The sequence below is a fragment of the Pelomonas sp. Root1217 genome (assembly GCF_001425705.1).
In the GTDB taxonomy this organism is placed as follows: domain Bacteria; phylum Pseudomonadota; class Gammaproteobacteria; order Burkholderiales; family Burkholderiaceae_C; genus Pelomonas.
This window is the reverse complement of the sequence record NZ_LMDC01000032.1, coordinates 1-56132: the sequence shown is the minus strand read 5'-3', so window position 1 is coordinate 56132 and position 56132 is coordinate 1. Positions and strand designations below refer to the sequence as shown.

Below are 56132 nucleotides of genomic sequence, written 5' to 3'. Positions count from 1 at the left end.
CTGCGCCGTCGACGTGTCCACCCTGGTGGCGCCGGGTGTGGTCAAGTCCTTCGAGTCCAGCGCCCGCTATACGCCGGTGCAGTCCGACCAGGGCGTGGTCGACATCGGCGGCAGCATGAACGTGCTGGTGCCCTCACGTACCGCAATTCAGGGCACGCACAGCATGGCGCCCAACGCCTGCATGGTGCAGGTCGAGAAATGGACCGGGCGACTGGGGCAGCCGGTGTCATCCGCCCACCCCGTGGCCGAAACGATCGCCTGAAGCCAGACATGGACAAGTGGAACCTCATCATCGACGTGGCCGAGTGCCACAACTGCCACAACTGCGTGCTCTCGGCCAAGGACGAGTTCGTCGGCAATGACTTCCCCGGCTACAGCGCGCCACATGCGGCCCACGGGCCGGCGGTCATCCGCATCGAGCGCCGGGTGCGCGGCAGCGGCCACCTCAGCGATGCCGCCTACCTGCCGCGCCTGTGCAACCACTGCGACGACGGCCCCTGCCTGAAGGCCGGCGCGGACGGTTCGGTACGCAAGCGCCACGACGGCGTCGTGATCTTCGACCCCATCAAGGCCAAAGGCCGGCGCGACCTGGTCGACGCCTGTCCCTACGGCGCCGTGGTGTGGAACGAGGAGCAGCAGTTGCCGCAGACGTGGTTCTTCGACGCCCATCTGCTGGATCAGGACTGGACCACGCCGCGCGCCGCCACCGTGTGCCCGACGCGCGCGCTGCAGGCCGTGCGCGCCAGTGACGCCGCCATGGCCGAGCGGGCGCAGCGCGAAGGCCTGCGCGTGCTGCAGCCCGAACTCGGCACGCGGCCGCGCGTGCACTATCGCAATCTGCACCGCATCGACTGCCTGTTCATCGGCGGCAGCGTCGTCGCCACGGTCGATGGTCGCGTCGAATGCGTGGAGGGTGCCGAGGTCAACCTCGCGCAGGGCGGGCGCGCCGTGGCCACGACACGCACCGATGCGTTCGGCGACTTCCGCTTCGACGGCCTCGCGACCGGCAGCGGCGCGTTCACCTTCGACGTGCACCACGCACAACGGGGCCAGGCACAGGTGGCGGTGGTGCTGGGCGACCACAGCATCACGCTGCCGGCGGTGCGCCTGAATTGACGACCACCCGACCCGGGCCCAACGACTCGCCATCCCTTCCATTTCTGCAAGGAGCAACCATGTTTGACGTCCAACTGCTGATCGCCGGGCAATCGCGCCCGGCGTCCTCCGGCGCCACCTTCGAGCGCCGCAATCCATTGTCCGAAGCCGTCGTCACGCGGGCCGCCGCGGCGACCCCGGAGGACGCGGTTGCCGCCATCGAGGCAGCGGCCGCAGCCTTCCCGGAATGGTCGCGCCAGGGCCCGGGCGCACGCCGCAGCCTGCTGCTCAAGGCGGCGGCCATTCTGCAAGCCAAGACGCCCCAGTTCATCGAGGCGGTGGCCGCCGAAACCGGCGCCAGTGCAATGTGGGGCGGCTTCAACGCCCAGCTGGCCGCCGGCATGCTGCAGGAAGCCGCCGCCCTGACGACGCAGATCAGCGGCGAGGTCATTCCCTCCGACGTTCCCGGCAGCCTCGCCATGGCGGTGCGCCAGCCCGTCGGCGTCGTGCTGGGCATGGCGCCCTGGAACGCGCCGGTGATTCTGGGCGTGCGTGCCATCGCCACGCCGCTGGCCTGCGGCAACACGGTGGTGCTCAAGGGCTCCGAGTTGTGCCCGCGCACCCACCAGCTGATCGTCGAATCGCTGCAGGAAGCCGGCATGCCGGCCGGCGTGGTGAACTTCGTGACCAACGCACCGGCCGATGCGGCTGCCGTGGTCGAGGCGATGATCGCCCATCCCGCGGTGCGCCGCGTGAACTTCACCGGCTCCACCCGCGTGGGCCGCGTCATTGCGCAGGCCTGCGCCAGGCACCTTAAGCCGGTGATCTTGGAACTCGGCGGCAAGGCGCCGCTGCTGGTGCTGGACGACGCCGATCTCGACGCCGCGGTCGACGCCGCGGCCTTCGGTGCCTTCATGAACTCGGGGCAGATCTGCATGTCCACCGAGCGCATCGTCGTCGATGCCAAGGTGGCCGATGACTTCGTCGACAAGCTCGTCGCCAAGGTCAAGGCGCTGCCGCTGGGCGACCCGCGCGGACCGGCGCCCGTGGTCCTCGGCTCGGTGGTCGACATGGCCACCGTGGCACGCTGCAATGCACTGATCGACGACGCGCTGGCCAAGGGCGCCAAGCTGCTGTGCGGCGGCAAGACGCAGGACACCCTGTTCCCCGCCACGCTGCTGGACCGCGTGACGCCGGCCATGAAGATCTATGGCGAGGAATCCTTCGGCCCGGTCAAGGGCATCGTGCGGGTGGAAGGCATGGAAGCCGCCATTGCCTGCGCCAACGACAACGAATATGGGCTCTCGGCAGCCGTCTTCGGTCGCGACGTCGCACGTGCGCTGGAGGTGGCCAGGCGCGTCGATTCGGGCATCTGCCATGTCAACGGCCCCACCGTGCACGACGAGGCGCAGATGCCCTTCGGCGGCGTGAAGGCCAGCGGCATCGGGCGCTTCGGCGGCCGCGCCGGGGTGCACGAGTTCACCGAGCTGCGCTGGCTGACGGTGCAGACCACGCCACGCCACTACCCCTTCTGACGTCTACGAGGAAACCCATGAGCTTCGAATTCAAACCCAATGTGCGCTACCGCATGCCCGTCATGTTCGGCCCGGCCCCCGGCCCGCGGCAGAAGGCGACCGGTGTGCCCTGGGAGGCGCAGGAAAGCGGCACGGCCAACGTGCAATGGGCCACCATCGCCTATCGCTCCGACCCCGCGATGCTGGAGGCGCTGCTGCCGCCGGGCTTCACGCTCGCCGAGCCGGTGGTCCATGTGACGTTGGGCTTCTTCCGCAACCTGTACTGGCTGGCTGGCCGCGGCTACGGCATCGTCAACGTCGAGATCCCGGTCGTGTGCAGCGGGCGCGATCAGCGCATCGAAGGCGGCTTGTGCCTGGTGCTGTGGGAGGGGCGCCCGGACGCCATCACCACTGGCCGCGAGGAACTGGGATTCCCGAAGTTGTATGCCGATATCCCGGACGTCCGGCTCGATGCCGACAGCGGCCGCATCGGCGGCCGCGCGTCCTGGTTCGAGCACACCTTCTTCGAGATGGAGATGCAGGGCCTCAAGGAGGTCGAGGTCGCCCCGCAGGACCGCCGCTTGCTCGGTCCGAAGGGCGGCTCGATCTTCTACAAGTACATGCCACGCACCGGGCCCTTCGGCAGCGGCGGCTGCGACGTGTCCTATGTGACCTGCGCGCACCCCTTGCCCGGCGAGGAGCGCAGCGCACAGACGATCAAGTTCGGCGAAGCCCATTACCGGAAGTGGCGCGCAGAAGGTGGCGCCCTGCGGTGGCACCGTGCCAGCTTCGAGCAGTTGCCCACAACCTTCCATGTGGTCAACGGCATCGCCGACTTGCCGATCATCGAATACCTGAGCGCCGAAATGATCGAGTTCAGCGCCCCGGGCAACGCAGTGGCCACCAACGGGCTGCGCGTGCTGGAGATGAGCTGAAAGCCTGAGATTCGTCCTTCTCTAGGACGAGCCCAGCCGAGTCGCGAATGCCGCCTTGTCGGTGACGCCGAGCTTCACGTAGGCCGAACGCAGGTGATGCCTCACGGTGGCCGGCGACAGGTCCAGCGCCAGCGCCACCTCGCGGTAGGACTGGCCGGCGGCAAAGGCGTTTGCGACCTCGCGCTCGCGGCGGGTCAGCATGTCGCGCGGCTCTCGTCGACGCATGGACACGAAGACGTGGTCACCGACCCAATGAATGGCGGCATGCAACTGGCGGCCGAGGAACTCCGTCTTTCTGCCCACGATGCGCTCGACCAGCGGTGCGGGCAGCCTCGGCCCCGTCCATCCCGGCCATTCGAGCCTCAGCATGTCCGCAGCGCTCGCCTCGCCGACCCTCAGCAGCCCCAACGTGTCAGTCGCCAGAAGGGCCGTGCGCTCGGGATTGCGCCGCATGGTCAATTCGTCGGCCAATGCCATGTCCAGCCCTGCGGCCAGATGCGGACTCAGCAACTCGAGGACGTCCAGCTCGCGTGCGGAAAAGCGCGGTGTCGGGCTGCTGCGCGCAAGGGAAACGAAACCGGAAACGCCCAGTTCTGCATCGACATCGGCGATGCAGACCGACTGGGCGATTCCCATGTACTCGGTCAGCAGGGCCGTGCTCGGTTGCGACATCAAGTCGTTCTGCCCGAAGTAGTGCGCACGGCCGGGATCGGTAACGACCCGCCGCGCGACTACGTTATCCGGGTCCGACAGGTTCAGCCGCTCGGCGATGTCGACCGGCAGGCGGTACGGGAACGAACAGTGGACATGGTGAACGCCCTGCGCGAAAGAGCCCCGCCCCCACCACGCGGCGTCGAAGGCAATGTGCCTGGCAACGACGTCGAGCGCGCGACGCTGATAGTCCTCGACATCACCGCAGCGCGAAGCGGCGTAGATCTGGCGGATCGTCTCGCTCAGCTCAGCGAGGGTCAGGTCACTCATGTCGGCGTGAAAACCAATGGTGCAGATGAAGGATTCAGGTGTGACCCGCTATCACTACGCTTGCTCGGCGGACTCGGGGCAATCGGGCGTTGCACTGGCTCAGTCTTACTGTCACGAGAATGCCGCCGGGATGACACGGTAAGCCCTCAGCCGCAGCGCTGCAAGCCCAGCCGCTTGGCCAGGCGCAGCAGATTGCTTCTGTCCATGCCCGCATCGCGGGCTGCTCCGGCCAGACTGCCGCCGTGCCGGAGCAGCGCCGCCTCTATCCACTGCCGCTGGAAGGCCTCGGTGGCTTCCCTCAGCCCCTGGCCGGGCGCTGCCTGCATCGGCGCCGCCGGAGCCGACGACGCGGCGAGGACTTCCGCCGCCCCCTCCAAACCCAGGTGGCGCAGTTCGATGGCAGTCCAACGGCCGCCGGGCGCCTGTTCGGCCCAGGCCCGCAACGCCGCGCGGCTGACGAGGTGCTCCAGCTCGCGCACGTTGCCCGGCCAACGCTGTCTCAGCAACGCGGCAGAGGCCTCGGGCGTCAGCCGTAGGTTACGGGCGCCCAGACGGTGCTGGTTCTCCTCGAGGAATCCGCCGGCCAGGCTCAGCAAATCGCGGCCGCGGTCGCGCAGCGGCGGCACCAGCAGGGGATAGACCGACAGCCGGTGGTACAGGTCGGCACGGAAGCGGCCTCGGGCGACTTCGTGGCCGAGATCGCGATTGGTGGCTGCCAAAACGCGCACATCCACGCGGAGCAGCCGGTCGCTGCCTGGCCGCTGTACCTCACCGCTCTGCAGCACGCGCAGCAGCTTGGCCTGCACGGCCAGCGGCAGCTCGCCCACCTCATCGAGGAACAGCGTGCCGCCGTCGGCGAGCTCGAACTTGCCGACGCGATCCGCTACCGCACCGGTGAAGGCACCGCGCTTGTGGCCGAACAACTCACTGTCCGCCAGCGTCTCTGGCAGCGCGGCGCAGTTGATCTGCACCAGTGGCCTGGCGGAGCGTGCGGAATGGGCGTGCAGGCGCTGCGCCACCAGCTCCTTGCCGACGCCGGTCTCGCCGAGGATGAGCACGGTCAGGTCCGACCCCGCCACCGTGTCGATCTCTCGCTTCAGCTGGTTCATCGCTGCGCTCTTGCCGAGCAGCTCTCGTGGACGCCCGCCCTGCCAGTGCTCCTGCGCGACGGCCTGAGCCTGCTCGGCACGGGCCGCCAGCGCCTGCATGCTCTGCTGCGCGGCGATGCCGGATTCGAGCAGGTTGGTGACGACCTGCAGGCGGCCCGGATCGATGCGGTTGAAGGCCTTGGGGTTGAGCGCATCCAGCGTCACCAGGCCCCACAAGCGTCCCTCGTGGTGCAACGGCATGCCCATGCAGTCGTGCACGGCTTGCAAAGCCTGCTGATGGGCTAGCAGGCCGTCGTAGGGATCGGGCAGCCCGGCGTCGGCGGCAAAGCGCAGCCCTTGGGGACCGCTGGCCAGCAGCCGCGCCAGGCGCGGGTGCGCCGCGGCCGGAAAGCGCCGCCCCAGCGCCTCCTCCGCCAGCCCGTCCACGGCCACTGGCTGCAACACCGCCTCGCCGGCCTGTTCAGGCAGCAGGCGCAGTAGCGCAACTGCGTCGCAGGCGATCAAGCCCCTCACCGCAACGAGCAGCGCGCGGTAGTGGCTATCGGTTGTCATATTGACCATGTGCTGTCACTTCGACCTGGATTGCATCTCGGTCTATTTGACCTGCATCAGTAAAACTCGTTGTGCAGCAGGGTCTTGCGGTCGAGTCCCATCAGGCATGGTTCTTGGCTATCGAGAGGTATCTATCACCCAGCCACTCAGGAGCCTCTTGATGTTTTCGACCAGGACCATTGCACTGATTCAGGCAACCGTGCCGCTGCTGAAAGCGCGCGGCGAAGAAATTACCCGCCACTTCTACCGGACCATGCTGGACGAGCACCCCGAGCTGAAAGCCTTCTTCAACGAGGCGCATCAGGCACAGGGCACGCAGGCCCGCGCACTGGCCGGCGCAGTGCTGGCCTATGCCAGCCACATCGACCGCTTGGAGGCCCTGGCACCGGCGCTGCCGCGCATCATCCAGAAACATGTAGCGCTGGGCGTGCAGCCCGAGCACTACCCCATCGTCGGAGGCGTTCTGTTGCGCGCCATCCGCCATGTGCTGGGCGAGGTGGCGACGGACGAGATCATGGCCGCCTGGGCCGAGGCCTACGACGCCCTTGCACGACTGCTGATCGACGCTGAGGAAGCGGTCTATGCGCAGACAGCGGCGCAGCCCGGTGGCTGGCGCGGCGAACGCACGATGCGCGTCATGCGCAAGGTGAGGGAGAGCGACATCATCACTTCGTTCTACCTCGTGCCGACCGACGCCCGGCCGCTGCCGGCCTTCCGTGCTGGCCAGTACCTCACGCTGGCGCTGGACATTGATGGCAGGCGGCTGAGACGCAACTACTCGCTGTCCGACGGGCCGCATCAGCCCTGGTACCGCATCAGCGTCAAACGTGAGGACGGTGGCATCGCGTCCAACTGGCTGCACGACCAGGTCGAGGCCGGCGCCCTCCTGCAGGTGCAGCCGCCGGCGGGCGAGTTCACGCTGGACGACCAGGCCCAACGCCCGCTGCTGCTGGTGACGGGCGGCGTGGGCATCACGCCAGCGATGGCCATGCTGGAGGTGGCAGCGGCCGGCGGCAGGCCAATTCGATTCATCCATGCCGCGCGGCACGGCGGGGCGCATGCCTTCCGCGAACGTGTCGACGAGCTGGCGCGGGCTCATCACAACGTTGAGGTGGTCTATGTCTACGACGAGCCGCGTGCCGCGGACCGTCCGCACGCGGTGGGCCGCGTCGACCGCGAGTTGCTAGCACGCCATATGCCCGCCGACCGCGATGTCGATGTGTACCTGCTGGGTCCAAAGTCTTTCATGCGGGCGGTCTACGCGCACGGCTTGGCGCTGGGCGTACAGGCGGCACAGCTTCGCTACGAGTTCTTCGGCCCCGCCGAGGATCTGCTGGCCGCCTGACCCCCGGAAGGCGCAGGCGAGGGGCCGCCTTCAGGCGGGGCTAGGCGTTGTCCTGTAGGCGGCAATGCGCTGCCCAAGCGCTAGCTTGACTGGCGGCCGAAATGACGTCGGAGCATGACCCATGTGCAGTGATCCGGCGCATTGCCTCTCGCAGTCCAGCCCTCACGCGCTCGTGGCAGGAGGGGGATCTCTTCGCCCACATGCGTTTTGAACCCTTGAGGCGCTTACGCGCCCCCGGTCTCCATCGCCTGAATCAGTGTGCTCGTGAAGCGCGATGCGGCTGGCTGCGCGCGAGGACCCACGGAGAAGGGGCCGGGCGCTAGCGCGCCCGGCTGGCGGTGGACAACGCTACGCCCACCGCTTCGTTGGTCTTTCTGACTTTGGTCTCAGGAAACGCCGTCCTAGCGGTAGAAACAGCGAAAAAGGACTTAGCAGGCCAACACGTTGGCATCCATGACAAGACAGGTGAGGTCATGGGCGTCACCAACACCGACCACATGCAGAAGCGCATCCGCGATGCCGCTCAGGGCGACTGTTACCCACCCATCGAATACAAATCCGAAGTTCTGGCCGTAGGCGACAAGGCGGTCGTGGCGGTCGTCATCCCGCCGAGTGATTTGAAGCCGCATTTCAGCGGCCCGGCCTACGTTCGAGTTGGATCAGAGAGCCCGAAGGCCTCGGCGGCGCAGTTTGAAGAGCTGATCCTCAGCCGAGTCGACAAGGCCCGAGAAATTCTCAGGCACAGGCATGACGTCTTCACCGTGCGCGGGATTGGCTACAAGGTGGGAAGCCAGAAGCCGCTGGGTGACGCGGGCTACTTGGAGACTCGTGAGTGCCGGATCAGCGCCTGCACAGCGCACATGGTGAGGCTCGAAGACATCGCCCGGGGCGAGCGAATTACAGAGCCACTGGAAAACATCACCGTCACCTACGACGAGGAGAAATACCGGCCCATGCTCCTGGTTCGGTTTCCTAAGGGATAGGTTCGAGCATGACCTTCTGCTTCATCGCCTCCATTCCAGGCGTGGTCGTCGCTGCAGCCGACACGCGCGTTGTCTTGCACCATGATCTTGGCGAGCCTGCCGTCCATGATGGCCCGAAAGATCTGCCCGTGGGCCTGGCGTTGCTGGGGCGAGAGGCAGTGATTCCCTACCGGCAGCGAAAAATCCGCTTCCTGGGCGCCGGTTGGGCAGTCATCACGGGCGAGTTTGTGAGCGGCTCGCTGGTGCTTGACGCACTGCGCGAAGCCAAGGCTGCCCGGTTCAATCTAGCCCAATCGACCCTTGACCGAGCAAGAGAGGCGTTGGAAGCCCGCGCGTTGAGCGAGATGGGCGTGCCGACTGCTCAGCTGCGAGAGACGCTGGTAATTGGCGCCGAGCTCAGCCCCGATGGTGGCGTGTGGACACTTGGTGTTGGGCCCGACGACCCTCGCACCGCAGCGAACCGAGGTGTGTTCGTGGCCAATACGCCGTTGGACGTACCAACCAACGTGGCGGCGTCAGCAAAGCAGGTGTTCTTTAACGAACTGGATTTGTCGCGCAGGACAGGCGACGGCATCAGAATTATGAAGGCCGCCGCCGCGTTCATCGGCGTTGTGAGCCGGCACAGCAAGGAAGCTTCAGCACGTGCACAAATCGGCGTGACCATCAAGGATCCGGATACGCACAGCGTGTCCCGCTATTTCGATGGCGCTGTGGACGACCTGCTGAGCCTCGGCACGAACGACTTCTTGGGCTCCGGCGAAGCCGCGGTGTGAGCTTGGGCGATGTAGGGCGCCTCCCGCGCCTTGGCGTCATCGGTCTGTTTTGCGAGGCCGGCGCCTTTTCTCGGCCGCCGTTGGCGGCGCAGCGTCGACTGCCTGTGTCTTGTTCAATGCATCAAGGATCGCCTTGTGCAGCCCTCGGCCAAGCGCCAACTCGGTGAGCTTTCGGCGCACGCCGCTCCATGCGAATTCATGCGGCATGTCTTCCGTTGCGCGAGGATCGACCTCGAGATAGTCTTCGATGTGTGCGAACTCGTCGTTGTCCCGGTCTGAGGGGCGGTAAAGCCCGCGTTCAGCGAGGACCTTCTTCACCAGCAGCGGGAACAAGATGGAGGCAAACGCCAGGTGAGGGAAGTGGTCCCAGACCGTCGGCGCGCGACCCCGTCCCTTGCCGTGGGCGGCCGAACCACGAAGGACGCAGAAGTCGGCGACCCACGCCGACAGCAGTCTTTGATCTGAAGGCTTGTGCCGCTTGAGCCATGCGTCCCTCAGCGGCCCGCCTTCCGCGCCGTGGGCGGGTGCGGGAAAGAGCTTTGTCAGCGCCGCCGAAAGGGAACTGCGCTTCTCGTCAATGCCGAGCAGCCACTCGAAGGCCGACTTGACCATGACGATCTCTACATGGGGCGCGACGTCGCCTGAATCAGTGTTGGCGGCGTTGAATTCTCGGATCGCCTCCAGTATTGGATCGTCGACGGGCAGCGCCAGCAGCGCTTCGGCAAGCTTGACATCGACGGTCACGCGCCAGCGATCCGACACGTGCAGAGGCCGCTGGAACGCGAACTGTTCGCTCGACCAGAAGTTGGTCGCGACGCCGTCACGACGCCGCGTCGAGAACGCGAAACCGTGGGCCGAGCCGGCCGTGAAGTTTTGGACGACTAGGGCATATGCGTGGCTATTCACATAGCTTCCGTCACTAACGAACAGGTGCCGACTGGCCAGTGCGCTTAGGGTCAGAATCTCCTTGACCTGCCATAGGCGATCAAAGACCGGCGCGGGCATGTCGGTACCGGAGTGCCAGTCCGCCACTTCAACAATGACGCCGTGCTGTACGGCCTTGCCGGGCCGGTCGGCGTAGGCCTTGAAGATAGCGTCGACGTCAGCCTTGGGGATGTGTGCCAGTGGCAGCGAGCGAGCCTTGCGGAAGTAGGGGATCAGGCGCACGTCTCCGAGCGTCATCGGCTCGTCCAGGCGTATCCAGGGAAAGAACGCGAGTCGCATGGGAAGGGGCTCGCTCAGGTCTTTGGTGAGTTGCCCACGGTGTCCCAGCTCATGCGATGGGCGCTGCTCACTGCATCGTGGCGGGCATCGTCTTCGCCATGCACGTAGATGCTGGTCGTGGCAATCGAGACATGGCCGAGGGTGTCCCGCACATGCTTCAGATCGATCTGGTTGGACAAGTTCGATCCAGCGGTGTGGCGCAGCCAGTGGGCCGAGGCAGCCTCCAGTCTTGCGGCTTGTGCGTCGCCTCGGCCGTTCCGCCGCCACTGATCAGCAGCGAGCGCGAAGATCTGTTTCAGGATGCCGTGGATGGCGCTGCGCGTGAGCGGCTCCGGCCAGGCCGGCGCTGGATGGGTGGATCGACGCCAGGCGACCGGGAAAATCAGTGGTGACGGTTCGGCCGGCTGAGGAAGGTCGTTCAGCTCGAGCGAGCGCCGGTAATTCATCAACTCGACCATCAACTCCGCCGTGGCTGGAATCAGGCGCTCTTTGTCACCCTTGCCTGTGGCCTGTAGCCACCAGCGCTGGTCACCGGTCTTGGGGTCCGAGCGCATGAAGAAATCGCCCATGCCGTTGCTGACGACCTCCGAGATGCGCAGGCCGCCCAGGAACATCAGGCTGAACAGCCACCGGGCGCGCGCATAGACCGCCCGCTGGCGAGGCGTCTCCTGCGGCAGGGCGAGGATGGTCTGGCAAACGGCTTCCCAGAGGTCGGCTTCCAGGAAGCGCACCACGCGCGGGGGAGGGGCCTTGCGGCGGGTTCGGCTCAACGACAGCGGATTGCCGCGCAGATAGCCGGCCTCGACCAGCCAAGACATCATGGAGTTCAGCACCACCATGGACTGTCGGATGCTGGCCTCGGACAGTGGGCCGGCGAATGGGCGCCAGCGGGGATCCCGCCGGCCAGGCTTGCGGCCTGGTGCCATCACCCACCGGTCGGCTGGCTGGGGGTTCGCCAAGAAGCGGCGGTAGACCAGCAGATCTTCGTGCGTCAGGGAGGACAGCGGCTTGCGCCGCTCGGTGAGCGACCAGAGCAGCAGGCGCTCCGCCTCGCGGCGGCCGTTGGCCAGGGTGTTGGGACTGTCGGCGTACCGCGCCAACCATGCCAGGACTGCCTCCTGATCGGTGTCTGCGCTGAGCTGACATTTGCCGGTCGACCGGTTCGAGCCGTGACGGCCGGACATCTCCTCGACGACGGCGATTTCGTCCAGCGGGGGCAGGGCGGTGATGCTCGTCGACATCGCCTTTGGCGCCTCAGAGGTCTCATGCATCGCGTTGCGTGGCCGTTTAAAGAACTTTTGACACTATACAGGTAATGTCAAAATAATCCAATTGATCGCTGGATATCTAACGTATTACGTCGTAATATTTACACCATGAACACAGAGACTGAGATCCTGAGCGAAGTCGAGGCACTGAAGGCCAATTTCAGCGACACGCGGGCCTTGTATCGCGAGGTCTGCGCGCTGCTGTTCTTCAGGTTCGGCATCACACCGACCGCCAACAAGCTGTACCAGTACGTCCGCCGCGGATCGATGAACGTGCCGACCGAAGAGGTTGGCAAGTTCTGGGACGACCTGCGACACCGGGCGCGCGTCGACATCCAGCATCCAGACCTGCCGGATCCCATCAAAGCCGTGGCCGCCGAAGCCATCGCTGCGCTCTGGAGCCAGGCCACCGAGGCCGCGCGAGGCGAACTTGCCGCGGCGCGGTTGGAATTCCAGCAGGAAGCTGAACAGGCCAGGGCCAGCCGGGACACCGCAGAACAGGCGGTCGCCCGCATGCAGGAAGCCGCCGTGGAGCAGCGCGCCAACATGGAACGGGTCCAGGCTGAGAGCCAGGCCACTCGCGAGGAACTCGAGGCCGAGCGCCGTTCCCATGCCGGGACGCAGGCACGGGTCCAACAGATGCAGAGCCAGCTCGAAGAAGCAGGCCGACAACAGCAAGCGCTGCAGGAGGGGTTCGCCGCCGAATTAGCCAAGTCTCGGGAGGCCATCGAGGCCGCCAATGAGCGCGCCGCTGGCGCCGAACGCAGGGCGCTCAGGGAAATCGAGCAGGAGCGCCAGGCGCGCGCAAGGGCTGACACAAGCGCCGAGGCTGCACGCCAGAAGCTTTCCCAGATCGAAGCTGCCGCACGAGAACAGGCGGTCCAGCACGCGGCCAAGGCCACACGCCTGGAGATCGACGTCAATCAGGCCAAGCTCGCGCTGGACGCGGCGGTCAAAGCCCGGGATGGACTCAGCCGTCAAGTGGCAGAGCTTCAGCAGCAGCTCGCCGAAAGCCAGCAGGCGGTGTCTCGCCACCAGGCCGAAGCCCGGACCTTGCAGGCTATGGTGGAGCGACTGACGCCGCCGCCGACGCCCGAAGGAAGCACGACGACCAAGCGCGGCAGTCGCCGCAAGGCAGACTCTGGCGGTCCATGAGCGAACTGACGGGTAGCCTGGCCGACCCCAAGCTGGTGTCGGTGGCCAAGACGATCAATGACCTGGACGAGCTGGTGCAGCTGATCCTCAAAAGGATGACCCGCACCAAGCCCTGGCAGCGCCAACTGGCCGTGCGCCTCGGCGACGTCGACCGCCTGGTTCAGGTGCTGCGCTTGACGATCGCGCTGGAGAAGCCGAACGGTGAAATCGCCGCCGCGGCCGCGTCGGTCGCTGGCGCCTGTCGCCGCACCGCGGCATCGATGGCCGGCAGCCGGGCGGACTATCCGTCACTCCAGGCCGTGGCGCTGGTCAGCAATCTCGGCGACAAGCTGCAAGCGGGTTTCAGCGAGCTGGCGTAGAAGCGTCCGAATCAGCCCGTCGGCAGCCGGGTTGGGAGTGGGTATGTCTGGCCGTGGTCGATGGAGTCTAGAAGGGCTCAGATGGCCCGAGTTCTCGATGCAAACGCACCGGATAAGGTGTAGTCCTTAAAGGTGCATGATGAGCCAATGCGGGCCGGAATCGACCCGCGATGAGTCTCAAGACAGCCACCCCCAAATTCGGACAGGCGCTACGTGCCGTGCGGCTTGAGCGCGGGCTGTCGCAAGAAGACTTCTACGAAGTCTCGGGCCGCACCCACCTGAGCCGTCTGGAGAACCAGGGTTCGAGCCCGTCGCTGAACAAGGTCGCCCAGTTGGCTCAGACGATGGGCGTCCACCCGCTGACCCTGCTGACGCTGTCCTTCTGCAACAAGGGCACGGCAGCGGAAGTCGACAAGGTTCTGGCCGCTGTCCGCGATGAGATCGCCTCGTTCGAGGATCTGCGGCTTGGCACGCGGGACAGGCATCGCAAGACCACGTGAACCCGACGTCGCCGGCGGCCGTGGTCGCCTTCGCTGCAGAGCTGACGCAGCTACGGCTGCAGGCGGGGCTGAGCCAGGACGAGTTGGCGGAGCAGCTTGATATCCAGGCGGGAGATGTGGAGCTCAGCGAAGCAGGGCGGCGAGAGGTCGACGTGGTCGAGCTGTTTCGATGGTGCCAGGCCTGTGGCAACTCACTCGATGGCTTTGTTGAGCGCTTGGAACGACGCCTGGCGGTAGCGACTTCTGACCGCCACTGAGCTGAGCCAACTCACTTCTCTCTCGGGGCCCGTCGACTGTGCGCCGCCCTCACAGTTCGCTTGTGCGGCCGGGGGCGTAGACCGACGCCGCTGAGCCAGCGGAGCTCTTCGTCCAGTTCCTGCAGGAACTCGAGGAAGTTGAACTCCAGCGCTTCGATCCATTCCCGCAGCTCGATGACGTTGAGGGTGATGGCGCCGCTCTCGACATAGCTGACCCAGCCTTGGCTGCGGCCAAGCAGGTCGCCAAGGTCGGCCTGGCGCAACTGGCGTGACTCGCGCAGGCCTTTGAGCTTCTTCAGAAAGGCTTCGTTGTGGCGGCTATACAGGGATTTGGACATGGATTTCTCTCAGCCCCGCACCGTATCCCAAGCGACTCGATATCAAGAATTTGCATACGGCAGGGCGGCCCAAAAAATCAGTGGCTATCAAAACTTCGCCGGCGGACCGTTTCGCCCACCTTCCCGCCATGTTCGTTTCACACCCCGAGTACCAGTCCCCAATGCCGCCTGCCCTCGATGACCCGGGCACCCTGCATTGGCGGATGGTGGAGCTGAGCCTGCATGCTCCATGGTTCCTGCTCTCGGTGGAGTTCGTCGATCCCACTGAGCGCGATCGCAGCATCACACGCACCTTGTGCATCGCCCGAGACCACGACTTGGCTGACGTGCTGCGCCCGCTCGACCCCGAGCGGGTGAAAGGGATCGTCTGCATGATGCCGGCTTGGCAGTCGCCCACTGGCCAATGGTGGTCTCGTGAGATACGAGAGGTTTGGATTCTCAGCTCTCACAGCGGCCAGCACATCGTCCTTGCGGACAACGCCGGCCAGGAGTTCGATTGCGGGTTGATTCCAGAGCACGTTGGCGATGTCGAGAAGCAATTGCTAATCCGCGTCAAGCCGAAGCCGGCTCCCGGTGATTCGAACCGCCGCGCCGGCGGCGCCGCCAGCAGAAGGACGAAGAGCTCGTGAGCGGCGAGGGCGGGAACGACGCTCGAGGCGCCGTCGAGCGGAGCACGCGGCACGTCCAGCGCCACTTCGATATCCGCAAGCAGATCATGCTGGGTTTCTTCAATGGCCAAGAGCAGTACGACGTTTTGGTTGATCCGGGACAGGGAAAACTGATGTTCGACGGTTGCGACATCTACTGGCTGTTCGACAACCAGCGGCGGATGTCGGACACCATCAACAACGCCATCGAGATCTGGCTCAGCGACGGCAGCATTGAAGAAGTGCTGCCCATTGGGTCGGCCACATCTGATGGCCCCGCAGGGGGTAATCATGAGAAGTAGTCGGGCTCCGACGACGGTGACTCGGCTGAAGCGCCGGTCCGACGGCACCCAGCAAGTGGTGATGACGGGACGCACTGCGCCGTGGCGGTTGGGCCAGCGCGTATGGTTCCAGGTCGGGCTTGGTCGGATTGAAGTCTCGCCGCAGCCGCAGGGTCGCCGCTGCGATCGACGACACACCAGCCGCATTCGACGGGGCTTCAAGTCCCTGCTGCGCGAGGGTTAGCCAGACCTTCGTCCCGTGCCTGGGAAATGACCACCTCCAACTCCTCTGAGAAGCTGTGAAGGGCGTTCAACGCCGCGATCACTCGGCTGTTCTTTGACCTCCCGTGGGCGGCGGCGGCGGCCTCGATCAGTTGCGCAGTTGTTCGTCGAATCCCGAGAAGTTTGCGCTTGTCGGCGTCGTTGGCGGCGCCGTCCATGTCTCTCAGTTGCCGGAAGACGAGCTCCCTAAACCTTGCAGCCGAGCCACAAACCATGTCCAGCCGAACCAGCCTGGGGAGTTTCAGCAGAGTGGCCTGAGGCTCTCCCAGCGGGGAGTCTGATTCAGGCTGACCGCACAAGAGTTCTGCGGGGGTCAGTCTGCAGAAGTCCTTTGACCTCATGTTGAAGAACTCCTTCAACTCGACCTCGTCTAGATCGCGAAGACAAGACAGCACCCGAGAGATCGGCTCACCTTCGACGGAGGGCCAGCTGAGAAACCGCGGATAGAGGTCCTCAGGTAGCGGCCGCTCCTCATAGGGCACAGTTGGGCGAGTCGAGGTCTTGCGCGTCATGTCATTTCCCAGAGTTGCTGCCGGTCAGTCGCTAGTCGACGGCGCAAGCGCACCGATCAACTGACGCCGTCGGCCGTACGTCGGATCAAGCCGGCACCAAGTCTGGAACGCTGGGATCTGTATTGACTCAATACAAGCGACGTTCCCATGGGTGTGACAGGTTCATTTCGCACAGCGGAGCCAACGCGAGGTAGGCTGATATGGAGCGTGGATTTGCCAGCGGCGTCGGCGTCAGCCTGAATAGACGGCGACGCTCTCAGCGATTCGAATTCGCAGACATCGATGACTCAAGTGAAGGTCCCCAAGCTCGAAATTGCCCGCTGGGCCATCGGCGCGCTGCCCGCGCGGATTCAAGGGGAGGGCCGCTATTGCGAGGGCAACGCCGCGACCCCAACCCACTGGATTCTCGATCTGCCGGGCTTCAGCCTGTTGTTCACGAAGACCGCGCTGCGTCTGCCTGATGACCCTGGCCTATCGTCGATGGTCGAGGTCTGGGCCGTCCCTGGGCGGAAGGTGCTTTCAGTCAGTTGGATCCCCACGCATCCATGGCTGCCACCGGACATCTCGTGCTTCAAAAGCGGCGACTGGGCGGCCCAGTTGGGCTGGATCTGAGATGACTCCTCATGGTGGTATTTGACTCCATACAAGCGACGTTCCCATGGGTGTGACAGGCTCATGGCGCACAGGGAGGTCGAAGCCTGATAGGCTGAAACGGAGCCTGAAATTGCCTATGGGTTGGCGTTGTCGGTCTGCGCTCGGTTGTCCAATCAGCAGCAAGCTGATGTTCGTAGCAGCCAAGTGCAGCAGAGGTCGACATTCGACAGCCAAAGTCTGGAGTTTCTGGCGGCAATGCTTGGTCGACGACAGCCAAGTACCGCTCGAAGTGCAGCAAAGGTATGTCGCCGCTGACCGTCGGCGCGGCTAACGGTGAGCAAAGTTCGGCGTGTGAAAGCCAGTCGCAGGAAACATGGCGTCCGGCGGATCCGCCAAGGAACGGCCGGAAAGTGGTAAGGACTGTCAGGTAGGCCGCAACCAGGGGGTCAGCACAGTTGGGTCAGTCCCAACCAGTGGCTGCCCAAGAGGCGGTGGCGTGCAGTGTTGCTTCACATTGCACGTGCATGAATGCTTCCGGCAGCCACTAGCTCCGACCATCGCGAGCAGCTAAGGACGATGTCAATTTAACATAATGCACATTGTCGCCAAAATTCAGTGGCCGCCTCTGTCAGAGCTGCCCTTGGCACACATACTTCAGCTGCGTGTAATCGTCCAGGCCATGCACGGAGCCCTCACGCCCGTAGCCTGACTCCTTGACGCCGCCGAACGGTGCCGCCTCGGCCGCGAGTGCGCCTTCGTTGACGCCCACCAAGCCGGTCTGCAAGGCCTCCGCCATGCGCCAGATGCGCCGCAAGTCGGTGGCATAGAAATAGCCGGCCAGGCCGAAAGGCGTGTCGTTCGCCGCGCGGGTCACGTCGGCTTCGGTCTCGAAGCGGGTGATGGCCACCATCGGTCCGAAGGTTTCCTCGCAGGCGCAGGCCATGCCGCCATCGGCACCGACCAGCAGCGTCGGCGCGAAGTAGTTCGGCCCGAGAGCTGCCAGCCGCGCGCCCCCGACCCGCGTGACCGCGCCACGCGCGACGGCGTCTTGCACATGGCGCTCGATCTTGTCGACGGCTCTCGCATTGATCATCGGCCCGATCTGTGAGGCCGAGTCGCTGGCCGGACCGACCTTGAGCGCCGAGATGCGGGCGGCCAGCTTCTCGACGAAGGCGTCGTGCACGCTTGATTGCACGAACACCCGATTCGGGCTGACGCAGGTCTGCCCGCCGTTGCGGAACTTGGCCACCATCAGGCCTTCGACGGCGGCGTCGAGGTCCGCGTCCTCGAAGACGATGAAGGGCGCGTTGCCACCTAGCTCCAGCGACAGCCGCTTGAGCGTGTCGGCGGCGCGCCGCGCCAGATGCTTGCCCACCGGTGTAGAGCCGGTGAAGGTGATCTTGCGCACGCGCGGGTCGTCGAGCCAGACATCGACGACCTCGGGCGTGCGTTCACGCGAGGCAGTCACGATGTTCAGCACACCCGCCGGAACGCCTGCCTCCTCGGCCAGCTTGACCAGCGCCAGCGAGGTCAGCGGCGTGTCTTCGGCCGGCTTGCAGACCACGGTACAGCCGGCGGCCAGCGCGGGAGCGATCTTGCGCGCGATCATCGCCGCGGGGAAATTCCAGGGCGTGATAGCGGCGACGACGCCGACCGGCTCCCTCAGCGCGAACATGCGCCGGCCGGGCACCGACGCGGGAATCACGTCGCCATTGGCACGCGTGGCTTCGGCAGCGAACCATTCCACATAACTTGAAGCGTAGGCGACCTCCCCTCGCCCTTCGGCCAGCGGTTTGCCCTGCTCACGAGAGATCAGGCGGCCCAGGTCGTCCTGGTGCGCGAGGATCAGTGCGTTCCAGCGATTGAGAATCTGCGCTCGTTGCTTGGCCGGCACCGCACGCCAGATCGGAAAGGCCGCATGGGCCGCTTCCAGCGCCGCAGCGGCGTCGAGAGCCCCGCTGTCCGGCACAGTGGCGAACACTGCGTCGGTCGCCGGGTCGGTCACCCCGAAACGTTGACCCTCCAGCGCCTCGCGCCATTGCCCCGCGATGAAGTTGCGGCCGGGGAGCAGGTCGTCATGTTGAATCGTCAATGTCATCTCAGTTCTCCATTTCGCGTTCGCGGCACCCGCGACGGATGAATCGAATGCGGGAATGCAACCACAGAGACACAGAGGCACAGAGAAGTGCTCGCTCTGGATTTCCTCTGTGTCTCTCTGCCTCTGTGGTTGCCTTTGAATTTCGTCTCAGGTGCCCTTCACCTGATCGGCAATCGCCCGGCCGACGTCTTCGGTATGGGCGTCGCCGCCAAGGTCGGGCGTTCGTGGCCCGCGCAAGATCACGTCCTCGATGGCGCGCACGATGGCGTCGTGCGCCGCGCGCCCACTGCCCTGCCCTTGCGTCAGGAAGTCGAGCATCAGCGCACCCGACCAGATCATGGCGATGGGGTTGGCGATGCGGCGGCCGTAGATGTCGGGGGCCGACCCGTGCACCGGCTCGAACAGCGATGGGAACTGGCGTTCCGGGTTGAGGTTGGCGCTCGGTGCCAGGCCGATGGTGCCGGTCGTCGCGGGGCCGAGGTCGCTCAGGATGTCGCCAAACAGATTGGTCGCCGCGACGACGTCGAAGCGCTGCGGTTGCAGCACGAAGCGGGCGCACAGGATGTCGATGTGCTGCTTGTCGACCTGCACGTCCGGGTACTGCCGCGCCATCTCGTCGGTGCGCGCATCCCACCAGGGCATGCTGATGGCGATGCCGTTGCTCTTGGTGGCCACGGTCAGCGACTTGCGCTGGCGTGAGCGCGCCAGCTCGAAGGCGTAGCGCAACACGCGGTCGGCGCCGTGGCGCGAGAACACCGATTCCTGGATGACGATCTCGCGCTCGGTGCCGGCGAACATCACGCCACCGAGATTGGTGTACTCGCCCTCGGTGTTCTCGCGCACGACGACGTAGTCGATGTCGCCGACCTTGCGCCCCGCCAATGGGCACGGCGCGCCCTCGAAAAGCCGTACCGGCCGCAGGTTGATGTACTGGTCGAACTCGCGCCGGAACTTCAGCAGCGAGCCCCACAGCGAGACGTTGTCGGGCACGGTCGCCGGCCAGCCGACGGCGCCGAAGTAGATGGCGTCAACGCCGGCGAGCTGCTGCTTCCAGTCGTCCGGCATCATCTGGCCGTGCTGCGCATACCAGTCGCAGCTGGCCCAGTCGAACTCGCGCAGCTCGATGGCGAAGCCGAAGCGATCCGCCGCCGCCTTCAGCACGCGCAGACCCTCGGGCATCACTTCCTTGCCGATGCCATCTCCCGCGATGGCAGCGATGCGGAATGTGTTCATCATGAGTTTTTCCTTCTGTTGTCAGGCGACCAGGACGGGCCGTGGCGGGTCGAGTTCCTCGAGCCAGCCACGCCGCAGCTCGGGCACGGCTCGCGCGAGCTGCTCGTAGTAGGGGTGGTGCGGCCCACGGTCGTAGTCGGCGCGTGCCACCTGGGCCAGCTTGTGGCCATGGCGCATCACGACGATCTCGTCGCAGACCGCGCGGACCGTATGCAGATCGTGGCTGATGAACAGGATCGACAGGCCCAGCTCGCGGCGCAGTTCCGCGATCAGGTCGAGCACCGCGGCGCCGACGACCGTGTCCAGCGCCGACGTGACCTCGTCGCACAGCAGCAGCTCCGGCTCGGCGGCCAGCGCCCGTGCCAGGTTGACGCGCTGCTTCTGGCCGCCCGAGAGGCCCGCAGGCAGGCGGCCGGCAAGGTTGGCGGGCAGCTTCACCAGGTCCAGCAGCTCGGCAATGCGGCGTTGCAGGACGACCCCCTTCAGGCCACGGTAGAACTGCAGTGGCCGGGCCAGGATGCTCTCGACGGTCTGCGACGGATTCAGCGCCGTGTCGGCCGACTGAAAGACGATCTGGATGCGGCGCAGCTCCTCCTTGCTGCGTTCTCCAAGCGTCGGTGCCAGCGGCCGGCCGTCGAAGCGGATGGTGCCGGCGCTGGGCGCCAGCAGGCCGGCGACGGCGCGTGCCAGCGTGGTCTTGCCCGAGCCCGATTCGCCGATGACGCCCACGGCCTGGCCGCGCTCCAGCCGCAGGTCGATGTCCTGCAGGATGCACACCTGCGGCCGGCCCTGGGCATCGCGCGCGCCGTAGCCGGCGCTGACGCCGCTCACTTCCAGCAGCGCTGGCGTGCTGCCGGGCTGGTGGCCGGAGTCGCGCGCCGCCGGCCGCGCGGCGGCCAGCAGCTCCCGCGTGTACTCATGCGCCGGCTGGGCCAGCACGCGGTCGGTGCTGGACAGCTCCTGCATGCGCCCGCCTCGCAGCACCAGGATGTGATCGGCCATTTGCGCGACGACCGCGAGGTCGTGGCTGACGTAGACGGCCGTCACCTGGCGCTCGCGCACCACGCGCTTGAACGCGCGCAGCACCTCGACCTGCGTCGTCACGTCCAGCGCCGTGGTCGGCTCGTCGAGGATGACGACATCGGGGTCGGTGATCAGCGCCATCGCCGCCATCAGCCGTTGCAGCTGGCCACCGGAGACCTGGTGGGGATAGCGCGCGCCGATGCCTTCCGGGTCGGGCAGCGCAAGCTCGCGGAACAGCGCGATGGCCTTCAGCTCGGCCGCCGCGCGCGACAGCGTGCCGTGCATCGTCGCCGGCTCCACGACCTGGTCGAGGATGGTGCGCGACGGGTTGAACGACGCCGCCGCGCTCTGCGCGAAGTAGGCCGCCTTGCGGCCACGCAGGCTGCGCAGCTGGCGGGGGCCGAGCTTGAGCACGTCGATGTCGTCGATGCGGACCTGGCCGGCGGCGATGCGGCAGCCGTGGCGCACATAGCCCATCAGCGCGAGCGCCGTGGTCGTCTTGCCCGAACCCGATTCGCCGATCAGCGCCAGCACCTCGCCGGGCCGGATGGTGAACGACAGCGCGTCCACCAGCGTGGCGTCGCCCGCGGCAACCGTCAGGTTGCTCACTTCCACAAGGCTGCCCATCAGCGCGCTCCTCTCTCGCGGGCCTTGCGGCCCGGCAGGTTGTCGATCACCAGGTTCACGGCGATGGTCAGGCTGGCTATTGCCCCGGCCGGTGCGATCACCGAGGCGCCGCCATCGGCCAGCGCGCCGATGTTCTCGCGCACCAGCGACCCCCAGTCGGCCATTGGCGGCTGTACGCCCAGACCGAGGAAGCTCAAGGACGCCAGCAGCAGCACGACGTAGACGAAGCGCAGCCCGAGGTCAGCCAGCATGGGCCCAAGGATGTTGGGCAGGATCTCGCGCCGCATCACATACCAGGTGCCCTCACCGCGCGTGCGAGCCACGGTGACGTAGTCCATCGCATTGATGTTCACTGCCAGTGAGCGGCCGATGCGGTAGGCGCCCGGCACATAGATGACGGCGGCCGTCACGATCAGCACCGGCACCGACGAACCGAAGCCGGCCACGATCAGCAGCGCGAACATCTTGCTCGGAATGGCTGTCAGCGTGTCCAGCACGCGGCTGAGCGCGCCATCGATCCAGCGCCCGCTGGCGGCCGCCAGCAGTGCCAGCAGCGTGCCGATGCCGCTGGCCAGCAGCGTGGCGGCCAGGGCCACGCCGACCGTGTAGCGCGCGCCTTCGATGACGCGCGCCAGCATGTCTCGGCCGAGGTAGTCAGTGCCCAGCCAGTGATGAGCGCTGATCGGCGCGAACACCGCAGCACCTCCCTGGGAGCCGCTGCGGGACAGCAGCGCCGGGCCTAGCAAGGCGGCGAGGATCCAGAAGCCCAACACGGCCAAGCCGAGCAAGCCAGAGGGGCCGAACTGCGCGAGCCGGCGGCGCCAGACCGCCGAGCGCCCGGCAGGCAGGGGAATGGAAATGACAGTCATGCCTGTGCTCCGTTCAGCGATGCCGCAGCCGCGGATTGGCGACGATGCCGCAGATGTCCGCGGCCGTGACGAGGATCAGGTAGCCGCTGCAGAACAGCATGGCGCAGGCCTGCACCAGCGGCGTGTCGCGCTGCGCGACGCCGTCGACCATCAGCTTGGCCACGCCGGGGTAGTTGAAGATGGTCTCGACAATGATCACGCCGCCGAGCAGGTAGGACAGGCTCAGCGCCACCGCGTTGGCAATCGGGCCGACCGCATTCGGCAAGGCGTGGCACATCACCAGGCGCAGCGACGAAGCGCCCTTCAGCCGCACCATCTCGACATAGGGCGCCTCCAGCTGGTCGATGACGGCCGCACGCGTCATGCGCATCATCTGGGCGACGATCACGCAGGTCAGCGTCAGCACCGGCATCGCAAAGGCCTTCAGCAACTGGCCCATCGATTCGATGTCGTTGACATAGGACAGCGCCGGCAGCCAGCGCAGCTGTACCGCGAACACCAGCACCGCCAGCGTCGCGATCAGGAACTCCGGCACCGAGACGATGCCCACCGAGGCCGTGGACGCGGCGCGGTCGAACCACGAGCCCCGCCACACCGCCGAGGCGATGCCGGCCGCCAGCGCGATCGGCACCGAGAACAGCGCCGTGATGGCCGCCAGCAGCAGCGAGTTGGGCAACCGCGAGCCGATCAGCTCGGCCACCGGCTGGTAGGCCGTCGAGGATTTGCCGAAATCGCCCCGCACCAAACCGCCCAGCCAGCGCAGATAACGCGTGGGAGCCGGAACGTCGAGCCCCATCTGCGTCCGCAGCGCAGCGAGGGCCTCGGGCGTGGCGTCCTGGCCGAGCTGCTCCTGGGCGGCGTCGCCCGGCAGCACCGCGGTCACGGAGAAGACGATCACCGACACCGCCAGCAGCGACAGCAGCGACAACGCGATGCGCTGCGCGAGCAGCTTGAGGATGATCCCGTTCATAGGATGCCTGGCCTGGTGTGGGGGTTCGGCGTCAGGCGGCGAGCCAGACGTTCTCGGCAAAGTTGTAGCCCATCAACCCGCCCAGCGGGATGGGCGACAGGCCCTTGACCTTGGTGCTGTGGCCGTCCAGGCTGGCCAGGAACAACGGGATGCCGATGCCGGCCTCCTGGTGGATCAGCGTCTGCATGTCGGCATACATCTGGCGGCGCTTGGCGAGGTCGGTCTCGCCGCGTGCGGCAACGAGCAACTGGTCGAACTTCTCGTTCTTCCAGCGCGACTCGTTCCATTGCGCGTCCGACTTGAAGAACTGCGTCAGCAGCATGTCGGCGCTCGGCCGCGGGTTGACGTTGCCGAAGCCTACAGCGCTGTTGAGCCAATGGTTGGACCAGTAGCCGTCGGCCGGCATGCGCTTGACGTCGATGTCCAGCCCCACCTCCTTGGCCGTCTGCTGCAGCAGCAGCGCCATCTCGACCGAGTACAGCGCCGCAGGCGAACACACCACCGGCACCGCGCCGGATACGCCGGCCTTCTTCAGGTGGAACTTCGCCTTCTCCGGGTCGAAGGCGCGCTGCGGCAGGCCGGCGAAATGAAAGCGGTTGGTGGGGTCGATGGGCTGGTCGTTGCCGACCACGGCCTGGTCCAGCGCAATGGTCTTCTTCATCTGCTCGCGGTCGAACAGGTGCTTCATGCCCAGCACGAACTCGGGGTTGGCGCCGGGGCCGGTGTCGCGCCGCATCGTCAGGTCGGAGTACTGGCCGGACTGGGTCTTGAACACGGCGAAGCCCGGCGTGCCGGCGATGCGTGCCAGCGAGCGCGGGTTGACGGCGCCGACGAGGTCGATGCCGCCTGACAGCAGCGCATTGACGCGCGCGTTCTCGTCGCCGATGCCGACGAATTCGATCTCGTCCAGATAGGGCTTGCCGGGCTTCCAGTAGGCCTCATTGCGCACGACGACCGAGCGCACGCCGGGCTTGAACTCCTTGAGCTTGTAGGGGCCGGTGCCGATGCCGGCGTTGAAGTCGGTCGTGCCGTCCTTGACGATGTGGAAGTGGAAGGTGCCCAGGATGACCGGCAGGTCGGCGTTCGGCGAGGTCAGCACGATGGTCACCTCGTTGGCGCCGCTGGCCTTGATGCTCTCGATCTGGTCGGTCTGGACCTTGGCCTTGCTGGCCGTGGCCGGGTCCTTGTGGCGGGCGATCGAGTAGACGACGTCGGCCGGGGTCAGCGCCTTGCCGTCATGGAAGGTCACCCCCTTGCGCAGCGTGAACACCCAGGTCTTGGCGTCCTTGGTATCGAAGCGCTCGGCCAGGGCCGGCTGCGGCGTCAGGCTGCCGTCCAGCGACGTGAGCCCGTTGTAGAGCATGTTGCAGCGCGAGTAGTCGGCCTGGTTGGACTGCTTGGCCGGATCCAGCGTGTCGCTGGCCGCGGCCGTGGCGCCGGCCACGCGCAGCTTGCCGCCGCGCCTGGGCGCTTGCGCGTGGGCCGTCATCGCCGTGCCGGCCAGCGCGCCGGCGAGGCCCGCCTGCATACCGGCCCCGGCGAGCAGGCCGAGGATGTCGCGCCGGCTGGCGCCGCGCTGGAGCGCGTCGAACAGACGCTGGCTGTCTTGCGGGCCGACAAGGGCGTCGAGGGGTTGGCGATGGCTCATGGTGTGTTTCTCGTTCAGTGTTCTAAGGGGTTGACGAGTTCGGGGCGGGTCTTGGGAGAGCCGCCCGCTCCAGGCTAGGCGAGGCGATCCTTCAGCCGGTAGTACAGGCCGACGGCGGGCAGGAACCAGGGCGGGCCGACATGGCCGGGAATGGCCGGCCAGGCTCGGTCCGCCCACGGGTTGGCGGCGGCATCGCCGCCCATCAGCGCGGCCATGCGCTGGCCCATCAGCACCGACATCTGCGTGCCGTGGCCGCTGTAGCCCATCGTGTAGTACAGGCCGTCGCGCTCGCCGGCATGGGGCAGGCGGTCCTGCGTCATGTCGACGAGGCCGCCCCAGCAGTAGTCCAGCCGCACGCCGGCCAGCTGCGGGAAGGTCTGCAGCAGGCCGGCGCGCAGGACCTCGCCGCTGGCGGCGTCCTGCTGCGGGCTGCTGATCGCGAAACGCGCGCGGCCGCCGAAGACGAGCCGGTGGTCGGCCGTCAGCCGGAAGTAGTGGTGGATGTTGGCCACCGTCGTGTAGGTGCGGCGCGCCGCCAGCAGCGCGGCCGCGCGTTCCGCGCCGAGCGGCTCGGTCACGACGATGAAGCTGCCGATGGGCACGATGCGCCGGCGCAGCCAGCCGAAGCTGCCGTAGCCGCCGTGGCGCGACGCGCCGGTGGCCAGCAGCACCTGGTCGGCCGCCACGGTGCCGCGCGTGGTGTGCAGGCGGTGGGCATGGCCGTGGGTGCGCTCAATCCGCTGCACGCACGTGCCGGTGAAGATGCCCGCGCCCTGGCGCTCGGCGGCTTCGGCCAGGCCGTTGGCGAAGCGGCCCATGTGCATCTGGCCGCTGCGCCTGTAGAGCATGCCGCCGTGGAAACGCTCGCTCTGCACCTCGGCACGCACGCTGGCAGCATCAAGGATCTCGGTGTCGGAGTCGACGCCATCGGCATGCAGGCGCTCCACGCTGCGGCGCAGCGCGTCGAGCTGCGCCGGCCGCGTCGCCAGCTTGAGCTTGCCGGTGCGGCTGAAATCGCAGGCGATGCCTTCCTGCTGCACCAACTGCGCCACGGTGTCGACGGCGGTGTCGTAGGCGCGGTACCAGGCGGCTGCCCGCGCGGCGCCGTGGCGGGCGGCCGCCTCGGCATAGTCGACCGCGAGGCCGTTGTTCACATGGCCGCCGTTGCGCCCCGAGGCTTCGGACGCGACGCGCGCACCGGCCTCCAGCACCGCCACCGTGGCACCGCGCCTTGCCAGCGCCAGGGCGGCTGACAGGCCGCTGAAGCCCCCGCCCACCACGGCGACGTCCACGCGCTGCGGCAGCTCGCGCGCGGCTGGCACGAACGCCGGCACGCTGTCGGTCCAGTAGGCATCGAGCTTCATGGCCGGGTCGCTTTCGACGTTCAGAGACCGACGACGCCGGCCAGGCCGCCGATGTCGGCGATCTCGGTGTAGCGGTAGTCGGGGCAGCCGGGGCCATGCCCGCGGTTGACGAAGACCTTGTTGACGATGCCGATGTCGTCGGCCGACATCAGGTCGTAGCGCAGGCTGGACGACACATGCAGCAGGTCCTCGGGGTTGCAGCCCAGCGAATCGATCATGAACTCGAAGGCCTTCAGCCGCGGCTTGTAGGCCTGGGCCTGCTGGGCGGTGTAGACCCGGTGGAAGGGCGCGCCGAGCATGGCGACGTTGGTCTGGATCTGGTGGTCCATCGCGTTGGACAGGATCACCAGCGGGATTTCCTTGGCAACCTTGGCCAGGCCCGCGGGCACGTCGTCGTGCGGGCCCCAGGTAGGCACGGCATCGACATAGCGCTGCGCCTCGGCGTCCAGGTACTGCAGCTTCCACTTGCGGCACAGCCGACGTACCGCGTTCTTCAGCACCACGTCGTACGGTTGCCAGTCGCCCAGCACTTCGTCGAAACGGTAGGCCGTGAAGTCGGCGATGAACTGCTCCATGCGCTCGGCCGGCACGCGGTCGAAGAAGATGTCGCGTGTGATCTCGGCCATGCGAAAGCGGGTCAGCGTGCCGTAGCAGTCGAAGGTGATGTACTTGGGTCGGATGCTCATGTCGTGCGTCTCGCTCAGTGGGTTGTCATCAGGGCTTCATTGCAGCATGTGCAGTGAAGTGGTTTGTGGGGAAAACGGCCTGTCGCAGGCGCTGAAACTGCCGTTCGAAGGCGGCTCAGCGGCATGCCCTGCGGCGTGCACTTGGACGGGGACGGGCGCCCTTCAATGGAACCCCGGAGGCACCAGCCGGTGGCGCAAATGCGGGACCGCGAATCGGCCTTGCACAACCCCGGCGTCCGGGCGGGCATTGGCAAATGCGGCTTGGCGACTTGCATGCGATTGACCTGCGATGTCATGGGTGAATGGGCGCTGATGGTAGGGACGCGGCCGCGAAATTTGTGGCCACAGACTGGCCCTCCGCAGCATTGAATGCCGTGCGCAGCAGGCCTCACAGCGCAAGCTGCCGAAATGGGTGGCAGGCCGTATTTGGGCTGGCGCGGCACCCGCGAAAGGCCGCAACATCGGCAACCCCTTGCCCTTCAGGAGACCCCGCCACATGGGTGCCCCCGCCACCACGAATGCAGCTCCCGCCGACGACGGCGTGCGGCTGCGCCCAATGAATGCCGCCGACCTGCGCGCGGCAAACGCCCTGTCTGACACACTGCACTGGCCCCACCGCCCGGCCGACTGGCAGCAGGTCTTCCGCCACGCCGACGGCTTCGTCGCCGAACGCGACGGCGAGGTCGTCGGCACCGGCCTGCGCTTCCTCTGGGGCCCGCAGGACGCGACCATCGGCCTGGTCATAGTCGCACCGGCGCAGCAGGGCCGGCGCATCGGCCACCGGCTGATGAGCACACTGCTCGACGGGCTGGACGACCGCCGCGTGCGGCTCAATGCCACGATGGAAGGCCGCGGCCTGTATGAGCGCCTGGGCTTCGTGCGCATCGGCGAGCTGCGCCAGCATCAGGGCATTGCGCAACCGGCGCCGCTGGTGGCGCTGGCCAGCGGCTGGCGGCTGCGACCGGCGGGCGCTTCTGATGCGCCGGTGTTGAAGGCGCTCGACGCCCAGGCCTGTGGCATGCCACGCGACGCGCTGCTGGACGAGCTGCTGGCCGAGGCGGAGGCCACCGTCGTGCTGGACGATGGCGACACGGTGCGTGGCTTCGGCCTGCTGCGCCGTTTCGGCCGCGGTCACGCCATCGGGCCGGTCGTCGCGCCGGACGAGGAAGGTGCAAAGGCCGTCATCGCCCACCTGACCGGCACCAACGCCGGCCGCTTCACGCGCATCGACATCGACCTGGACAGCGGCCTGGCCGAATGGCTGGAGGCAATGGGCCTGCTGCGCGTGGACGCACCGGTGGTGATGCAACGCGGCCCGGCTGCCAAGCCATCGGCACCCGGCGCGCCCAGGGGCTATGCCATCGTCACACAGGCGCTGGGCTGAAGCGCGATGGCCACTTTCCTGTACATGGCCGACGCCGAACGCGGCCGGCGCTGGGGCGAACTGTTCCGCCGCGATGCGCCGGCGGTGGACTTCCGGCTCTGGCCGGACGTGGGCGATCCGGCGCAGGTGCATTACCTCGCCACCTGGCAGCAACCCGGGCAACTGGCCGAGCGCTTCCCGAACCTGAAGCTGCTGTTCTCGACCGGTGCCGGCGTCGATCAGTTCGACCTGGCCGCGCTGCCGCCGGCCGTCTCGCTGGTGCGCATGGTCGAGCCGGGCATCGTGCAGGGCATGGTGGAGTACGTGCTGCATGCCGTGCTGGACCTGCACCGCGACATGCCCGCCTACCGGCGCCAGCAGACCCAAAGGCAGTGGCGGCCGCTGCCTGTGCGCACCGCAGCGCAATGCCGCGTCGGCGTGCTGGGGCTGGGCTCACTTGGCGAAGCCGTGCTGCACGCGCTGCATGGCCTGGGCTTTGACTGCGCCGGCTGGAGCCGCAGCCGGCGCAACATCGACGACGTGCGGTGTTTTGCCGGCGAAGCCGAGCGGGCCGAGTTCCTGCGCCGCAGCGACATCCTCATCTGTCTGCTGCCGCTGACAGACGCGACGCGCGGCCTGCTCGACAGCACCTTGTTCGACGCACTGCCGCGCGGCGCGTCGCTGATTCATGTCGGCCGCGGCCCGCAGCTGGTGAACGCAGACCTGTTGCGCGCCCTCGACGATGGCCGCCTCGGCGAGGCCGTGCTCGACGTGACCGACCCAGAACCCCTGCCTTCCGACGATCCGCTGTGGCGCCACCCGCGCGTGCAGATCACGCCGCACATCGCCAGCATGACACAGCCGGACACCGCAGCCGCCGTCGTGCTGGACAACCTGCGGCGCTTCGAGGCCGGGCTGCCTCTGGTGGGCCTGGTGGATCGCCGCAAAGGCTATTGAGCGCGAGCGGCAGCTTCTGCCGTGGCGGCCCGCAGTTCAGCGCAAGACGCTGCCGCGAGCGGCCAATGCAGCACCCATCGGCGAGGTCGAACGCCCAAACTGAGCGTCAGCCATCCACTGCAACACGCCGCCCATGACCGCCCTCCCCCTCGCCCAAACCGCTGCCCGCGCCAACATCGCCACCCCGGAACAGCACGCCGCGCTGGCCGGCCTGGACCGAGCGCATCTCATCCACCCCGTGGCGCCGTGGCGCCGACATGAGGAGCGCGGCCCGATGGTGTTGAGCTCCGGCCACGGCGTCTGGCTGCAGGACGCCCAGGGGCGCGAGCTGCTCGACGCCTTCGCGGGCCTGTGGTGCGTCAACGTCGGCTACGGCCAGGAGAGCGTCGTGCAGGCCGCCGTCGAGCAGATGCGCCGCCTGCCCTATGCGACCGGCTATTTCCACTTCGCCAGCGAGCCGGCCATCCGCCTGGCGGCCAAGCTGGTCGAGATCACGCCGGCTTCGCTGACCCGCGCCTACCTGACGCTGGGCGGCTCGGAGTCGGTCGACGCCGCGGTGCGCTTCATCGTCCAGTACTACAACAACACCGGCCGGCCGGCCAAGAAGCACTTCATCGCGCTGGAGCGGGGCTATCACGGCTCATCTTCCACCGGTGCGGGGCTGACGGCGCTGCCGGTCTTTCACCGCGGCTTCGACCTGCCGCTGGCCACGCAACACCACATCCCATCGCCCAACCCCTACCGCCATGAAAGCGGCGGCGACGCCGCAGCCTTGATCGCCGCCTCCGTCGCCTCGCTGCGCGCCAAGGTGGCCGAGCTGGGGGCGGAGAACGTCGCCGCCTTCTTCTGCGAGCCGGTGCAGGGTTCGGGTGGCGTCATCGTGCCGCCGCCGGGCTGGCTGAAGGCCATGGCCGACACGGCGCGCGAGCTGGACATCCTGTTCGTCGTCGACGAGGTCATCACCGGCTTCGGCCGCACCGGGACGATGTTCGCCTGCGATGCCGAAGGCGTGCAGCCCGACCTGATGACGCTCGCCAAGGGGCTGACCTCGGGCTATGTGCCGATGGGCGCGACGATGATGTCCGAGCGGGTCTACGCTGGCATCGCCGACGGTGCCCCGGCCGGCCAGCCGATCGGCCACGGCGCCACTTACTCGGCCCATCCGGTGTCGGCAGCGGTCGCGCTCGAAGTGATCCGGCTCTACGAGGAAGGCGGCATCCTCGCGAACGCCCAGCGCGTTGCCGCGCGCTTCGCCGCCGGGCTGGAGGCGCTGCGCCCGCACCCGCTCGTGGGCGACGTACGCTACCGCGGCCTGCTCGGTGCGCTGGAACTGGTGAGCGACAAGACCAACCGGCGTGGGTTCGACCCCGCACTCGGCCTGGCCGACCGGCTGTTCGCCCTCGGCTACCAGCGCGGCCTGGTGTTCCGCAGCTTCGGCGACCATGTGCTCGGCTTCGCGCCCGCGCTGACCATCACCGAGGTCGAGCTCGATGAGCTGTTCGCGCGCCTGCGCCGCGTGCTGGACGATGCGTTGGAAGCGCCCAACGTACGCGCCGCGATGGCCGGCAGCTGAACACCGGCGCCACACAATCGCGCCATTCGCCAACCTTTGGGCACCCACCATGGCAGAAGCTCTCAAACTCGATCGGTTGGACCTGCGCATCCTGGCCCAGCTGCAGAAGAACGGCCGCATCACCAACGTCGATCTCGCCGATGCGGTCGGGCTGTCGCCCAGCCCCTGCCTCATCCGCGTCAAGCGGCTGGAACAGGCCGGCTACATCAGCGGCTACGGTGCCCACCTGCGGCTGGAGAAACTGGGCGATACGCTGACGGTGTTCACCGAAGTCACGCTGACCGACCACCACCGCGAGGACTTCATCCGCTTCGAGAGCGCCATCCGCGAGGTCGACGAGATCCTTGAGTGCCACCTCGTCAGCGGCGGCTACGACTACCTGTTGCGCTTCATGACACGCGGCGTGAACCATTACCAGCAGGTCATCGAGGGCCTGCTCGAACGCAATATCGGCATCGAGAAGTACTTCAGCTACATCGTCATCAAGTCGCCTTTCGTGAAGACGCATTGCCCGATCGAAAAGCTGTTCCACGAAACACGCTGAGCGCACCCGTATTCACACAGGCCCGCATCCGCGGGCCTGTTTCTTTTGCAGCGCCGACACCCGTGACGATGCCGCAGACGCTGCCGGCGACATCCCTCTCAACCGCAGCAATCACGCGCCCGGCGCACGGTTTCGGCATCGGCGCAGACCACGCTGCCGGCGCCCATCACAACCGCAGTTCGTGCCGCTGCAGACGGCTACAACGCGAAGCTTTGCAAAGCCCCCGGTGCTGGAATGCCCTGGCACCGAGCGGTGCGGCTTCCGGAGCGAAGTTGCAGCCCTCGTCGTCGCCGACAAGCCACCAACAAGAGGGAACCCATGACAGCTTTCACCCGTATCCGTCTTCTCGCCGTCGCAGGCGCCGCCCTGTGCGGCAGCGTTGCCCACGCGCAATCCAACGTGACCATCAGCGGCAGCATCGACGCGGGCGTATTCCGCGACACCGCCGGCCGCACCAACGTCGGCACCATCCAGCGCAGCCACCTGGAATTCGCGGGCACCGAAGACCTCGGCGACGGCCTGGCCGCGACCTTCCGCCTGCGCCACCGTTTCGACGCGGACACCGGCACGCCGGAGGCCGGCACGGGCAGGCCGTTCTGGCACGGCGAATCGACCGTCGGCATCAAGGGCGGCTTCGGCGCCTTGCGCCTGGGGCGCGCGCTCGACGCCATCCAGGCGCAGGACTGGGCCTTCGATGCCTGGAGCAACTACGACCGCATCGTGTCGCCCGCCTGGGATCTGTGGCACTGGAACTACTCGGCAGACCCGACCGGTGGCGGCTCGGGCCGCGTGGCCAACGCCGTCTTCTACGACTCGCCGAAGTTCGCCAATGTCTCGCTTCACGTCAGCGCCTCGCCCGAGTCGCCGGCAGGCGCCGTGGCAAAGACGCGCGCCGCCACCCTGCTCTACAACGACGGCAAGCTGCGCATGATGCTGGGCAGCGGCAAGAACAGCGCCGGCGCCACCGAGACCTCGGTCGGCGTGCGTGCCGCCTTCGGCATGCTGTCGTTGATGGGCATGTACAACGTCAGCGAGTCCCTGGCTGGTTCCAAGGCCAAGGTGACAACGTTGGGCGCGGTCTATGTGATGGGCGCCACGACGCTGAAGGCGGGCTGGGGCCAGGCCGATGTGGACGGCCTGAAGAAGGAGAAGATGGTCTCGGTGAGCGCCGGCTACAGCCTGTCCAAGCGCACCGCGGTGTATGCGGACCTGGCCTCCAAGCGCCTGCTCGGCACCGGCACCAAAGAGGTCTACGGCGCGGGCATGACGCACTCGTTCTGAGTAGGCCTCGCTACAGCAGCGGCGCGCCGCCCGTCACGGCGTAACGCGCACCGGTGATGTAGCTCGCCTCATCCGACGCGAGGAAGACGAACAGGGGCGCCACTTCGCGCGGCTGGCCGGGCCGCTTCATCGGCACCTCGTTGCCGAACTTCTCGACCTTGTCCGGCGGCATCGTCGCGGGGATCAGTGGCGTCCAGATCGGGCCAGGCGCGACCGAGTTGACGCGGATGCCCTGCTCTGCGAGCAACTCGCCGAGGCTGGTGGTGAAGTTGGCGATGGCCGCCTTGGTCGCCGAGTAGGGGATGAGCTCCTTGGGCGGCTTGTCGGAGGTGATCGACGTCGTGTTGAGAATGGACGACCCCGGCTTCAGATGCGGCAGCGCCGCCTTCGCGAGATAGAACTGCGCATGGATGTTGACGTCGAAGGTGTGCCGCCATTCGTCGTCGGAGATCTCATCCAGCGACTGGCGCGACATCTGGAAGGCGGCGTTGTTGACGAGGATGTCTAGCCGGCCGAACTCGTCGACGGCGCGACGCACGATCGCCTTGCAGTGTTCGGCATCGACGATGTCGCCGGCCATCAGCACGCAGCGGCGGCCCGCCTCCTCCACCCAGCGGCGCGTCTCCTGCGCGTCGTCATGCGATTCGAGGTAGGCGATCAGCACGTCCGCGCCTTCGCGGGCGTAGGCGATGGCCACCGCGCGGCCGATGCCTGAGTCACCGCCCGTGATGATGGCGGCCTTGCCGGCAAGCTTGCCGCTGCCTTTGTAACTGTGCTCGCCATGGTCCGGCTGCGGGCGCATCGGGGCGGTCTTGCCGGGCAGGTCCTGTTGCTGTGCGGGTTGGTTCATGGAGGCGCTCCTTGGTTTCGCAACGAGCGCCCTGCCAGCAAACGGCGCTCCCGACGTAAGCGCCGGGCTGCGGCTTCTCAGGCCTTCTTTTCCAGGCACGTCGGCTGCCCGCCTTGCCGATCGCTTCGTGCATCTGCGCGATGCGCCATGTCGATTTGGGTTCCCGTCGTTCGTCGATGGGAGACGAGGTGCCCTCAGGGGGCGCTCCGTTCGGTCAACTAGCAGGAGTGAAGACATGTCATACATCGATGGTTTCGTGATCGCGGTTCCCACCGCCAACAAGCAGAAGTTCATTGAGCACGCGCGCCACTTCGACGCGATGTTCCTCGAGTTGGGCGCGACCCGTGTGATCGAAGGTTGGGGCGACGACGTCCCCGACGGCAAGGTCACCGATTTCCGCCGCGCCGTCCAGGCCACGGCCGAGGAGACGGTGGCCTTTTCGTGGGTCGAATGGCCCGACAAGGCCACGCGCGACACAGGCATGAAGAAGATGATGGAAGACCCGCGCATGGATCCGTCCACACCCGGCAACCCGCCCATGCCCTTCGACGGCAAACGCATGATCTTCGGCGGCTTCGAACAGGTGGTCGAAGTGAAGACCTGAGCGGCGGCGGACGACGCCCTCAGGACGGGCCCAGCGCCACGGCGGGCGTCTGGGCATCGCGTGGGAGCCCGTTGGGCGTCTCCGCGGCCGGGCGCGCCTTATGGTTTCGCGGGGCCGGTCAGACGCAGCATCAGCACGCTGTGCGGCGCCAGGCGCGCTTCTAGTTTGCTGCTGGTGTCGCCCGTCTTCTTGCTCCACAAGTCGGACCAGCGGTAGACGGCCTGCTTGAAATCGACCGACCGCTTGCTCAGGTCATCGCCCAGGACTTGCTTCTTCCAGTCATGATGAACGTCGGCAGGCTGGTTGGAGCGGTTCAGGAACATCAGTGCCCAGTCCCCGCCGTCGAGCGGCTTGGCATAGAACTCCACCGGACCGTCGACCAGGACGCGCAGCGCCTGCACACCCAGCTTGTCCTGGTTCACCGCAATCACGCCGGGGTTGGTCAGGATGCGGCGGGTCGACTCGGACATGGAGCGCAGGTCGTTGCCCAGGATGAGGGGCGAGGCCAGCATGGCCCAGATCGACAGATGGGCGCGGTCTTCGTCCTCGCTCATGCCATTGCCGACTTCGAGCATGTCCATGTCGTTCCAGTGGCCGGGCCCTGCGAAGTTGCGCAGGTTGGCGTCAGCGTGCTTGTCGAGGATGCGCAGCACGCCCAGACCCGTCGAGAAACCGGGATTGAACTGGCAGTCGAAGCAGTTATAGATATCGGGCGTGGTGCGCCACAGATGGCCGACCTTGCCGGCCCACTCCCACGGCTTGCTCATGCCCCATTCGCAGATGCTGAACACCATCGGACGGCCCGCCTTCGCGATCGCGTCGCGCATCGTGGTGTAGGCCGGTTCGGCGCTCATGCCCGGGGTGTTGCACCAGTCGTACTTGACGTAATCGATGCCCCAGCGCGCATAGACCAGCGCATCCTGATATTCGTGGCCGCGGCTGCCGGGACGGCCGCCACAGGTGGCGTCGCCGGCATCCGAGTAGATGCCCAGCTTGAGTCCCTTGCCATGCACATAGTCCGCCAGCGCCTTGATGCCGGATGGGAAGCGTTTGGCGTCGGGCTGGATGTTGCCGTCGGCGTCGCGCTGGCCTTGCCAGCAATCGTCAATGTTCACGTACTGGTAGCCGGCGTCTTTCATGCCCGACTTGACCATGGCATCGGCGGTCTCGCGGATCAGGCGCTCGTCGATATCGCAGGCAAATTTGTTCCAGCTGTTCCAGCCCATGGGCGGGGTGAGGGCCAGGCCTTCAGCCTTTTGAGCCCAGCTATTGCCTGCCGCGCCAAGGAACAGGGTCAGCGCCGCGACGGCCATCATTGCCCAGCTGTGGAACAGCGTCTTGTGTGTTGTGTGCTTTGCTTTCATTTCTGAATCACTCTCAGTTCGATCAGTTGTAGCAGTAACGTGGTTTCAGCGCGCGCGCGCCATCTTGACCTTGAGCATGATGGGCTCGGCCATCAGGTTCAGGCCGCTGTCGACCTGGTCGCCGTTCCAGACGCGCTCCATCTGCCAGCGGCCCTTGTCGTCAAAGCTGCCTTCCTCGGCTCGCAGCATGAAGCCGCTGGCACCCGCCCCACCCTCGATGCGAACGCGGGTGCGCTGACCAACGATGAGGAACTCGTCGTCGCCGATCTGCGCAATGGCCACGCCGCCGCCGGGCTGCTCGGTGCCGGCCGGTCGCTCGTCCTTGCTGTCCCACGCAAGGTCCCAGAACTGCCATTGGCGGTAGGTCAGCTTGGCGACCCAGCCGCCCGGCAGGTCCAGCGACTGCGGCTTGCGGTCGTCGCCTTCAGCGGCGCCGCGCGTGCGCCCCTCGAAGGCCCACTGCGCCCACTGGCGCTGGATGGGCCGGAAGGCGCCGAAGACGCGGGCGAAGGGCTCGACCATGGTCTTGTCGGCGCGCTTGGAGCCCAGCGGGAAGTTGGCGTAGTTGAAGTAGTCGATGCCGAAGGGCGCCACGCCCAGGGCGCCGCGGCCCAGGGCCGCGTAGATCCAGCGCGCATAGCCCTCGGCATTGCCGATCTCGGGAACCCACAGCGCGTTGTCCGGGCGCTGGTACAGGCGCATGTTGGCCTTGATCGCCTCGGAGTCGGCCGTGTAGATGTCGGGCGCAATGATGTCGATGCTGGGCGCCGCAGCCTTGTAGATGTCGATGACGTCCCAGACCGGTCCGCCGCTGGCGAAGTTGCCCTGCCAGGGCTTGGGCGGCTGTTCCAGCGCGTCGCGCAGCGCGCCGTTGACGTACATCGGCAGGTCGTAGACGGCGCGGCCGGCCTTGGCGATGTTGCCGATGTAGCGGGCAATGGCCCAGGCGTGGAAGTACTCGTCAGCGTAGTCGCCATACACCTCGCGCCAGTTGCCTGATGCGGCGGCCTTGGGCTTCTGACGAGCCACCACTTCGGCGGGCACCGGCTGCTCGAAGGCCGCCTGGGCGGCGGGCGCGAAGTCGCGCACGAGGCCGTAGGTGCCGGCCTCGTTCTCGACTTGAACCATCAGCACGGTGCGCTTGTCGCCGTCGATCTTCTTCAGGTGAGCCATGAGCGCCACGAAGACGCGCTTGTCGGCCTTGAGCGTCTCTTCGCCGAAGGGGCTGAAGCAGAAGTTGGGCTTGCCGTCGCGGTCCAGCATGGAAGGGAAACGCTTCCCATTGAGCTTGACCCAGTCGGGGGTGTACGAGCCGCCGGTGTTCTTCCACGTCGCGAACCACAACAGCACGAGGCGCTTGTCCTGCTGCCGCGCTTCCTTGATGAGGACGTCGAGGAAGCTGAAGTCGAACTGACCTTCGTGGGGCTCGACCTGCTGCCAGGCCACCGGCATCAGCACGGTGTTGGCATGCGCGTCGGCTGCCGCGGCCCAAACCTTGCCTAGGGCCTTGGGATAGTTGCTGGAGTTGTGCGCCTGGGCGCCGAGCATCAGGAAGGGTTTGCCGTCGACGAGCAAGGCATGGTGGCCGTCTCGCTGCACAAGGCGCGGGGCTTCGGCGGCGTTGACGGGCGTAGCCAGCGTCGCGGCGAGCAGGGCCGCGATCAGGAAGGTCTTCTTCATCGGGTAGCTTTGTGATTCGCTTGCTGGATCAGGCGCGATTTTTGGTCATACCACCCGGGTGGGACAGCGCGCCTTGCGCCGTTCGGCGCCAAGCACATCCGTTGGATCGCGCATCCGAGGGCGGCCGCAGCTGGCCGGCAGCGTCGCGCGCCGAAGGTCGCTGCCCGGCATGGCGCGTCGGCGCGGTCTGCGTTCCTGCTGACGCGCGGGCTAGCACTCCTCCGGAGAAATTGTTGTGTTCGTCCTGACCCAGGAACATACGGCTCTTGTGCTTTTGCGGCTTGATTCATCGGCTGATGAAATTTGATTATCCGTTTAATCAAATAATCAAAAAAGGTGCGGCAACGCCGCACGCGCATCTTAAATTGGTCGACCAATCAAGCTGACTAGGGGAAAAACCTAGCAGCCTCCCCGTGTCAAGGGATGATCAGTGGCGTGCCTCGAGGTCCCGGCAAGGTCCGCCTGTTGACGATTTCGACGGGCAGCACGATGTCGCGAGGGCCTTCGTAGGCCTCGCCACGGCGCTGCGCTTCGATCAGCTGCATCAGGGCACCAACCGCGCGACGACCCATCTCCAGCAGGGGCTGGCTCACGGTCGTCATCCGCAGTGAGCGGGCCAGCAAGGTGTCATCGAAGCCCGTAATCGAGATGTCCCGAGGAACACTCAGCCCGCAGCCCTCCAGCGCGTCGATGCAGCCGAAGGCGATGTCGTCGCTGCCACAGCAGACGCCCTCGGGCAACGGCTGACCGCGGTGGCGTCGCAACCATTCCAGCATGGCCTGTCTACCACCGTCGGCGGTGAACCACGTACGGATGACGTGGTCCGAAGCAACTTCCACCCCAGCGTCGGCATGGGCACGCAGAAAACCCTCGACCCTGCGGTCTGCCCCCTTGACGTTCACCGGGCCGCCCAAGCAAAGGATCCGGCGATATCCAAGCCCGAGCATGTGGCGCGCAATGACATAGCCGCCCGCTTCATCGTCAGCCTCCACGTTCACCTGAGCCTGCAGTAGCGGCCCGGCGTGGATCGTGACCATCGGCGTGTGTGGTGGTAGCCAGTTCGTGCTGTCATCTTCCAGTTGACGCGCCAGCACGACGAGCCCGTCGACGCGGCCATCGCACAAGGCGGGGATGCGCTGGGGCGCTTCTTCCCAGCCGCCGAGTGGAAAGATGGACGTCGTCTGGTGGGCTTCAGTCGCGCCCCGCACGACGCCATTGAATATTTCCAGGAAGTAGAGGTTGGGTTCCTCGTTGGCGATGTTGGCGACGAAGCCGATGGCGTTGGTGCGTTGAAACGTCAGCGCACGCGCGGTGGCGTTCGGTCGGTAGCGCAAGCGCTCCGCCGCAGCCAGGACCCGCTCCCGCGTCTCGGCCGACACCCGCGTCGAACCCTTCGCACCGCTGAGTGCGGCGGACACGGCCGCACCAGAAACGCCTGCTTCTCGCGCGACATCGGCGAGCGTGGGCAACTTGTGACGACGGCTCTTCGGCGGCTTGGAAGGCTGAGGTATTGGAGCGGACACTGCCGGCGGGCGGGGGAGACGGGGCGAGGCACTCTAGCATCGCGTCTAGCTGGAACCAGGTATCGCCACAGTCATTCCGACCATCGACCGATAACGTGAGCGCACAGACAGACCCTGAGGAGACCTTATGGCACGGCTACTTGTCACAGCGCTTGCATTGATGTTGCCGCTTGCTGCAGGTGCCCATGGCGAATGCGCGCTGGAAAAATCCGAACACGTGTACAGCAACACCCCAAATGGCGCATTGAAAGCCTACGTGTTCTCACCGGTTGGCCAGCCGGCGAAGCCCAGAGCTGCGGTGGTCATATTCCATGGCGGTGGCTGGGTCGCTGGAGAACCGCCGTGGGCGTTTTGGCTGGTGGACCGCTACGCTTGCAAGGGCATGACTGTTGTGGTTGCACAGTACCGACTGTCTGATCAGAAGACCGCATCTCCGGCCGAGGCGTCGGACGATGCCATGGCGGCGATCAAATGGACGCGTGAGAGCGCAGCCCAGTTCCATCTCGACAGAAATCGGATCGCATCACTGGGCTGGTCAGCCGGCGCCCACCTGGCTGCATCAGCAGCGGTGTTTGCCAACGACAAAGCGCAGCGGCCGGATCTGCTTGCATTCGTCTCCCCCGCACTATCCGTCGTTAACGACAAGCACTTTCGCGCGTTGTTCCCGCCCGAGGTGTCGATTTCGGACTTCTCGCCGGCTCAGCATGTGAAGCCAGGCCTGCCTCCAGCAATCATCGTGACCGGCCGGACCGATACGGTCACGCCCTTGGCCGAGGTGTCGAAATTCCACGAAAGAATGCTCGAGGCAGGCAACGTTTCGGTGCTCAAGGTTTTTGACGGGGTGGGGCATCTCTTCACGCCAGCCGGGGAGCCGGACGATCGCATGCCAAAACCGGACCTTGTTATCCAAGCACAAGCGTACGCAGCGATCGACGCATTCCTCATTGCGCATGGATACCGCGACCCCTGACGCAGCCAGCCTGAGCAGCCGCTTCTCTCCTCGTGCATGGCGCCTGCACGAGGTCCCGCCACTCCAACATGGCAGAGACTACGGCCCCTTCCGAAGCACCCGCTCCACAACCGCACAGAACCACCGCACCCCGTGCGGCAACGCCTCGTCGTTGAAGTCGTAGCAGGGATGGTGCAGCGGCCTGTCGCCGCCCTGCCCCAGCCACAGATAGGCGCCCGGCCGCTCGCGCAGCATGAAGGCGAAGTCCTCGCTGGTGAAGGCGGGTCTGGGTGCCTCGGTGGCCTGCAGGCCGGCGTCGGTTGCCGCGGCCAGCGCGAGCGCGGCCTCGGGCGGCGTGTTGATGGTGGACGGGTAGTAGCGGGTGTAGGCCACGTCGACCGCCAGGCCTTGGCCCAGCGCCACGCCGGCCGCCGCGTCGCGCAGCGCGGCCTCGATGCGGTCCTGCACCGCTGCGTCGAAGCTGCGAACCGTGCCGGTGATGCGGGCTTCGGCCGGCAGCACGTTGTGGCTCTGGCCGCCTTCAAGCCGGGTGACCGACAGCACGGCCGAATCGGCCGGGTCGATGCGGCGCGAGACGATGGTGTTGAGCTGCACGACCAGCTGGCTCGCGGCAAGCAGCGCGTCGGGCGTGTGGTGCGGCTGGGCGGCGTGGCCGCCTCGGCCGCGCAGCGTGATGTCGAAGCGATCCGCCGCCGCCATGATGGGGCCGGGCCGTGTCTGCGCGTGGCCCAGCGGCAGGTCGGGCCAGTTGTGCAGCGCGTAGACCGCGTCGCACGGGAAGCGCTCGAACAGGCCCTGCTCCACCATGACGCGGGCGCCGCCCTGCCCTTCCTCGGCCGGCTGGAAGATGAAGTGCACCGTACCGTCGAACTGCCGGGTGCGCGCCAGGTGGCGCGCGGCGCCGAGCAGCATCGCTGTGTGGCCGTCATGGCCGCAACCGTGGTGTGCGCCGGCATGGCGGCTGGCATGGCCCAGGCGTGACTGCTCGGCCATCGGCAGCGCGTCCATGTCGGCGCGCAGCCCGACCGAGCGATCGCTCGTGCCGTGGCGCAGCGTGCCGACGACGCCGGTGCCGCCCAGGCCTTCGTGCACTTCGAGCCCGAGCAGGCGCAGCGCCGCCGCGACGATGCCCGCGGTGCGGCGCTCCTGGAAGGCCAGTTCCGGGTGGGCATGCAGGTCGCGGCGCAGGGCGACCAGGTCGGGCATCAGGTCGTCGACCGCAGTGGCGGGGATCTGTTCTTCGAGCATGGCGCGAGCTTAGGTCCGGGGCTGCGGCCGTCGACAGCAGCGCCCGCTGTTCTGCGAGGCTGGCACGACAGATTCTTGCGAAAGCCGGCACACATCCGGCACGTCCTCAAGCCGCCCTTCATGTCTACTTTCGTTCGCCTTGTCAGGCCAAAGGACACACCGAATGCACCCCGTCATCGAGCGTCTCACGAACGCTGGCCACCTGGATCGCGTCTTCATCCGCGGCGAGTGGCGCACGCCGGCGGGCCAGGGCCGCAGCGCGGTCATCGACCCGTCGACCGAGCAGGCCATCGCGGAGATTGCGCTGGGCAATGCGCAGGACGTGGACGCCGCCGTGGCCGCGGCCCGGCAGGCCTTTGCCGCCTGGTCCGTCACTGCCGTCGAAACCCGGGCCGCGTTGCTCGACCGCGTGCACGCCTTGATCCTGGAGCGCGCGGAGTTGTTCGCACAGGCCATCTCGCTGGAGATGGGTGCGGCCATCAGCGTGGCGCGCAGCACGCAGGTACCGGTCGCGGCAGAGCACATCCGAGTGGCGCGGGACGTGCTGCGCGGCTACCCCTTCCTCGTGCATCGCGAGAGCGTCGCCATCCTGCGCGAGCCCATCGGCGTGTGCGGGCTGATCACGCCCTGGAACTGGCCGCTTTACCAGATCACCGCCAAGGTCGGCCCCGCGCTGGCGGCGGGGTGCACGGTCGTGCTGAAGCCCAGCGAGCTGTCGCCCTTGAGCGCGCTGCTCTTCGCCGAGGTGATGCGCGATGCCGGTATTCCGGCCGGCGTGTTCAACCTGGTGAACGGCGAAGGATCCGAGGTGGGCGCCGCGCTGGCGTCGCACCCGGACGTGGACATGATCTCGATCACCGGCTCGACGCGCGCCGGCGTGCTGGTGGCCCAGGCGGCCGCGCCGACGGTCAAGAGGGTTGCGCAGGAACTGGGCGGCAAGTCGCCCAACATCGTGCTGCCCGACGCGGACCTCCCGCATGCCATACCGCTGGGCGTGGCCGCGGCCTTGCGCAATGTCGGCCAGTCCTGCAGCGCCCCGACCCGCATGATCGTGCCGCGCGAGCGCCTGGCGAAGGTCGAGCGGCTCGCCGCCGAAGCGGCCGCGGCCCTCGTCGTCGGCGACCCGCGCTTGCCGCAGACCACGCATGGCCCAGTCGCGAATGGCGCCCAGTTCAGCCGCGTGCAGGCAATGATCGAAGCCGGTATCTCGGAAGGCGCCCGGCTCGTTTGCGGCGGCCCCGGCCGGCCGCAAGGCCTGGAGCGCGGCTTCTACATCCGCCCGACCATCTTCTCGGACGTGCATTCGCGCATGCGTATCGCGCAGGAGGAGATCTTCGGGCCGGTGCTGGCCATCATTGCCTACGACAGCGTGGACGAAGCCGTGGAGATCGCCAACGACACGGTCTACGGCCTGGGCGCCCATGTGCAGAGCCGCGACCCCGCCGCCGCGCGCGCTGTCGCTGCGCGCATCCGCTCGGGGCAGGTGCACATCAACCATCCGGCCTGGAATCCCCACGCCCCCTTCGGCGGCTACAAGCGCTCGGGCAACGGCCGTGAATACGGCGTGGAAGGCCTGCAGGAATACCTGGAAACCAAAGCCATTCTTGGCTACATGAACGAGGAGCCAACATGACCGCAGCCCTGCTGCTGCACCGCGCCCACGGTGCCCCCATCTCAACCCCCTTCCGCAAGGCAGGCTTCGGCAAGGACGACCCGTTCGCGCCATGTCGCGAGGTCGCCTGGGAAGGACCCGGCGCGATGATCGCCGGCCGGGTCAACTTCACTGGCGACATCGACGTGTCCAGCTTTCCTCATACCGAGACCCTCGTCGTCGTGGCGGGCCAGCTGACGCTGACAGCGGCTGGCGCGGCTCCGCTGGTGCTCGGTCCCGAGGCGGGCGCCGTCATCGCACGGGGGACTGCGGTGCGCATCCAGGCCGGGGTTGGCGTGCGCTTCGTGTGCTGCGCGGCCGCAAGTGATGGCCCATCGGCGCCCGGCATCACGCCCTTGCACGCCGAGGCCGACCTGAAGCCCTCCAACCCGCCACTGGCGCAAACGCTGCTAGGCCCGAGCCCGGCCTGCCGCAGCGACAACGTCTTCACTGAGGAGCAGACGCAGTACCGCGCCGGCACCTGGGACTCGACGCCCTATCACCGCGTCGTCCGTCCGCATCCCCTCAACGAATTCATGCATCTGCTGGCCGGCAACGTGCGATTCACCAGCCCCAACGGCAGCGTGCTGTCGGCGGGCGCTGGCGATGCGCTCTTCGTGCCGCAGGGCACGCCCATCGGCTGGGAGAGCCACAACCACGTCGCGAAGTTCTACGTGGTGCAAACCGTCCCGGCCTGAAACGACTGTCAAGATCCAATATGTCCCAGCCATTGCGCCTCATCGAGACCTCGCCCAAGCCGCCGGCCAGCGCCGACGTTGTCGTGATCGGCGGCGGCATCATCGGTGTCTTCACCGCCTACTACCTGGCCCGGCGCGGCCTGTCGGTCGCCGTTGTCGAGAAGGGCCTCATCGGCGCCGAGCAGTCGAGCCGCAACTGGGGCTGGTGCCGCCAGCAGAACCGGGACGCCCGCGAACTGCCGATGGCCACCAAAAGCCTCGAACTCTGGGACCAGTTCGCCGCCGACACCGGCGAAGACACCGGCTTCAAGCGGTGCGGCTTGCTCTACCTGAGCGACGACGATGCCCAGATTTCCGGCTGGGCCAGCTGGCGCGAGCTGGCGAAGACAGCTGGCGTGACCACCCACATGCTCAGTGGCCGCGAGGCGTCGGAACGGGGCCAGGCGACCGGCCGCGCGTGGAAAGGCGGCGTCTTCTCACCGAGCGACGGTACGGCAGACCCCGCCAAGGCGGCACCTGCCGTGGCAGCTGCGCTCATGAAGCTCGGCGGCACCGTCCACCAGAACTGCGCCGCTCGCGGCATCGAGCTTGAGGGCGGGCGCGTCAGCGGCGTCGTGACGGAAGCCGGGACCATCAAGACCCGCACCGCGGTGCTCGCAGGTGGCGCGTGGGCGTCGTCGTTCTGCAACCAGCTCGGCGTGCAGTTTCCGGTCGCCACGGTGCGCCAATCCATCGTGCGCCTGGCGCCGGTGCAACAGCGTCTGCCGGACGCCCTGGCGGGCCCGCGCGTCGCCGTCACCCGGCGCCCCGACGGCCACTACGTCCTGGCCATCAGCGGGCGTGGGCGCGTCGATCCCACGCCGCAATTGATGCGCTTCGCGCCACAGTTCATCCCGATGTTCGCCAAGCGCTGGCGCAACGTGTTCCCCGGCGGCCTGGAAGGCATGCGCTGGGGCCACGAGACCCGCGCACGCTGGAAGCTGGACGCGCCCACCCCCATGGAAAGGGCGCGGATCCTCAACCCGAAGCCCGACCCCGCCGGGGTTCGCGAAACCCACCGCCGTGCCGTCGACCTGTTGCCGGCGCTGCGCGAGGCCCGCATTGCCAGCACCTGGGCGGGCTACATCGACAGCACGCCCGACGGCGTGCCGGGAATCGGGGAACTGCCGCAGATGCCGGGCTTCATCCTGGCTGCAGGTTTCTCGGGACATGGGTTCGGCATCGGCCCCGGCGCGGGCCACCTGATCGCCGATCTGGTCTCGGGTGCCCGGCCGATCTTCGATCCCGCGCCTTTCAATCCCGCACGATTCAACGAATCGTCCTGGGGCAAGGTGGCTGATTTCTAGTGCCAAGCGTGTCACTGTGGGCATGCCGCTGGCTGCGGCCTCCCCCGCATCAATGTGAAAGCCGCCGGCACGACGAAAAGGGACAGCAGCGGCGCCGTCAACATGCCGCCGAGCATCGGCGCGGCGATGCGGCTCATGACCTCTGAGCCGGTGCCCGAGCCCCAGACGATGGGCAGCAGGCCGGCGAGGATCACGGCCACCGTCATGGCCTTGGGTCGCACTCGCAGCACGGCGCCTTCGCGGACGGCGTCGAGCACCACATCCCGCGTCATGGACATGCCGGCGCGCACCCGGTCTTCGAGCGCGTGCTTGAGGTACAGCAGCATCACCACCCCGAACTCCGCCGACACGCCCGCCAGCGCGATGAAACCCACGCCGGTGGCCACGGACAGGTTGTAGCCCAGCAGGTAGAGGAACCAGACCCCGCCGGTCAACGCGAGCGGCAGCGTGGCCATGATCAGCGCCGCCTCCTCGGCGCGCCGGAACGTCAGGTACAGCAGCACGAAGATGATGAGCAGCGTCGCCGGCACGACGAGCTTCAGCCGCTCGTTGGCTCGCTCCATGTACTCGAACTGCCCGGAGTACGCCAGGCTCATGCCGGGCTCCAGGCGCACCTGCTGGGACACCGCGCGCCGCAGGTCGCCAGCGACCGACGCGAGGTCACGGCCGCGCACGTCGACGTAGACCCAGCCGGATGGCCGGGCGTTCTCGCTCTTGAGCATGGGCGGCCCATCGACGAGGGCGACGGTGGCCAGGCTGCCCAGCGTCACCTGCTGGCCACTGGGAGTGAGCACCGTCAGGTTGCGCAGCTTCTCCGGCGTGTCGCGCAGTTCACGTGGATAGCGCAGGTTAATCGGGAAGCGGGCCAGTCCTTCGACGGTCTCGCCGACGTTCTCGCCGCCGATGGCGCCCGACACCACGGACTGCACGTCGCTCACGTTCATGCCAAACCGCGCCGCCGCCGCCCGGTCGATCTGCACGTCGACGTAGCGGCCGCCAGTCAGGCGTTCGGCCAATGCCGAGCTGACACCGGGCACATCCTTCGCCACGGCCTCGATCTGTGCGGCGACCCGGTCGATGGCGGCCAGATCCGCGGCGGAAACCTTCACCCCGATCGGGCTCTTGATGCCGGTGGCCAGCATGTCGATGCGGTTGCGGATCGGCGGGATCCAGATGTTGCTCAGGCCCGGCACCTTCACCGTGCGGTCCAGTTCCTCCACCAGCTTCTCCGGCGTCATGCCAGGGCGCCACTGGTCGCGCGGCTTGAGCTGGACGGTGGTCTCGAACATCTCCAATGGCGCCGGGTCGGTCGCGGTTTCGGCCCGCCCGGCCTTGCCAAACACCCGTTGCACCTCGGGCACCGTCTTGATCATGCGGTCGGTGATCTGCAGCAGCTCGGCGGCCTTCTGTGCTGACAGACCGGGCAACGCCGACGGCATATACAGCAGGTCGCCCTCGTCCAGGGGCGGCAGGAACTCACCGCCCAGGCGCATCAAAGGCCAGAAGGTCGTCGCGAACGCCGCCACGGCCACCACGATCGTGGCCTTGGGCCAGCGCAGCACGACTTCCAGCGCCGGCCGATACATCGCGATCAGCCCCCGCGTGATGGGGTTGCGCCGCTCGTCCGGAATGCGCCCGCGGATCCAGTAGCCCATCAGCACCGGGATCAGCGTGACCGACAGGCCCGCGGCGGCTGCCATCGCATAGGTCTTCGTGTAGGCCAGTGGCCCGAACAGTCGCCCCTCCTGCGCTTGCAGCGTGAAGACCGGGACAAAGGACAGCGTGATGATCATCAGCGAGAAGAACAGCGCCGGTCCCACCTCGACGGCAGCGTCGGTGATGACCGCCCAGCGGGCCTCACCGTTGAGTTCCACCTCCGGATGCGCGTGCTGCCAGGCCTCCAGCTTCTTGTGGGCGTTCTCGATCATGACGACGGCCGCGTCCACCATGGCGCCGACGGCAATGGCGATGCCGCCCAGCGACATGATGTTCGCGTTCAGCCCCTGGTATTGCATGACCAGGAAGGCCGCCATGACGCCCAGCGGCAGCGAGATGATGGCCACCAGCGCCGAGCGCAGATGCCACAGGAACACGGCGCAGACCAGCGCGACGACGATGAATTCCTCGACCAGCTTCATCGACAGGTTGTCGATGGCCCGCTGGATCAGCGAGCTGCGGTCATAGGTCGTGATGATCTCGACGCCTTTGGGAAGGCTGGCCTGCAATTGCTTGAGCTTGTTCTTGACCGCGGCAATCGTGGCCTGGGCGTTCTTGCCCGTGCGCAGGATCACCACGCCGCCCACCGCCTCGCCTTCGCCATCCAGCTCAGTGATGCCGCGGCGCATTTCCGGGCCGATCTGGACGCTGGCGACCTGGCCCAGCAGCACCGGCACGCCGTTGCGGCTGGCCAGAACGATGCTGCGGAAGTCGTCCAGTGACTTGAGGAAGCCGCTGGCGCGCACCATGTATTCGGCCTCGGCCAGTTCCAGCACAGCGCCACCGGCCTCCTGGTTGCCGTTCATCAGCGCCTCGCGCACCTGGTTGTGCGTGACGCCATAGGCGACCAGCTTGGCCGGATCCATGACCACCTGGTATTGCTTGACCATGCCGCCGACGGTGGCCACCTCGGCGACATTGGCGACGGCTTTCAGCTCGAACTTGAGGAACCAGTCCTGCAGCGCGCGCAGCTGCGACAGATCGTGCTGCCCGCTGCGATCCACCAGCGCGTACTGGAACACCCAGCCCACACCGGTCGCGTCGGGCCCGAGCGAGGGCTTGGCCGTTGCCGGCAGCCTGCCCTGGGCCTGGTTGAGGTACTCCAGCACCCGTGAGCGTGCCCAGTACAGGTCCGTGCCATCCTCGAAGATCACGTAGACGAAGGAGTCCCCGAAGAACGAGAAAGCCCGCACGGCCTTGGCGCCCGGCACCGACAGCATGGTCGTTGCCAGCGGATAGGTGACTTGGTTCTCGACGATCTGCGGCGCCTGGCCGGGATAGCTGGTGCGGATGATGACCTGCACGTCCGACAGGTCCGGCAGCGCGTCGATGGGCGTGGAGCGCAGCGACAGCACGCCGGCGACGGCAAGGAAGAGCGTGGCCAGCAGAACCAGTAAGCGGTTGCCGACCGACCAGCGGATCAAGGCGGCGATCACTGGGCGCCTCCCTTGGGTTCACGGCGCAACGCGGCGCTGGCGGCGGGCTCATCGGGGCTGGCGTGCCGCTGCAGCACACCCTGCATGCTGGCCTCGGAGTCAATGAGGAACTGGCCCGAAGCGACGACCTGCTGGCCGGGCTGCAAGCCCTGCAGGACCTCCAGCTTGTCGCCGAGTTCACGGCCCAGGCGCACCTGCACCGGCGTGAATCGCCCTGGCTGCTCGAGGACGTAGACGATCGCGCGCTGGCCGGTGCGGATGACCGCCTCGGCGGGGACGACCAGGGCTTCCTCGCCGGAGGACCCCAGTTGCATCGTTGCGAACATGCCGGCCCGCAGGCGCCCCTGGGGGTTGGGCAACTCGGCCCTGACGCGCAGCGTGCGCGTCTCGCTGCTGGCCTCCGGCAGCACCGCGCTGATCTTGCCGCGCAGCGTCTCGCCCGGGAAAGCCGCCAGCACCACGTCGACGGGTTCGCCCACCCGCGCCATGCCGGCCCGGGCTTCGGGCAACGCGGCCTCGATCCAGACCGTGGACAGCCCGGTGATGCGGGTCAGGCTCATGCCTTGGGACACCGTCATGCCCGGGCGGACCATCAACTCCTGCACCAGGCCCCCGATGGGCGCATGCACCGTCGTCAGCGCCTGGACTTGGCCGGTGCGCTCGACCTGCTGGATGAGCGAGGCTGGCATGCCCATCAGCACAAGGCGCTGGCGCGCTGCACTGGCCAAGGCTTCGTCGCCGGTGCGGCGCACCGCCAGGAACTCCTGCTGGGCGCCGGCCCATTCCGGCACGAGCAGCTCGGCGATGAAGGCGCCAGCGGCCACGACGTCACCAGGTGCCAGGCGGGCGACCCGTTGCACGAAGCCTGCCGTGCGGGCCTGCAGGATCGAGATATCGCGTTCGTTGAGCTGGACGGTGGCCGGGACTTGCAGGGGAGCGCCGATCCGCTGCTTTTCTGCCGTCGCGGAGCGCACGCCGAGCATCTGGGCCACACGGGGATCGACAGCCACGCCGCCGGCGGGTGCCTCGTCTGCATATTTCGGGACCAGCTGCATGTCCATGAAGGGCGACTTGCCGGGCTTGTCGAACTTCTGCTGCGGCACCATGGGGTCGTACCAATAGAGCACCTTGCGATCACCGGTCGCCGCGCTGTTGACGGCCGCTGGCGAGGTTTCGGAATGCCCACCGGGCGATACCCCCGCACGCCACTGTGCGACGCCATAGCCGAGCCCGGCGCCGAGAGCGATGAGGACCACGGCTGCGGCAGTCAACTTGCTGTTGTAGGTCATGGGGTCACTCCGCAATGAGATAGGCCAGGCGGGCCTGCTGGGCGAGCACCCGGGCTTGGAGATCGAGATCGCGCAACTGCGCCTCGACAGCGTTCTTGCGCGCGACGAGCACGGCGCCGAGGTCGGCACGACCCGACTGGTAGCTGGTCAAGGCCACTTGGGCGCGCTCCTGCGCGAGCGGCAAGGCGACGCTGCGCTGGCGCTGCTGCACGCGCTGCAGGCGTTGCAGCTCGGCCACCTGGCCGTCCACGTCGGCACGAATGCGGCGCAATGCGTCCTCGCGTTCGGCCTGCAGCCGTTCCACCTCCTTTTGGCGCGCGGCGATCACAGGTTCCTGACGGGTGGCCTTGGAAACCGGCAGCTCAAACGTCAACTGGAAGGACACCATGTCGCCAAATGCGCGCGCCCGATTGCCGTAGGCCACTTCCCAACCCCAGTCCCCCCGACGCGTTGCCACGGCCTCATCGACATCAGCGCGGGCCATGGCCAGCATCGGGTTGAACGCGAGCAGCTCGGCGTGCCGATCAAGCCCGTCGAGCAATCGGGCGAGATCAGGGCGCAAGAGAGGGGTCTCGGAAGCTGTCGTCAAGTCAGGTTGTTCCCCCGTCCAGCGACGCAACTGGGCGCGTGCCTGCTCAACGCCCGCTTGAAGCTCGTCCCTGCGGTCGGCAAGGTCCAGCACCTCCTGACGTGCTGTCAGCGCATCGGCAGGCGTCGTAGCGCCAGCAGCGACGCGCGCGGCCAGGGTGTCCTGCAGGAGTTGGTTCTGCTGCTCAAGGATGGCAAAGGCGGCGAGCTTGCGCTCGGCGAAGTGCAGGTTTAGCCAGGCCAGCGCGGCCTCTCGCCGCACGGCCAGTCGTTCCGCCTCCAGCATCGCGCGCTCACGTTCCGCCTTGGCGCCGGCGGCGTCGCGTTGTGCGGCCCGCTTGGCGGCGTTGGGCACGTCCTGCATGACGCCGACCCGGCGCATCGTCATCGACTCGCGGTTCCAGCCGAAACGCTCTGGCCCCGAGATCGGAAAGTTCTCGACGCCAACCGCCAGCTTCGGATCGGGCAGTTGCCCTGCGGCGACGCGCGCCTGTTGCGCGCCGTCGGCAGTGGCCTGGCGCGCTGCCAGCGCCGCCGAGCGCTGTTCGGCCAGCAGCTGTGCTTGCTCGAAGCTCAGTGGTGCGGTATGGGCCACCGGGGCGGCCAGGAAGACGGCAGCCACGAAGCCGGCCGCGACGAGGGAACGGGGCTGCAATCCCGCCCGAAAGAAGATGGCCATGAAGGCTCTCCACAAAGACCCTGGAAGCGATCGAGCACGATCGCCAGACGTGGTCGCATCGCCGCGAACGCGGCCGCGCGAGCGTCAGGGCTCAATTGCGGAAGACTTGGAGGGCGAGATAGACCGGCGGCGTGCCCTCAGGCGGGCCGGTGTGGGCGGTGATTACCGCCGGGAGTGCCTCGGCCGCTTCGGGCGACAGCCAGAGTGCCAAGCGGGTCTGCAGCGGGTCGAGGATGACGGTGGGCGCCAGATCCGGTGCAGGCACGTTGCTGACCGTCCGCTTGTCGCGGTCGCAGTGCGCCTTGCACAGCTGCGGTTGTTCGGTGTCCATCGCGGACATCTGCTCGCAGCCGGCCATGCTGGCCGTCGGTGAGCTCGCGAGTCCAGGCGCCGGGCAAGCATAGGCCGCGGTGGCAAGTTGAAGACACACCATCACCGTCGCGAGCAAGCTCGCGATGCAGCGCAGGTAGGCCTTCCTCACTTTCATGTCGCCAGTCTAGCGGCGCCGTGCAGCGGCGTGAGGGCATGACCTTGCGCCAGCGCAAAGTGAAGCGGCATATCGCCTTTGGGCCAGGTCAAAAGAACGTTTTTCGCTACGTGGCCGAGCGCAGTCGTGTGGCGATCGCCTCCATCTGGTTGATCTCGGCACGTTGTGCCTTGACGATCTGGTCGCACAGCGCGAGGAGTTCCAGGTCGGCGAGTCTTGCCTCCCGACACATGAGGATGGCCCCGGAGTGATGGGGAATCATCGAGTCGACAAATTGCTGATCGTCGACCAGCGCCTGGCGGCGCGTTGCCAGCAGTGAGGCGATGAACAAGGCCGCCAAGCCCGCATAGAGCGCAAGGTTCAGCCGCCTGTTGCGATACATCTTGCCCATCGTTGCCAGCATGATCACGCCCATGGGAGCGAGCATCGTCACTGCCATGTAGAGCATGTTGACGTTGTTCCGGAAGTCATGCCAACCATCGATCATGGTGAACATGGCCAGGTACATCGGGATCAGGCTCAATGCGAGGTTGACTGCAAACATCCCGTAGGCATGTGCGGACGAGCCATCATGGGCGGAGCCGGATTTGCCGGCGTGGTCGTTTTCGTGAGCCTGATGGTCCATGTTGAACTCCTTGCTGGTGGATTCGCTGGGGTTGCGCGTAGCGGGCAAGTCACGCTCCCAAGCCGGATGCCCTTGGGGCGCTCAACGGCATCCGTCGCGCCTGCGGCCACCGCAGTTGGACCACTTTCAAAGGTTTTTTTGCCTGCGGGCCTTGACCTTCCCATTGTGGGAGGCTTGAAAGGCCTGCTGTCATCAACCCAGTCCCAGGAGGACACCATGATCGCCTTCGAAGTCCGCGACATGACCTGTGGTCACTGCGTCAGCACCATCACCAAGGCGCTGAAGGCCGTGGACCACGCCGCCAAGGTGCAGATCGACCTGGCAACACATCGCGTGCTGGTCGAGCCCGGCTCCGCCGATGCGGATGAGCTGGCCGAGGCCATCAAGGACGCGGGATATAGCCCGGCACCCGTCGCGCCGACCAACGCCACGACCAAAAAAGCGGCAGGTAGTTGCTGCGGCTGCGGTGGTCGCTGAATCAAAGGCGGCGTCGGGTGTAGGTGTGCTGGCTGGCAATGGCCGGCTTGATCGCCTTACTTGGCTGGCGCATCACTACCGGATGAATTGGAGAACACGATGGACCATCGTCACCATGACCACGGCACGCATTCCGCACGCCCTTCGCATCCGGGTGGCGCCACGCTCTACACCTGCCCGATGCATCCTGAGATCCGCCAGGACCACCCGGGCAACTGCCCCAAGTGCGGCATGACCCTGGAACCGCTGATCCCGGAGGCGACAGCGGAAGATGACAACCCGGAGCTGCAGGACTTCTCCCGCCGCTTCTGGTGGACCCTGCCGTTGAGCGTGGTGGTCATGACTCTGGCGATGGCCGGGCATCGGTTTGGCCTCATGGATCCCGCTCAGCAAAGCTGGCTTGAGCTGGTCCTGGCTTTGCCAGTCGTGTTGTGGGCCGGCGGGCCGTTTTTTGAGCGGTGCTGGCAATCCCTGGTTCATCGCAGTCCGAACATGTGGACCTTGATCGGTATTGGCACCGGTGCGGCGTTCGTCTACAGCGTGGTCGCGACGGTCGCGCCTGAACTGTTTCCGCAGAGCTTTGCGGCTCATGGCCGGATTGGCGTCTACTTCGAGGCGGCGGCCGTCATCATCTCGCTGACCCTGTTGGGGCAGATGCTGGAACTCAAGGCGCGGTCGCAGACCTCCGCGGCCATCAAGTCGCTGCTCGGGTTGGCGCCCAAGACGGCAAGGCGGATCGAACCGGACGGCAGCGAATCAGATGTCCCGCTGACGCATGTGCACGTCGGCGACCGTCTGCGCATCCGCCCCGGCGAGAAGGTTCCCGTGGACGGCGTCGTCGTCGAGGGGACGAGCGCCATCGATGAGGCCATGCTGACCGGCGAGCCGGTCCCCGTGACCAAACGCCCCGGCGACAAGGTCATCGGCGCCACCATCAATACCTCAGGTTCACTGGTGATGCAGTCCGAGCGTGTCGGATCACAGACCATGCTGTCTCAGATCGTGCAGATGGTCGCCCAGGCTCAACGCTCCAAAGCGCCCATGCAGCGAATGGCCGATCAGGTGGCCGGCTGGTTCGTCCTGGTCGTGATCGGCATCGCGGTAGCGGCTTTCTTCGCCTGGGGCCTGTTCGGCGGTGAGCAGGGCTGGCAGTTTGGGCTCATCAACGCGGTGTCGGTCCTCATCATCGCCTGCCCCTGTGCATTGGGGCTGGCGACACCGATGTCGATCATGGTCGCCACCGGCAAGGCTGCGACCCAGGGCATCCTGTTCCGCGATGCCTCGGCCATCGAGAACTTCCGCCGGCTCGACACGATGATCGTCGACAAGACGGGCACGCTGACCGAAGGCAGGCCGGTCTTCGACCGCGCCGTGGCGGCGCAGGGTGTGACCGAGGACGAGGTGCTGCGACTGGCGGCCAGCCTGGACCAGGGCAGCGAACATCCGCTCGCGCAGGCCATCGTGAATGCGGCGCGCGCCCGCAAGCTCGCGCTGTCGCCTGCGGTGGACTTCGAGTCCTCCACGGGCATTGGTGTCAGAGGTACCGTCGAAGGCCAGAAACTTGCATTCGGCAACACGGCACTGATGGAACAGGACGGCGTGGACGTGTTGCTGTTGCATGCGACCGGCGAGGAACTTCGCCTGCGGGGCAGCAGCGTGATGTTCCTGGCTCGACAGGGGCGCCTGATGGGTGTCCTGGCCGTGTCAGACCCCATCAAGGCGAGCACGCCCGAGGCGGTCCGGAGCCTGCATGACGCGGGGATGCGTGTGGTGATGGCCACCGGCGATGGCCTGACCACCGCGCAGTCCGTTGCAAAGCAGTTGGGTATCGATGAGGTCCATGGCGAGGTCAAGCCGGCCGACAAACTCGCGCTTGTCGATCGCCTGCAGCGCGAGGGCCGCGTCGTGGGCATGGCGGGCGACGGCATCAACGACGCGCCGGCCCTTGCCAAAGCCGATGTTGGCGTGGCCATGGGGACCGGTACCGACGTGGCAATGAACAGCGCCCAGGTGACTCTCGTCAAGGGCGACCTGCGCGGCATCGCCCGGGCGCGGGGCATCTCCCAGGCCACCATCGCCAACATGCGACAGAACCTCGCATTCGCCTTCGTCTACAACGCACTCGGCGTGCCATTGGCAGCCGGGGCGCTTTATCCATTCACCGGATGGCTGCTGTCGCCCATGATCGCGGCGCTGGCGATGAGCCTGTCGTCGGTCAGCGTGGTCTTCAATTCTCTGCGGCTGCGGGGCTCGCAGTGAGCGAGCCCCCCGCGCGAAGCGCCAGTACGCGATCCTCGGCCCGGTTTTCCTAAAGACCTTGAGGCAGCACCCACTCGATGCCAATGCGGCGCGTGGCCGTTCCGTCGCGCAGCTGCGCCGGGTCGGGGGCGGCTGCGGGGGTGGTGGCGGCGCGTGCCAGGCTTACGGCGTCCAGTTCGCGCTCCAGGGCCAGGGCCGGCATACCGCGCACGCCAGCCGCCGTGACTTCGCGGCGCTGCACGAAGCTGCGCACGATCTTGCCGGCGGCATCGATGTCCTGTTCCACGACGACCGTGCCGGCAAGTTCGGCGCGTCGTGCGAATAGCGGAAAGCCGTTCGCGTCGGTCGCGCCCGGGCCACTGCGTGGCACGTCGGGCAGCAAATAGCCCGACGAGCGCACGGCCATGGCGGTGCGCCAGGCATGCAGTGCACGCGGCGCCGTCATCCGCTGGGTGCGCACCTGTTCCTGGCTCCACCACCGCAGCAGCTCGCAACGCGAAGCGGGTGATTGCGCGGCATAGGTCCAGCCCGGTGCCTGCAGCGCGTTGCGCACCTCGGGGGCGAGGCTGGATGCATTGCCCGGCGGCTTGGGCAGCGCGGCGACCAGCTCGTCTTCGAACGCGCGGTCCGGCGAGGGTGGTACCTGTCGCGGGACCTGGCCCCATCGCGCCAGGCGCGCCGCCTCGCCCTGCCAAGCGGCGTCGCGCTGATCCGCGGGCAGCGCCTCGATCAGCTGCGCCACTTGCGCTGCGGGCCGCGTCTGGTCCAGCCGCTGGCAAATGGCAGGCGTCTTGAGCGCGTCGATCCAGATCGCGTCGCTGGGGTGCGGCGTTGCATCGGCTTGCCAGAGCGCCACTTCGTTGAGCACGCGATTGCTCAATCGCTGCGCGGCCACTTCCGCCCGCAGCTCGCCCTTGCCCTGAGTGGTTTCCTCGGTCAGCCATGCCGCCCAGCCGGCCTGGGCGCGCTCCCGTTGTTGACGCAGCACACCCTCGGCCACGCTTCGGTGCTCGGGTGAAAGCTTCAGATCTGTAGGCAACTGGAACATGCCCGCCAGCAAGTCCACCGGCTGGCGCAGCAGCCCCGCGTCGCGCTCCAGGCGCTCACGCAGCTTTGCCCGCTGTTCGACCATCAAGCGGCGTGCGGCTTCGTCACGCTGCTGGTCGATCAGCTCCTGCGCCATCTGCTTGTTCTTGGCCGCCGCAGCGGCCTTGTCTGGGTTTTGCCCCTCGGCCGTCACGCCGCCAACGCGCCCAGGCTCCATGCCGGGAAAGGTGCCGGCCTGAGCCAGCACCGCCACCGGCGTGTGCAGGAGCGCGGTGAGCGCAAGCAGCCGAACCGCCGTCAGCGAATCGGTACGCAGCCCGATCTCATCGGAGTTTGCAACGCGTGAAGCTTTCATGAACGCTCCCAAGTCAGGGTTCTGCCCTCGGCCTGCACGGGGCTGCGCCGCCCATCCACCTCCAACGCCCAGTCCCGCAGCGCACCTTCGCTGACCTGCGCTGTGTAGCGGCTGCCCTGGCGGCTGACCGCGCCACGCGCCGCAACGCTGCCGTCCGAGCTGACCACCGTGAAGGCCGCGCTCTTGCCGTCCTGCAGCTCGAACACGCGCAGCACCGTGCCACGGGTGTAGTCGTAGTCCGGCTTCTCGGTCTCGGCGCCCCAGGCGATGACGCTGTTCGGTGCGGCGTACAGCGGCATG

At 67.0% G+C, this 56132-nt stretch carries 51 protein-coding genes and 1 pseudogene (1 of these 52 running past the window's edge); 26 read left to right on the top strand and 26 right to left on the bottom strand.

The annotated features are described in order from the left end of the window. The 4 genes in view from ASC95_RS29510 to ASC95_RS29495 are tightly spaced (at most 59 nt apart) and all read left to right on the top strand, a layout consistent with a single transcriptional unit that may run on beyond the window. Nucleotides 1-262 carry the final stretch of a molybdopterin-dependent oxidoreductase gene (locus ASC95_RS29510; protein WP_057301282.1) on the top strand. 2735 nt of this gene lie to the left of the window's left edge, so only the last 262 of its 2997 coding nucleotides appear in the window; its start codon lies beyond the left edge, outside the window; it ends in the stop codon at nt 260-262. Between the two features lie 8 nt (nt 263-270). Next, entirely contained in the window at nt 271-1116 is an 846-nt protein-coding gene (locus ASC95_RS29505; protein WP_057301281.1) for a 4Fe-4S dicluster domain-containing protein, read from the top strand. Between the two features lie 59 nt (nt 1117-1175). Beyond that, the gene (locus ASC95_RS29500) at nt 1176-2630 is read left to right on the top strand and encodes an aldehyde dehydrogenase (RefSeq protein ID WP_057301280.1); all 1455 of its coding nucleotides are present in this window, start codon (nt 1176-1178) and stop codon (nt 2628-2630) included. Nucleotides 2631-2647: 17 nt separating this feature from the next. Continuing rightward, nucleotides 2648-3544: an acetoacetate decarboxylase family protein gene (locus ASC95_RS29495; RefSeq protein ID WP_056876429.1), complete on the top strand. Its 897-nt coding sequence runs from the start codon at nt 2648-2650 to the stop codon at nt 3542-3544. Nucleotides 3545-3565: 21 nt separating this feature from the next. Here the strand turns inward: ASC95_RS29495 and ASC95_RS29490 are convergent, their stop codons facing one another. Both ASC95_RS29490 and norR read right to left on the bottom strand, forming a co-directional pair. Further along, nucleotides 3566-4525, bottom strand: a complete 960-nt coding sequence (locus tag ASC95_RS29490) for a helix-turn-helix transcriptional regulator (RefSeq protein ID WP_056876428.1) — start codon at nt 4523-4525, stop codon at nt 3566-3568. Between the two features lie 146 nt (nt 4526-4671). Continuing rightward, complete coding sequence (gene norR / locus ASC95_RS29485; protein ID WP_235538089.1) at nt 4672-6186, bottom strand: nitric oxide reductase transcriptional regulator NorR; 1515 nt, start codon at nt 6184-6186, stop codon at nt 4672-4674. Nucleotides 6187-6346: 160 nt separating this feature from the next. On the opposite strand from norR, the gene hmpA reads away from it, so the two are divergent. From hmpA to ASC95_RS29470, 3 genes are all read left to right on the top strand, one after another. After that, entirely contained in the window at nt 6347-7531 is a 1185-nt protein-coding gene (gene hmpA / locus ASC95_RS29480) for an NO-inducible flavohemoprotein (protein ID WP_057301278.1), read from the top strand. Nucleotides 7532-7869: 338 nt separating this feature from the next. Further along, entirely contained in the window at nt 7870-8514 is a 645-nt protein-coding gene (locus ASC95_RS29475) for a helix-turn-helix domain-containing protein (RefSeq protein WP_255355289.1), read from the top strand. A gap of 8 nt (nt 8515-8522) precedes the next feature. Beyond that, nucleotides 8523-9287 carry a hypothetical protein gene (locus tag ASC95_RS29470; protein WP_057301276.1) on the top strand — a complete coding sequence of 255 codons (765 nt, stop codon included), beginning with the start codon at nt 8523-8525 and terminating at the stop codon, nt 9285-9287. Between the two features lie 36 nt (nt 9288-9323). On the opposite strand, the gene ASC95_RS29465 is transcribed toward ASC95_RS29470, so the two are convergent. Beyond that, nucleotides 9324-10511 (bottom strand): hypothetical protein, encoded by a 1188-nt coding sequence (locus ASC95_RS29465; RefSeq protein ID WP_057301275.1) that lies wholly within the window; start codon nt 10509-10511, stop codon nt 9324-9326. A gap of 14 nt (nt 10512-10525) precedes the next feature. Beyond that, on the bottom strand, nt 10526-11752 hold the full coding sequence (locus tag ASC95_RS29460; RefSeq protein WP_057301274.1) for a tyrosine-type recombinase/integrase: 1227 nt from the start codon (nt 11750-11752) through the stop codon (nt 10526-10528). 135 nt (nt 11753-11887) lie between these two features. Here ASC95_RS29460 and ASC95_RS29455 point away from each other — a divergent pair, with 135 nt between their 5' ends. From ASC95_RS29455 to ASC95_RS29440, 4 genes are all read left to right on the top strand, one after another. Further along, nucleotides 11888-12934, top strand: a complete 1047-nt coding sequence (locus ASC95_RS29455) for a DNA-binding protein (RefSeq protein WP_082568231.1) — start codon at nt 11888-11890, stop codon at nt 12932-12934. Further along, nucleotides 12931-13293, top strand: a complete 363-nt coding sequence (locus tag ASC95_RS29450) for a hypothetical protein (protein WP_057301273.1) — start codon at nt 12931-12933, stop codon at nt 13291-13293. The genes ASC95_RS29455 and ASC95_RS29450 overlap by 4 nt, the downstream gene beginning before the upstream one ends. Before the next feature lie 170 nt (nt 13294-13463). Further along, nucleotides 13464-13793, top strand: a complete 330-nt coding sequence (locus ASC95_RS29445; RefSeq protein ID WP_057301272.1) for a helix-turn-helix domain-containing protein — start codon at nt 13464-13466, stop codon at nt 13791-13793. Then, complete coding sequence (locus ASC95_RS29440; RefSeq protein WP_057301271.1) at nt 13790-14050, top strand: helix-turn-helix domain-containing protein; 261 nt, start codon at nt 13790-13792, stop codon at nt 14048-14050. Before ASC95_RS29445 ends, ASC95_RS29440 begins: the two co-directional genes overlap by 4 nt. 11 nt (nt 14051-14061) lie before the next feature. On the opposite strand, the gene ASC95_RS29435 is transcribed toward ASC95_RS29440, so the two are convergent. Next, nucleotides 14062-14388 (bottom strand): helix-turn-helix domain-containing protein, encoded by a 327-nt coding sequence (locus tag ASC95_RS29435; protein ID WP_057301270.1) that lies wholly within the window; start codon nt 14386-14388, stop codon nt 14062-14064. A 128-nt stretch (nt 14389-14516) separates the two neighbouring features. Between ASC95_RS29435 and ASC95_RS29430 the strand changes: the two genes are divergently transcribed. Both ASC95_RS29430 and ASC95_RS29425 read left to right on the top strand, forming a co-directional pair. Next, nucleotides 14517-15017, top strand: a complete 501-nt coding sequence (locus tag ASC95_RS29430; RefSeq protein ID WP_157256575.1) for a hypothetical protein — start codon at nt 14517-14519, stop codon at nt 15015-15017. Continuing rightward, complete coding sequence (locus ASC95_RS29425; protein ID WP_057301268.1) at nt 15014-15337, top strand: hypothetical protein; 324 nt, start codon at nt 15014-15016, stop codon at nt 15335-15337. The genes ASC95_RS29430 and ASC95_RS29425 overlap by 4 nt, the downstream gene beginning before the upstream one ends. A 197-nt stretch (nt 15338-15534) precedes the next feature. On the opposite strand, the gene ASC95_RS29420 is transcribed toward ASC95_RS29425, so the two are convergent. Further along, the gene (locus ASC95_RS29420) at nt 15535-16110 is read right to left on the bottom strand and encodes a hypothetical protein (protein ID WP_057301267.1); all 576 of its coding nucleotides are present in this window, start codon (nt 16108-16110) and stop codon (nt 15535-15537) included. 282 nt (nt 16111-16392) lie between these two features. On the opposite strand from ASC95_RS29420, the gene ASC95_RS29415 reads away from it, so the two are divergent. Next, nucleotides 16393-16722: a hypothetical protein gene (locus tag ASC95_RS29415; protein ID WP_057301266.1), complete on the top strand. Its 330-nt coding sequence runs from the start codon at nt 16393-16395 to the stop codon at nt 16720-16722. Between the two features lie 610 nt (nt 16723-17332). On the opposite strand, the gene ASC95_RS29410 is transcribed toward ASC95_RS29415, so the two are convergent. The 8 genes from ASC95_RS29410 to ASC95_RS29375 all read right to left on the bottom strand — a co-directional run bounded on the left by ASC95_RS29410 (nt 17333) and on the right by ASC95_RS29375 (nt 27222). Next, entirely contained in the window at nt 17333-18802 is a 1470-nt protein-coding gene (locus ASC95_RS29410) for an NAD-dependent succinate-semialdehyde dehydrogenase (protein ID WP_057301265.1), read from the bottom strand. A gap of 147 nt (nt 18803-18949) precedes the next feature. Next, entirely contained in the window at nt 18950-20038 is a 1089-nt protein-coding gene (locus tag ASC95_RS29405) for a tartrate dehydrogenase (RefSeq protein ID WP_057301264.1), read from the bottom strand. 18 nt (nt 20039-20056) lie between these two features. Further along, nucleotides 20057-21685 carry an ABC transporter ATP-binding protein gene (locus ASC95_RS29400; RefSeq protein ID WP_057301263.1) on the bottom strand — a complete coding sequence of 543 codons (1629 nt, stop codon included), beginning with the start codon at nt 21683-21685 and terminating at the stop codon, nt 20057-20059. Next, complete coding sequence (locus ASC95_RS29395) at nt 21685-22554, bottom strand: ABC transporter permease (protein WP_082568230.1); 870 nt, start codon at nt 22552-22554, stop codon at nt 21685-21687. Before ASC95_RS29395 ends, ASC95_RS29400 begins: the two co-directional genes overlap by 1 nt. Nucleotides 22555-22567: 13 nt before the next feature. Continuing rightward, nucleotides 22568-23524 (bottom strand): ABC transporter permease, encoded by a 957-nt coding sequence (locus ASC95_RS29390; protein ID WP_057301262.1) that lies wholly within the window; start codon nt 23522-23524, stop codon nt 22568-22570. 31 nt (nt 23525-23555) lie between these two features. Beyond that, complete coding sequence (locus ASC95_RS29385; RefSeq protein WP_057301261.1) at nt 23556-25172, bottom strand: ABC transporter substrate-binding protein; 1617 nt, start codon at nt 25170-25172, stop codon at nt 23556-23558. 74 nt (nt 25173-25246) lie between these two features. Then, nucleotides 25247-26536 carry an FAD-binding oxidoreductase gene (locus tag ASC95_RS29380; RefSeq protein ID WP_057301260.1) on the bottom strand — a complete coding sequence of 430 codons (1290 nt, stop codon included), beginning with the start codon at nt 26534-26536 and terminating at the stop codon, nt 25247-25249. 20 nt (nt 26537-26556) lie between these two features. Next, a complete protein-coding gene (locus tag ASC95_RS29375) occupies nt 26557-27222 on the bottom strand; it encodes a haloacid dehalogenase type II (protein ID WP_057301259.1) in 666 nt (221 codons plus the stop codon). A gap of 496 nt (nt 27223-27718) precedes the next feature. Between ASC95_RS29375 and ASC95_RS29370 the strand changes: the two genes are divergently transcribed. The 5 genes from ASC95_RS29370 to ASC95_RS29350 all read left to right on the top strand — a co-directional run bounded on the left by ASC95_RS29370 (nt 27719) and on the right by ASC95_RS29350 (nt 32940). Continuing rightward, nucleotides 27719-28606: a GNAT family N-acetyltransferase gene (locus tag ASC95_RS29370; RefSeq protein WP_057301258.1), complete on the top strand. Its 888-nt coding sequence runs from the start codon at nt 27719-27721 to the stop codon at nt 28604-28606. A 6-nt stretch (nt 28607-28612) separates the two neighbouring features. Continuing rightward, nucleotides 28613-29542, top strand: coding sequence for a glyoxylate/hydroxypyruvate reductase A (locus ASC95_RS29365; RefSeq protein ID WP_057301257.1), 930 nt, complete (start codon nt 28613-28615; stop codon nt 29540-29542). A 133-nt stretch (nt 29543-29675) separates the two neighbouring features. Continuing rightward, nucleotides 29676-31115 (top strand): aminotransferase class III-fold pyridoxal phosphate-dependent enzyme, encoded by a 1440-nt coding sequence (locus ASC95_RS29360; protein WP_057301256.1) that lies wholly within the window; start codon nt 29676-29678, stop codon nt 31113-31115. Between the two features lie 49 nt (nt 31116-31164). Beyond that, nucleotides 31165-31659, top strand: a complete 495-nt coding sequence (locus ASC95_RS29355) for an Lrp/AsnC family transcriptional regulator (protein WP_056197100.1) — start codon at nt 31165-31167, stop codon at nt 31657-31659. A gap of 318 nt (nt 31660-31977) precedes the next feature. Then, the gene (locus ASC95_RS29350) at nt 31978-32940 is read left to right on the top strand and encodes a porin (RefSeq protein WP_057301255.1); all 963 of its coding nucleotides are present in this window, start codon (nt 31978-31980) and stop codon (nt 32938-32940) included. A 10-nt stretch (nt 32941-32950) separates the two neighbouring features. Here the strand turns inward: ASC95_RS29350 and ASC95_RS29345 are convergent, their stop codons facing one another. Beyond that, on the bottom strand, nt 32951-33790 hold the full coding sequence (locus ASC95_RS29345) for an SDR family oxidoreductase (protein WP_057301254.1): 840 nt from the start codon (nt 33788-33790) through the stop codon (nt 32951-32953). Between the two features lie 235 nt (nt 33791-34025). On the opposite strand from ASC95_RS29345, the gene ASC95_RS29340 reads away from it, so the two are divergent. After that, nucleotides 34026-34394 (top strand): DUF1428 domain-containing protein, encoded by a 369-nt coding sequence (locus ASC95_RS29340; RefSeq protein ID WP_057301253.1) that lies wholly within the window; start codon nt 34026-34028, stop codon nt 34392-34394. A gap of 98 nt (nt 34395-34492) precedes the next feature. Here the strand turns inward: ASC95_RS29340 and ASC95_RS29335 are convergent, their stop codons facing one another. From ASC95_RS29335 to ASC95_RS29325, 3 genes are all read right to left on the bottom strand, one after another. Continuing rightward, the gene (locus ASC95_RS29335) at nt 34493-35758 is read right to left on the bottom strand and encodes a glycoside hydrolase family 27 protein (protein WP_235538088.1); all 1266 of its coding nucleotides are present in this window, start codon (nt 35756-35758) and stop codon (nt 34493-34495) included. 45 nt (nt 35759-35803) lie between these two features. Further along, nucleotides 35804-37438, bottom strand: a complete 1635-nt coding sequence (locus ASC95_RS29330; protein WP_057301251.1) for a DUF5597 domain-containing protein — start codon at nt 37436-37438, stop codon at nt 35804-35806. A gap of 416 nt (nt 37439-37854) precedes the next feature. After that, nucleotides 37855-38907: a LacI family DNA-binding transcriptional regulator gene (locus ASC95_RS29325; RefSeq protein ID WP_162250885.1), complete on the bottom strand. Its 1053-nt coding sequence runs from the start codon at nt 38905-38907 to the stop codon at nt 37855-37857. Nucleotides 38908-39088: 181 nt separating this feature from the next. Here ASC95_RS29325 and ASC95_RS29320 point away from each other — a divergent pair, with 181 nt between their 5' ends. Next, complete coding sequence (locus ASC95_RS29320; RefSeq protein ID WP_082568227.1) at nt 39089-39931, top strand: alpha/beta hydrolase; 843 nt, start codon at nt 39089-39091, stop codon at nt 39929-39931. Between the two features lie 78 nt (nt 39932-40009). Here ASC95_RS29320 and ASC95_RS29315 read toward each other — a convergent pair whose 3' ends face one another. After that, nucleotides 40010-41179 carry a M20 aminoacylase family protein gene (locus ASC95_RS29315; protein ID WP_057301249.1) on the bottom strand — a complete coding sequence of 390 codons (1170 nt, stop codon included), beginning with the start codon at nt 41177-41179 and terminating at the stop codon, nt 40010-40012. A 163-nt stretch (nt 41180-41342) separates the two neighbouring features. On the opposite strand from ASC95_RS29315, the gene ASC95_RS29310 reads away from it, so the two are divergent. From ASC95_RS29310 to ASC95_RS29300, 3 genes are read left to right on the top strand one after another with little or no spacing between them, the layout of a single operon-like run. Then, nucleotides 41343-42812 carry an aldehyde dehydrogenase family protein gene (locus tag ASC95_RS29310; RefSeq protein ID WP_057301248.1) on the top strand — a complete coding sequence of 490 codons (1470 nt, stop codon included), beginning with the start codon at nt 41343-41345 and terminating at the stop codon, nt 42810-42812. After that, the gene (locus ASC95_RS29305) at nt 42809-43528 is read left to right on the top strand and encodes a cupin domain-containing protein (RefSeq protein ID WP_057301247.1); all 720 of its coding nucleotides are present in this window, start codon (nt 42809-42811) and stop codon (nt 43526-43528) included. Before ASC95_RS29310 ends, ASC95_RS29305 begins: the two co-directional genes overlap by 4 nt. A gap of 20 nt (nt 43529-43548) precedes the next feature. Next, nucleotides 43549-44874, top strand: a complete 1326-nt coding sequence (locus ASC95_RS29300) for an FAD-binding oxidoreductase (protein ID WP_057301246.1) — start codon at nt 43549-43551, stop codon at nt 44872-44874. Nucleotides 44875-44885: 11 nt separating this feature from the next. Here the strand turns inward: ASC95_RS29300 and ASC95_RS29295 are convergent, their stop codons facing one another. From ASC95_RS29295 to ASC95_RS29275, 5 genes are all read right to left on the bottom strand, one after another. Further along, nucleotides 44886-48026 carry an efflux RND transporter permease subunit gene (locus ASC95_RS29295; RefSeq protein ID WP_057301245.1) on the bottom strand — a complete coding sequence of 1047 codons (3141 nt, stop codon included), beginning with the start codon at nt 48024-48026 and terminating at the stop codon, nt 44886-44888. Continuing rightward, nucleotides 48023-49315: an efflux RND transporter periplasmic adaptor subunit gene (locus tag ASC95_RS29290; RefSeq protein WP_057301244.1), complete on the bottom strand. Its 1293-nt coding sequence runs from the start codon at nt 49313-49315 to the stop codon at nt 48023-48025. Before ASC95_RS29290 ends, ASC95_RS29295 begins: the two co-directional genes overlap by 4 nt. A gap of 4 nt (nt 49316-49319) precedes the next feature. Next, complete coding sequence (locus ASC95_RS29285) at nt 49320-50582, bottom strand: TolC family protein (protein ID WP_057301243.1); 1263 nt, start codon at nt 50580-50582, stop codon at nt 49320-49322. Between the two features lie 91 nt (nt 50583-50673). Further along, nucleotides 50674-51069 (bottom strand): hypothetical protein, encoded by a 396-nt coding sequence (locus ASC95_RS29280; RefSeq protein WP_057301242.1) that lies wholly within the window; start codon nt 51067-51069, stop codon nt 50674-50676. Nucleotides 51070-51175: 106 nt separating this feature from the next. Beyond that, entirely contained in the window at nt 51176-51694 is a 519-nt protein-coding gene (locus tag ASC95_RS29275; protein ID WP_057301312.1) for a DUF305 domain-containing protein, read from the bottom strand. A 216-nt stretch (nt 51695-51910) separates the two neighbouring features. On the opposite strand from ASC95_RS29275, the gene ASC95_RS29270 reads away from it, so the two are divergent. Both ASC95_RS29270 and ASC95_RS29265 read left to right on the top strand, forming a co-directional pair. Beyond that, nucleotides 51911-52171 (top strand): heavy-metal-associated domain-containing protein, encoded by a 261-nt coding sequence (locus ASC95_RS29270; RefSeq protein WP_057301311.1) that lies wholly within the window; start codon nt 51911-51913, stop codon nt 52169-52171. A 99-nt stretch (nt 52172-52270) separates the two neighbouring features. Further along, nucleotides 52271-54430 (top strand): copper-translocating P-type ATPase, encoded by a 2160-nt coding sequence (locus ASC95_RS29265; RefSeq protein ID WP_082568226.1) that lies wholly within the window; start codon nt 52271-52273, stop codon nt 54428-54430. A gap of 49 nt (nt 54431-54479) precedes the next feature. On the opposite strand, the gene ASC95_RS29260 is transcribed toward ASC95_RS29265, so the two are convergent. Continuing rightward, the gene (locus ASC95_RS29260) at nt 54480-55832 is read right to left on the bottom strand and encodes a hypothetical protein (protein ID WP_057301241.1); all 1353 of its coding nucleotides are present in this window, start codon (nt 55830-55832) and stop codon (nt 54480-54482) included. Continuing rightward, nucleotides 55829-56132, bottom strand: a pseudogene (locus tag ASC95_RS31280) (hypothetical protein); the annotation flags it as partial. The gene ASC95_RS29260 and the pseudogene ASC95_RS31280, both read right to left, overlap by 4 nt.

What these genes read in the sequence shown, in the direction of transcription:
- ASC95_RS29300 (WP_057301246.1), top strand. Translation starts at nt 43,549, where the DNA reads ATGTCCCAGCCATTGCGCCTCATCGAGACCTCGCCCAAGCCGCCGGCC.
- ASC95_RS29455 (WP_082568231.1), top strand. Translation starts at nt 11,888, where the DNA reads ATGAACACAGAGACTGAGATCCTGAGCGAAGTCGAGGCACTGAAGGCC.
- ASC95_RS29380 (WP_057301260.1), bottom strand. Translation starts at nt 26,536, where the DNA reads ATGAAGCTCGATGCCTACTGGACCGACAGCGTGCCGGCGTTCGTGCCA.
- ASC95_RS29410 (WP_057301265.1), bottom strand. Translation starts at nt 18,802, where the DNA reads ATGACATTGACGATTCAACATGACGACCTGCTCCCCGGCCGCAACTTC.
- ASC95_RS29420 (WP_057301267.1), bottom strand. Translation starts at nt 16,110, where the DNA reads ATGACGCGCAAGACCTCGACTCGCCCAACTGTGCCCTATGAGGAGCGG.
- ASC95_RS29400 (WP_057301263.1), bottom strand. Translation starts at nt 21,685, where the DNA reads ATGGGCAGCCTTGTGGAAGTGAGCAACCTGACGGTTGCCGCGGGCGAC.
- ASC95_RS29375 (WP_057301259.1), bottom strand. Translation starts at nt 27,222, where the DNA reads ATGAGCATCCGACCCAAGTACATCACCTTCGACTGCTACGGCACGCTG.
- ASC95_RS29350 (WP_057301255.1), top strand. Translation starts at nt 31,978, where the DNA reads ATGACAGCTTTCACCCGTATCCGTCTTCTCGCCGTCGCAGGCGCCGCC.
- ASC95_RS29305 (WP_057301247.1), top strand. Translation starts at nt 42,809, where the DNA reads ATGACCGCAGCCCTGCTGCTGCACCGCGCCCACGGTGCCCCCATCTCA.
- ASC95_RS29405 (WP_057301264.1), bottom strand. Translation starts at nt 20,038, where the DNA reads ATGATGAACACATTCCGCATCGCTGCCATCGCGGGAGATGGCATCGGC.
- ASC95_RS29505 (WP_057301281.1), top strand. Translation starts at nt 271, where the DNA reads ATGGACAAGTGGAACCTCATCATCGACGTGGCCGAGTGCCACAACTGC.
- ASC95_RS29355 (WP_056197100.1), top strand. Translation starts at nt 31,165, where the DNA reads ATGGCAGAAGCTCTCAAACTCGATCGGTTGGACCTGCGCATCCTGGCC.
- ASC95_RS29310 (WP_057301248.1), top strand. Translation starts at nt 41,343, where the DNA reads ATGCACCCCGTCATCGAGCGTCTCACGAACGCTGGCCACCTGGATCGC.
- ASC95_RS29490 (WP_056876428.1), bottom strand. Translation starts at nt 4,525, where the DNA reads ATGAGTGACCTGACCCTCGCTGAGCTGAGCGAGACGATCCGCCAGATC.
- ASC95_RS29385 (WP_057301261.1), bottom strand. Translation starts at nt 25,172, where the DNA reads ATGAGCCATCGCCAACCCCTCGACGCCCTTGTCGGCCCGCAAGACAGC.
- ASC95_RS29445 (WP_057301272.1), top strand. Translation starts at nt 13,464, where the DNA reads ATGAGTCTCAAGACAGCCACCCCCAAATTCGGACAGGCGCTACGTGCC.
- ASC95_RS29395 (WP_082568230.1), bottom strand. Translation starts at nt 22,554, where the DNA reads ATGACTGTCATTTCCATTCCCCTGCCTGCCGGGCGCTCGGCGGTCTGG.
- ASC95_RS29460 (WP_057301274.1), bottom strand. Translation starts at nt 11,752, where the DNA reads ATGTCGACGAGCATCACCGCCCTGCCCCCGCTGGACGAAATCGCCGTC.
- ASC95_RS29360 (WP_057301256.1), top strand. Translation starts at nt 29,676, where the DNA reads ATGACCGCCCTCCCCCTCGCCCAAACCGCTGCCCGCGCCAACATCGCC.
- norR (WP_235538089.1), bottom strand. Translation starts at nt 6,186, where the DNA reads ATGACAACCGATAGCCACTACCGCGCGCTGCTCGTTGCGGTGAGGGGC.
- ASC95_RS29370 (WP_057301258.1), top strand. Translation starts at nt 27,719, where the DNA reads ATGGGTGCCCCCGCCACCACGAATGCAGCTCCCGCCGACGACGGCGTG.
- ASC95_RS29495 (WP_056876429.1), top strand. Translation starts at nt 2,648, where the DNA reads ATGAGCTTCGAATTCAAACCCAATGTGCGCTACCGCATGCCCGTCATG.
- ASC95_RS29435 (WP_057301270.1), bottom strand. Translation starts at nt 14,388, where the DNA reads ATGTCCAAATCCCTGTATAGCCGCCACAACGAAGCCTTTCTGAAGAAG.
- ASC95_RS29470 (WP_057301276.1), top strand. Translation starts at nt 8,523, where the DNA reads ATGACCTTCTGCTTCATCGCCTCCATTCCAGGCGTGGTCGTCGCTGCA.
- ASC95_RS29390 (WP_057301262.1), bottom strand. Translation starts at nt 23,524, where the DNA reads ATGAACGGGATCATCCTCAAGCTGCTCGCGCAGCGCATCGCGTTGTCG.
- ASC95_RS29320 (WP_082568227.1), top strand. Translation starts at nt 39,089, where the DNA reads ATGGCACGGCTACTTGTCACAGCGCTTGCATTGATGTTGCCGCTTGCT.
- ASC95_RS29365 (WP_057301257.1), top strand. Translation starts at nt 28,613, where the DNA reads ATGGCCACTTTCCTGTACATGGCCGACGCCGAACGCGGCCGGCGCTGG.
- ASC95_RS29280 (WP_057301242.1), bottom strand. Translation starts at nt 51,069, where the DNA reads ATGAAAGTGAGGAAGGCCTACCTGCGCTGCATCGCGAGCTTGCTCGCG.
- ASC95_RS29345 (WP_057301254.1), bottom strand. Translation starts at nt 33,790, where the DNA reads ATGAACCAACCCGCACAGCAACAGGACCTGCCCGGCAAGACCGCCCCG.
- ASC95_RS29500 (WP_057301280.1), top strand. Translation starts at nt 1,176, where the DNA reads ATGTTTGACGTCCAACTGCTGATCGCCGGGCAATCGCGCCCGGCGTCC.
- ASC95_RS29265 (WP_082568226.1), top strand. Translation starts at nt 52,271, where the DNA reads ATGGACCATCGTCACCATGACCACGGCACGCATTCCGCACGCCCTTCG.
- ASC95_RS29285 (WP_057301243.1), bottom strand. Translation starts at nt 50,582, where the DNA reads ATGGCCATCTTCTTTCGGGCGGGATTGCAGCCCCGTTCCCTCGTCGCG.
- ASC95_RS29260 (WP_057301241.1), bottom strand. Translation starts at nt 55,832, where the DNA reads ATGAAAGCTTCACGCGTTGCAAACTCCGATGAGATCGGGCTGCGTACC.
- ASC95_RS29450 (WP_057301273.1), top strand. Translation starts at nt 12,931, where the DNA reads ATGAGCGAACTGACGGGTAGCCTGGCCGACCCCAAGCTGGTGTCGGTG.
- ASC95_RS29330 (WP_057301251.1), bottom strand. Translation starts at nt 37,438, where the DNA reads ATGAAGAAGACCTTCCTGATCGCGGCCCTGCTCGCCGCGACGCTGGCT.
- ASC95_RS29335 (WP_235538088.1), bottom strand. Translation starts at nt 35,758, where the DNA reads ATGAAAGCAAAGCACACAACACACAAGACGCTGTTCCACAGCTGGGCA.
- ASC95_RS29415 (WP_057301266.1), top strand. Translation starts at nt 16,393, where the DNA reads ATGACTCAAGTGAAGGTCCCCAAGCTCGAAATTGCCCGCTGGGCCATC.
- ASC95_RS29290 (WP_057301244.1), bottom strand. Translation starts at nt 49,315, where the DNA reads ATGACCTACAACAGCAAGTTGACTGCCGCAGCCGTGGTCCTCATCGCT.
- hmpA (WP_057301278.1), top strand. Translation starts at nt 6,347, where the DNA reads ATGTTTTCGACCAGGACCATTGCACTGATTCAGGCAACCGTGCCGCTG.
- ASC95_RS29315 (WP_057301249.1), bottom strand. Translation starts at nt 41,179, where the DNA reads ATGCTCGAAGAACAGATCCCCGCCACTGCGGTCGACGACCTGATGCCC.
- ASC95_RS29275 (WP_057301312.1), bottom strand. Translation starts at nt 51,694, where the DNA reads ATGGACCATCAGGCTCACGAAAACGACCACGCCGGCAAATCCGGCTCC.
- ASC95_RS29340 (WP_057301253.1), top strand. Translation starts at nt 34,026, where the DNA reads ATGTCATACATCGATGGTTTCGTGATCGCGGTTCCCACCGCCAACAAG.
- ASC95_RS29270 (WP_057301311.1), top strand. Translation starts at nt 51,911, where the DNA reads ATGATCGCCTTCGAAGTCCGCGACATGACCTGTGGTCACTGCGTCAGC.
- ASC95_RS29465 (WP_057301275.1), bottom strand. Translation starts at nt 10,511, where the DNA reads ATGCGACTCGCGTTCTTTCCCTGGATACGCCTGGACGAGCCGATGACG.
- ASC95_RS29430 (WP_157256575.1), top strand. Translation starts at nt 14,517, where the DNA reads ATGTTCGTTTCACACCCCGAGTACCAGTCCCCAATGCCGCCTGCCCTC.